The organism is Vibrio sp. 9-16B-A1 (genome assembly GCF_056726165.1).
This window is the reverse complement of record NZ_JBSDZD010000014.1, coordinates 57672-114337: the sequence shown is the minus strand read 5'-3', so window position 1 is coordinate 114337 and position 56666 is coordinate 57672. Positions and strand designations below refer to the sequence as shown.

The window sequence follows — 56666 nt, the reverse complement described above, 5'->3', positions numbered from 1 at the left end:
CTGCAGTCAGGATGCCTTCTTCGAGCCCCAGCTCTGCCACTTTGTCCAGCTGGGTAAACGGACGCCGGATCTCCAGGGTTTTGCAGACTTTGTCAAACAACGGCTCGGCTTCGAGGATGGTTTCCAGAGCCTGCTCTATTTTACCGGCCGGATTGTGTTCGGTCGGTGCAAGATACTGGTAACGGCCCAGGCGGCTTCGGGTGGCATTCGGGGTCTGCATCAGGCGGGCGACCTGGCTGTCCAGTTTGTCAGACGGAGTCAGGCGCACCCGGCCATACGGCATCAGCAGGACTTTGAGTGTCACGCCGAGCCACTTCACCGGGAAGTTGTTCAAGAAGGTATGGATGGCCTGTTCGGTCTGCAGCAGGCTGTCCTGCATTGCCCAGTCCAGCAGCGGCTTATCTTCTGCGTTTGCCCCCTCATCGGCGTAACGTTTCAGGGTAGCGCTGGAGAGATAGAGCTGGCTGAGGATGTCACCCAAACGGGCAGACAGGCGCTCTTTGCGTTTCAGGGAACCGCCCAGTACCGTCATTGAGATGTCGGATAGCAGGGCCATATTGGCACTGTAGCGGTTGAGCTGTTGGTAGTAGCGGCGGGTATGGTCGCTGACCGGGCTGTCAGAACCATAGCCGTCGGTCAGACCCAGCCACAGGCTGCGAACCAGGTTACTCAGGGTAAAGCCAACATGGCCAAACAGCGCATGGTCAAACTTATCCAGAGCATCAGACTCAGTGGAATGAGCTGCCTCCATCTCGGCCAGTACATAAGGGTGACAGCGGATCGCCCCTTGTCCGTAGATGATCATCGATCGGGTCAGGATATTTGCCCCTTCTACGGTAACGGCGATAGGCGCACCCTGATAGCCACGCGCGAGGAAGTTGGAAGGACCAAGGCAGATCCCTTTACCACCGGAAATATCCATCGCATCGATAATGCTGCGCTGGCCTCTGTGGGTACAGTGGTATTTGACGATGGCCGAGATCACCGATGGCTTCTCGCCAAGGTCAATACCAGCGACAGTGAGGCTGCTGGCGGCATCCATCACGTAGGCATTACCTGCCAGGCGAGCAAGAGGTTCTTCAATTCCCTCCATGTGGCCGATAGGCTGTTTAAACTGACGGCGGATGCGGGCATAAGCGCCGGTTGCCAGCGCTGCGGTTTTCAGGCCACCGGTCGAGTTGGATGGCAGGGTAATACCGCGCCCTACACTCAGGCATTCAACCAGCATGCGCCAGCCCTGGCCGGCCATTTCAGGTCCGCCGATAATAAAGTCGAGTGGGACGAAGATGTCTTCGCCTTTGGTCGGGCCGTTCTGGAAAGGCACATTGAGCGGGAAGTGGCGGTTGCCGATTTCAACGCCTGGAATATCGGTCGGGATCAGGGCGCAGGTGATCCCCAGCTCTTTCTCTTCACCCAGCAGGCCATCCGGGTCGCGCAGTTTAAATGCCAGGCCCAGTACGGTGGCGATGGGTGCCAGGGTGATATAGCGTTTGTTCCAGGTCAGGCGCATACCCAGCACTTTCTCGCCTTTCCATTCCCCTTTACACACGATACCAAAATCCGGGATGGCACCGGCATCAGAACCGGCTTCCGGACTGGTCAGGGCAAAGCATGGGATCTCTTCGCCACGCGCCAGGCGGGGAAGGTAGTAGTCTTTTTGTTCTTCGGTGCCGTAGTGCTGCAGCAGCTCGCCAGGGCCGAGAGAGTTCGGTACGCCGACGGTAGAAGAAAGCACACCGGAAACACCGGTCAGTTTCTGCAGTACCAGTGACTGGGCATAGGCGGAAAACTCCAGTCCGCCGTACTGCTTTTTAATGATCATGGCGAAGAACTTGTGGTCTTTCAGGTACTGCCAGACTTCCGGCGGCAGGTCTGCCAGCTGGTGGGTGACCTGATAGTCGCTGGTCATGGCGCAGACTTCGTTAACCGGGCCGTCCAGAAAAGCCTGCTCTTCCGCGCTCAGCTGCGGGGCTTTTATTGCGCTCAGTTTGCGCCAGTCCGGCTTGCCGCGAAACAGTTCGGCTTCCCACCACACGGTGCCTGCTTCCAGCGCCTCTTTTTCAGTTCTGGACATGGCAGGCAGGACTTTTTTAAACACCGTCAGCGCCTTACTGCTGATAAGGCTCTGGCGCAGTGATGGCATGGCGAGCAGAGCACCAATAACAATGAACACCAGCCAGGCGATGGGGCCGACAGTGCCAAATACAGTAGCGGTCAGCATGACCGCACCAATCAGAGCCAGAGAGGTGGCAAGCGCATATCTGTGGTACAGCGCCAGGCCAACAGCCAGCGCAATCCCCAGGGCAGAGAGCAGGATTTCCATGTGATGATTCCTTTTGTTCACGGTTAGGGTACATTTTCTTATTGTGTGGTCGTACCAGTTAGAGTGATTGTAATCGAGTTGTTGTGTAAATGTAAAACCCTGCAATTGCAAAAAAGTGATCCCAACCCTGAACCGGATTAAAAAATGACCATGAGACAAAAACTTGCTGGTGCAGTGCTCAGAAAGCACATCGGTGGTCGACACTCCGCCAGCTTTGTAGTTAAACTCAGATGAAAGCAATCAGCTGCCTTATACTTGTTGGGCAGCCTAATAACAGACAATCAGAGAGAAAGCCCTATGTACCAGGATTTGATCCGCAGCGAGCTCAACGAAGCCGCTCAGGTTTTGCAGGCGTTTTTGGCCGACGACAACAATATTGCGCAGATCGAAGCAGCAGCGAAAATGATCGCTGATTCGTTTAAGCAGGGTGGCAAAGTGCTTTCCTGTGGTAACGGTGGCTCGCACTGTGACTCGATGCACTTTGCTGAAGAGCTGACCGGCCGATACCGTGAAAACCGTCCGGGTTACCCGGGGATTGCGATTTCTGATCCAAGCCACCTGTCGTGCGTGAGTAACGACTTTGGCTATGACCACGTGTTCTCACGCTATGTGGAAGCGGTAGGTTCAAAAGGCGATGTACTGTTTGGTCTGTCGACTTCAGGCAATTCGGGCAACATTCTGAAAGCGATCGATGCGGCAAAAGAGAAAGGCATGAAAACCATCGCCCTGACCGGTAAAGACGGCGGCAAGATGGCAGGCCTGGCGGACATTGAAATCCGTGTACCTCACTTTGGCTATGCGGACCGTATTCAGGAAGTGCATATCAAGATCATCCACATCATCATTCAGTTGATTGAAAAAGAGATGGCGTAACAGGAGAGTCAGGGAAGATGTGTGAACTGCTCGGCATGAGTGCCAATGTGCCGACCGATATCTGTTTCAGCTTTACCGGACTGATGCAGCGCGGCGGAAATACCGGGCCGCATCGCGATGGCTGGGGGATTACCTTTTATGAAGGGCGGGGCTTCCGTACATTTAAGGATCCGAATCCCAGCTGTCAGTCTAAAATCGCTGAGCTGGTGCAGAACTATCCGATAAAAAGCTGCGCTGTGGTCAGCCATATTCGTCAGGCAAACCGTGGCGGGGTGAATCTGGAAAACACCCACCCGTTTACCCGCGAGCTGTGGGGACGATACTGGACTTTTGCCCATAACGGCCAGCTGACTGGCTATGACTCACTGGATACCGGTTTTTTCCGGCCTGTGGGTCAGACTGACAGTGAGCGCGCATTTTGCTGGCTTTTGTATAAGCTGGAGCAGAAGTTTCCCCAGCCACCGGAAGATATGCCAGCGGTGTTTGAGTACGTACGCGAATGCTGTGACCAGCTCAGGGGAATGGGCGTGTTTAATATGCTGCTCAGTGATGGCGATTATGTGATGAGCTATTGTACCAACCATCTCTACTGGATCACCCGCCGGGCACCGTTTGGCGAGGCCAGCCTGATCGATGAAGATGTCACGATCGACTTTCAGCAGGAAACCACGCCCAATGATGTGGTGACGGTTATTGCGACACAGCCCCTGACGGATAATGAGCAGTGGCAGCGGATGAAGCCGGGTGAGTACAGCCTGTTCCACTTTGGTGAGTTGCTGGCAGGTAACCATGACCAGCTGGCTCATGTGGCGTATCCGCCGAAGAAAGTGAAATCCCAGGCGCCGACAGAGCCTTTGTGACTCTCTGGTAGCAAGTATTAAAAAAGGTGGCATCAGCCACCTTTTTTAATACTTGCTTAATCAGTCCTGCGCGTAGCCCTGAGTGCCTAACGGCTCTCCATCCAGTACGGCCTGACCCTGGCTGTTCATCACCAGGCGACCTGACAGAAACCAGTCCACTACCATAGGGTAGATGCCGTGTTCCTGTGACTGTACCCGCTCATTGAGCAGTTCCGGCGTGTCATCATCAAACACCGGCACTTTGGCCTGCAGTATCACAGGGCCACCATCGAGCTCTTCGGTAACAAAGTGAACACTGGTTCCGTGTTCTTTATCTCCGGCTTCAATGGCGCGCTGGTGGGTATGCAGCCCCGGGTATTTGGGCAGCAGGGAAGGGTGAACATTCACCATTTTTCCCAGGTAATGACGGACGAACTCATCAGACAGGATGCGCATGTAACCGGCCAGTACCACCAGGTCGGGCTGGCAGCGGTCGATCTGAGCCATCAGCTCAGCGTCGAACGCTTCGCGGGAAGCAAATTCCTTTGGATTGACAAAGTGGGCATCAATCCCACTTTGTCTGGCGCGCTCAAGTCCGTAAGCGTCAGCCTTATTGGAAAAAACGGCGCTGACTTTTCCACGGATACGGCCGGACTCACAGGCATCAATCATAGCCTGTAAGTTGGAACCGTTACCTGAAATTAAGACAACGATATTTTCCATGGTTTAGCGGATCTCTACCTGCTCTTCGCCATCTTTGGCAGAAGCAATTTCACCGATAACCCAGGCGTTCTCGCCTTCTGCTTTCAGCAGTTCAACCGCCGCATCTGCCTGATCTTTTGGCAGGGCAACGATAAGGCCTACACCACAGTTAAAGGTGCGGTACATTTCGTGGGTCTCAACGTTACCTTTCTCCTGCAGCCAGGAGAAGATAGCCGGCCATTCCCAGCTGTTTCCATCAACGACGGCTTTAGTACCTTCTGGCAGTACGCGTGGGATGTTTTCCCAGAAGCCACCACCAGTGATGTGAGAAATTGCATGGATGTCATGCTGCTCAATCATCTTCAGTGCAGATTTAATGTAGATGCGGGTCGGCTCCAGAAGCTGCTCGCCGATAGTGCGGCCGCAGAGCTCTTCGTTCAGGTCCGCGCCGGATACTTCCAGGATCTTGCGGATCAGTGAGTAACCGTTTGAGTGCGGGCCACTTGAACCAACAGCGATCAGTGCGTCACCTTCGGCTACTTTGGTGCCGTCGATCAGGTCTTCTTTTTCAACTACGCCAACACAGAAACCTGCAACGTCGTAGTCTTCGCCTTCGTACATGCCCGGCATTTCAGCAGTTTCACCGCCGATCAGTGCACATCCAGCCTGTACACAGCCCTCACCGATACCGGCAACCACGTCAGCTGCGGTATCTACATCCAGTTTGCCTGTCGCGTAGTAGTCCAGGAAGAACAGAGGTTCTGCGCCCTGAACGATCAGGTCGTTCACACACATCGCGACCAGGTCGATACCGATGGTATCGTGTTTTTTCATATCCAGAGCCAGGCGGAGCTTGGTACCCACGCCGTCAGTACCGGAAACCAGTACAGGCTGCTTATATTTGGTCGGCAGTTCACAAAGTGCACCGAAGCCACCGATGCCACCCATTACTTCCGGGCGGCGAGTGCGTTTTACCACACCCTTAATACGGTCAACCAGAGCGTTGCCTGCGTCGATGTCTACACCAGCGTCTTTATAGCTAAGAGAAGAGTTGTTACCACTCACGGGGATGTCCTCGTCATAGGTTGGATGTGAAAAACGGCGCTATTCTAACAGGGGTTGAACGGAAAAGGAAAACGTTTGCGTCAGTTTTTTTTGTTGTCATTCAAACCTGAAATATCATTCAAAACCATGTATACTCTGGCGGTTTATTTAAAATATGTCGGAGTTGGAAATGAAAGTTGTTGAAGTGAAGCATCCTCTGGTTAAACACAAAATCGGTTTGATGCGTGAAGGGGACATCAGCACCAAGCGCTTTCGCGAACTGGCTACAGAAGTAGGCAGCCTGTTAACTTATGAAGCGACTGCGGATTTTGAAACCGAGCGCGTAACCATTGATGGCTGGAACGGCCCGGTTGAAGTTGACCAGATCAAAGGTAAAAAAGTGACCGTAGTGCCAATTCTGCGTGCTGGTCTGGGTATGATGGACGGTGTACTTGAGCACATGCCAAGCGCACGTATCAGCGTGGTAGGTATCTACCGTGACGAAGAGACCCTGGAGCCGGTTCCTTACTTCAACAAACTGGCGTCTAACATCGATGAGCGTATCGCTCTGGTTGTTGACCCTATGCTGGCGACTGGTGGTTCGATGATCGCTACTATCGACCTGCTGAAAGAGAAAGGCTGTCAGCACATTAAAGTGCTGGTTCTGGTTGCAGCTCCTGAAGGTATCGAAGCGCTGGAAAAAGCACACCCGGATGTAGAGATGTACACTGCAGCGATCGATGAGAAGCTGAACGACAAAGGCTACATCGTACCGGGTCTGGGTGACGCGGGTGATAAGATCTTTGGTACTAAGTAAGCGAACATTTTTCGCTTTATTTATGTATGAATGAAAAAGGGAAGCTGTTGCTTCCCTTTTTGTTTTTCCGGTCCTGGGAGCGCTTTGCTGCTGGGTCCTGGGTTATGGGGAATTTCACCCCAGAAACCCAGGACCGGGTGACCCAGTACCTGTCTTTTACGCTTTATCCTCTTCCATCTGCGCATTATCAACCACATGGTTTTCACCCAGGTCATCCGGCAGGATGAGGTTGAGTGCGATAGCCACGATACCGCAAAGGCTGACGCCCTGCAGGCTGAAGTCGCCGATGCCAAATGCCATGCCGCCGATACCAAATACCAGGGTTACCGCCACGATCACCAGGTTACGTGATTTGTGCAGGTCGACATTGTTCTTAATAAGCGTGTTCAGGCCAACGGTCGCGATAGAGCCAAACAGCAGGATCATAATGCCGCCCATCACCGGTACCGGAATGGTTTGCAGCAGAGCGCCCAGTTTGCCAACCAGTGCCAGTACAATCGCAGTTACCGCAGCCCAGGTCATGATCACCGGGTTAAATGCTTTGGTCAGCATTACCGCACCGGTCACTTCTGAATAAGTGGTATTTGGCGGCGCGCCCAGCATTGAAGCTGCCATGGTTGCCACCCCGTCACCGGTAATGGTGCGGTGCAGGCCTGGTTTTTTCAGGTAGTCTTTGCCGGTTACGTTGGAAATCGCCAGCATATCGCCAACGTGTTCAACGGCAGGAGCGATGGCTACCGGGATCATGAACAGTATGGCATTGATGTTAAACTCCGGGAAAGTGAAGTTTGGCAGGCCCAGCCAGGCTGCCTGCTCAACCGGGGTGAAATCAACCACGCCATACGCCAGGCTCAGGCCGTAGCCGACGCAGATACCGCCAAAAATAGGCAGCAGCTTTAAGTACCCTTTGGCAAAGACGCTGATGGCGATAGTGGTTGCCAGTGACGCGCAGGCAATGATCAGCGCTGCGTTACCGTCAACCAGCTGTACGGCACCGTCACCGGTTTTACCCAGTGCCATGTTGACCGCAACCGGCGCCAGGCCCAGACCGATCACCATAATTACAGGACCGACGACCACTGGCGGCAGCAGTTTATGGATAACCGCTACGCCTTTGGCTTTAATCACTGCACCCAGCAGCACGTATACCATACCGGCTGCCATCAGGCCGCCCATGGTGGAAGCAACGCCCCACGCCTGTACGCCATACATAATAGGAGCAATAAAAGCGAAAGAGGAAGCGAGGAAGATAGGGACGCTGCGACGGGTAATGAGCTGAAATAACAGGGTACCGACACCGGCACCGAACAGAGCTACGCTGGGGTCAAGGCCGGTCAGCAGTGGGACCAGAACCAGAGCACCAAACGCGACAAACAGCATTTGGGTACCTTGCAGTATTTGGGACATTGGGCTTTTCCATTTCTTGTAAACAAAATTCGCAGGATTCTATCACCCGGCAATCGTTTGCGCATTAGATATAGATCAAGAAAATGGGAGCCTGGCCCTCACTCTTTGTCAGAGCTGCTGCTTTTGTGGGCAGGTTCTGAACATGAATGAAGCGGATGAAAACCAGGGACGGTTTTTGTTAGTACCACCTCTTTTGGTGCAGGTCAGCCAGGTGTTAAAGCTGGTCGGGTACGCGCCGCTTTACTTGCCCCTGCCTGGATACTTGCTTATCATCAGAGGTTCAATTACAAGAGGTAAGCGTTTTATGAAGCGAGTTTTGGCCGGGTTGTTGTGTGCGCTGGCGATGCCAGGGTATGCGATGACCAAAGTGGATGTTTTCTCAACCGAAATTGTTTTGAGCGATGAGAAGAATGCCGAGACCCTGGCGCAGAGCGAAGGTCTTGAGCAGGTGCTGGTGAAAGCATCCGGCTCACAGCAGGTAAAAGAGAACCCGGTGGTGGGCAAGGCACTGCGTAACAGTGGTCAGTATCTGACTCAGATCAGCAGCAGTCAGCACGATGGTCAGCCGAGCCTGAAACTCAGCTTCAACTCCCGTCAGGTTCAGTCTCTGCTGACTCAGGCAGGACTGCCATACTGGTCACCGGTGCGTGCCAATATTCTGGTGTGGATGGTGGAAGAAGACCGCTACCAGCGTCAGATTGCCTGGGAGCAGGCCGGTTTGCGTTCAGTAGCATCGCTGCGGCAACTGGCTGAGCAACGTGGCCTGCCGTTGACTATTCCGGTCGGTGATATTGAAGACGTGACCTCGATTTCCGCGCCGGATCTGTGGGGCGGTTTTGTAGCGCCTTTGAGTCAGGCCAGCAGTCGCTACCCGGTAGATGCCGTTCTGGTTTTGCGGGTACAGCACCGCCAGAGCAGCAGTTCAGTACGCTGGACACTCTATGATCAAAAACCAGAGCGTATTGCCAGCGAGCAGGCAACGCCACTGACCGGACAGGCGTCCGGCGCGCTGGTCACTGCGTTCGAGCAGGTGGTGGATGAAGTCACCAATCACTATGCAGACAAAAGCGCGGTGAAAGTCTCTGATACCTCAACCCAGAGCGTGATGGCCCGTTTTGTGGAAGTGAACAATGCCAATGATTTCTTTGGTCTGGAGTCCCTGCTGAAAGGGCTGAACTCGGTCGCTTCCGTAGACGTGATAAAAATCCAGGGTAACAGCGTGCAGTTCCGTATCCACCTGCTGGCTCCTCAGGCAGACTTTGAGCGTGAGCTGGGTAACTTTAATCAGCTGAAAGCGATCGAAGCCCAGTGGATGCCGGAGCCGGCAGAAGAAGTCGCGCCAGAGACGACGCTTCCTCCTGAGTCAGGTGAGGCGTTGCAGGCAACAGAGGGTACAGAAGTGCTGACAGAACCACAGCCACAGCAGACAGAGCCGGTTCAGCCGGAACTGCTGTATGAGTGGCTGAGATAAATTTTATTTATTTTTGCTTTCAAAGCCTTCGCTGAATATATGCGAAGGCTTTTTTTATTGGCGCAATATAGTGTATTCGTCGACCAGTACTCAAATATCACCGTGCTCTCATTAAGAGAAAGCTAATTATTATGACTTTGTGGGCTTGGTAATGGATTTATTATTTGTGTAAATAATATATGTTGAAATCATTATACAGTAGATGTTAATTATCTGAGTTGAATATCATTTGGTTGCAAGTGCTAGTGTGTTCATATCTAATCATTCTTCGGATCTTTATAATTCCGGTTGATAAGACGTCTTGCAAATAAGCTATAAAACTTCCCTCAGCCACCGTTCATACCTGATATAGGGTGATACCAGCTAATGGTGGCTTTTGTCCCAATTTCAACGTGTTTGCTCAGCCCAATTGGGGGCAAAGCTTACAGTGTAAAATCTTAGGCAGTTACCAAATGAATATTAAAGATATAAGCATAAGGAAAAAGTTCGCGATTGTTTTTGGCGTGATAGGTATTGCTATCGTTCTGCAGATCCTGTTTTTGGTCTCTCACATTAATCAGATCAAAGCCTCTTTTGATGAGTTTGCAGCTGAAACCGTGCCGAGTGTTATGCTAGTTAAGAATACCCAGCTGAATATTATTGTGATGCGTAAAGATCAGTTCTCTTTGTTGCCAAACATGGAGCATCCGGAGCTGATGAACTGGCTGGAAGGGATCCGCAAAGTCGGGCGTGAGGTTCAGGGCCAGCTGGATGAGTACCGTGAGGGGCTTTGGGATGATCGTGACCGGGCCGCTTTTGAAAAAACAGAGCAGGCGTGGAGTGCGTTTCTGACGAAAAGCCACGGTTTTGAACAGGCCATTGAACAGCGTAATGTAGTGAAAGCCAATGAGATCGTTCTGGGCAGCTTTGATACTTACAGCGCGGTGCTTGATGCCCTGCAGGAGCTTGGTGAGCTAAATCAGACTTATATTGATGAAGATCAGCAGCGTATTGATTCACGGGTGGATCAGGCTATTTACTACAGCTTCGCCGGTATCGCAGGCCAGATCGTGTTTATGCTGGTGATGGGAGCCATCCTGAGCCGTCAGATTTGCAACCCTCTTGATTTGGTAATAGCGATGGCTCGCAGTATCGCTGGTGGTGATCTGACTCATAAGCTTCAGCGCAATCAGATTCATAATGACGAGCTGGGCTCACTGGCCGATGCCTGTGTGGCGATGCAGTCCAAACTGCAACAGATCGTTGAACAAATCTCCAGTTCTGCCACTCAGCTTGCGGCGTCTATTGAGGAAGTGAGCGCGGTCTCTGAACAGACTTCTCAGGGAATGCATGAGCAGCAAAATCAGCTGAACCTGGTGGCGACAGCGATGAATCAGATGCAGGCAACGGTCAACGAAGTGGCGAACAGTACAGAAGATGCATCGACGTCGGCGAGCAGTGCGTCCGGTGATGCAGAAAATGGTTCGGGAGTTGTGCAAAGCAGTATCTCTACGATTCAGAAAGCCCAAACGGTGATTGAAGAGACAGGCACGATGGTTGCTGAACTTGAGCAGGACTCTGGCAACATAAGCGTTGTGGTGGATGTCATTCAGAACATCGCAGAGCAGACTAACCTTCTGGCGCTGAATGCGGCGATTGAAGCTGCGCGTGCTGGTGAGCAGGGACGTGGTTTTGCAGTGGTGGCCGACGAAGTTCGTGCTCTTGCCGGTAAGACTCAGTCGTCGACGGAAGAGATCGTCACGATTATTGAGCAGCTCCAGTCCCGCGCCAAACGTGCCGTGGAGGCGACTACCAATAGTTGTGAGTTAATCAACAGCTGTGTGGAGCAGACAGAAAAAGCAGGCCACAGCATCAATCAGATCGGGTCATCAGTCCACGACATCGCAAATATGAACATTCAGATTGCCAGTGCCTGCAGTGAGCAGAATTCGGTGACCGAAGAGTTGCAGCGCAATGTTGAACAGATCAATCAGTTTTCTGCCGAAGTAGCCACCGGTTCGCAGCAGACGGCGCAGGCGTGCGTCGAGCTGAGCCAGCTGGCGGCGGGTATGCAGGATATTATTCGTCAGTTCAGAATCGCCTGATGTAACTGAGTGGAGAAACAGCGGCCCAGGCCGCTGTTTTTTTGTTTAATCGGATTTTCCGAACCGTTCTTTTTCCTGCTTTTCGGTTTCAGACAGTTTCTTCAGCTTCAGGCCCAGTTCCTGACCCCGGTATCTGGCATAAAGGGTGTTACCGGTAAAGGCCAGTGATACCAGCACCAGCTCCACCGCAGCCAGCCAGCGCTCGCCTTCATCCACGTAAAGCAGCGTCAGGGAGTGGAGGAAGTAGATCATCAACACGAAGTTGGCCCAGGCGTGGGTATAGGCCCGTCCTGCGAGAATGCCCGGCAGGGGCAGCAGTAGCGGGATACTCCAGGCGATCGCCAGGGTCCATGGGTTCAGGTGCGGGTGGGGAGAAAGCTCCGCCTGCCACAGCATCACCCAGGCCAGCAGGGCCAGATTTCCGGTCAGGGCCAGATAGCGGTATCGTGTTGAAAGCCGGTTCATAGTTACTCCTTAACTTTTAATGCGCAGCGAGCCAGTCGTTGCCCAAGGGCAAAGGCAAGCTGTCCGGATTCGCTTTGAGTGCTCAGTTTGCCGGGAGTGACATGACCAGCACCGTAAGGACTGCCACCAGCCCGGGTAGTATGCAGGGCTGGCTCGGAATAGGGGATGCCCATCACCATCATGCCATGATGGAACAGGGGCAGCATCATGCTGTGCAGGGTGGACTCCTGTCCGCCATGCAGGGTAGAAGATGAGGTGAAAACCGCAGCAGGTTTGTCGATAAGGTCACCCGCCAGCCACTGGGGGCTGGTCTGGTCCCAGAAGTGTTTCATTGGGGCGGCCATATTGCCAAACCAGACCGGGCTGCCGAGCGCCAGACCATCACACTCGCGAAGGTCGTCCGGGCCAGCGATGAGTTCATCAGGTTCGTCGCCTGGTTCAAATCCGGCTACGGTCCGCAACCGGGCCTGGCAGCCTTCCACCGATTCAATGCCACGGGCGATTTGCCGGGCCAGTGCCTGCGTCGCCCCGTGACGGCTGTAGTAGAGCACCAGCAGGGTACAACTCATAGAATATCGAGTACCTGCTCTGGCGGACGGCCAAGGCGGGCCGTACCATTACTGATAACCACCGGACGTTCGATCAGTTTTGGTGTAGCAACCATAGCATCAAACAGCTGCTCATCACTGGCATCCGCCAGACCCTGCTCTTTGTATTCCGCTTCTTTGACCCGCATCATCTGACGCACATTATCGAAACCCAGCAGTTCAAACACACTTTTAAGCTGGGCAGTGGTCAGTGGAGTCTCCAGGTAGCGGATAACTTCCGGTGTAATGCCTTTTTCTTCCAGCAGCGCCAGGGTTTGGCGGCTTTTGGAACAGCGGGGGTTGTGGTAAATCACAACAGACATGACTTTCTCCTAGTTTTTATCTTTGTTTAGTTCTGCAGGGCCATAAACCGGTCGCGCTGGATGCTGAGCTGATCCACCCGCGCGTCGTATCTGGCCTGTTTCAGGCTGCCAAGCTCAGCCATCTGACTGGCCTGACTGTAGTTTTTAATTGCATGGCCCCAGTTGGCACGCAGGGCGTAAATCTCGCCCCTTGCCGCCAGCTCTTCATCCTGAACACCGCTCTGCTGCCAGGCCTGAGCCAGAATTGACCAGCCGTTGATGTCTTCCGGGTGGTCATGGGTGTAGCGCTGCAGGGTCTGAATCGCTTTTCTGGACTGATCGCTTTCAACCAGCAGGTTGGCGTAGTTGATGGTCAGTACCGGATTGCCAGGTTTTTTGTCCAGCGCTTTTTCCAGCATGCTGATGCCTTTATCGAACTCTTTTTTGTACAGGTAAAGATCTGACATGGCATCGAGGTAGAAGTCATTACGCGGGTCAGAAGCCAGCAGTTCGGTCAGAATCGTTTCTGCTTTATCGAGCTGTTTGGTATCCAGATAAGTCAGCGCCATACCGTAGCGGTAGGTGGGCGCCAGTTCTTTGGAGGCTTTTTTCAGTTTACGCTCCATCCAGTCACGTGCAGCTTCGCTTTCCAGTCCGGCGTGACGGGCAACGACCCGGGCTTTGGCCAGGTGGAACTCAACCGACGGTCCAAGCCGCCACGGCGGGTAGCTTTGTGCCCTGGCGCGGGAGTCGGTGATCCGGTCTTCCGGCAGGGGGTGGGTCAACAGCATTGGCGGTGGCTTACTGGCGTAGCGGAACTCATCGGCCAGTCGGCCGAAAAAGCGTGGCATGGCGTGTGGGTCAAACCCAGCTTTGGCCAGAGTAACAATACCGAAGCGGTCAGCTTCTTTCTCATTGGAACGGGTGTAATTGATTTGTCCCTGAATAGCACCGGCCTGAGTCGCCGTGATGGCAGCAATACCAGCCTGCGGGTTGGCCACGGCCAGCAGAAGCGAGCCGACCAGTGCAGCCATAGTAGCCGGAGAGCGTTTGGCCTGCTCTTCCATTGCGCGGGCGAGGTGGCGCTGGGTGACGTGGGCAATTTCGTGAGCCACCACCGAAGCCAGTTCACTTTCGCTGCGGGCGTGCAGGAACAGCCCGCTGTGCAGCGCCACATAGCCACCGAAGAACGCAAAAGCGTTGATAGCCCGGTCCTGGATCATAAAGAAACGAAACGGGGTTTTTACATCGTTGGCGTGAGCGACCAGCTGGTGGCCAAGGGTGCTAATATATTCATTAAGGACCGGATCATGCACGATAGGCTGTCCGGCCCGCAGCATACGCATGTAGGCATCGCCGTAAATCAGCTCCTGATCTATAGTCAGGGTGGAAGCGGCGGCCGTTCCGATTTCAGGCAGCTCGTAACGGCTGTCCTGGGCATAAGTGGGCATGGCCATCAGTGTGGCGAGACACAAACAGAGAGTAGAGCGGGTTTGTTTTAGCATGCGTGTTTTGATTACTCGGTTCGGATTACTGTATCTTTGGACTGTTTTGTGTGAAATAGGTTTCGCACAAACCGTTCTGATGATACGGGTTATAGCTAAACTTCTGACTAGCTTACCCAAAATCAATCCCAATGCGAGTGAATTTAACCAAATATTTACCTGTTGACCCCGAAATGGTGTCAGAATGATGTCAGGTTGTGACCGGAACCAATAATGACTGAACTGAGCCTGGATTTAACGGCGCAGCGCTGCCCGATGAGTCTGCTGCTGATGAAAAGAGAAGTGACCAAACTGAGCGCGGACCAGCGCCTGACGATTATCGTTTCCGATCCGGCCTCGTTGCGTGATATGTTACGCTACCTGGGCCAACACCCGTATTCATTTCGTGTTGAACAGCAACACCCGCTATCGCTTTTAATTGTAGAGAGACTGCCTGCTCATGTTTGATATGCTCAGCAGCTGGTACCGGCGCCGATTTTCTGATCCGCACGCGGTCAGCCTGGTTGCCATTCTGGTTTTTGGTTTTGCAACGATTTACTTTTTCGGCAACCTGATTGCGCCTTTGCTGGTGGCTATCGTGCTTGCTTATCTGCTTGAATGGCCGGTCTCTCAGCTGACCCGTTTGGGGCTTCCGCGCAGCTTTGCGGTGCCTCTGGTAGTGATGCTGTTTCTCGGCCTCGCTCTGCTGGCCGTGTTTGGTCTGGTTCCGACCATCGTTAATCAGGTTGGGAATCTGATTAACGATATCCCGAATATGTATAACGGGCTGCAGAAGTTTATTGCCACCATTCCGGAGCGCTACCCGGAGCTGGCCAACATGCACCTTGTTGAGACCATCGCATCCAACGCCAAAAATAAAGTGCTGACCCTGGGTGAGAACGTGGTTAAGGGCTCGCTGACATCTCTGGTCAGCCTGGCTGCCCTGGCGGTCTACCTGATCCTGGTGCCGCTGCTGGTGTTCTTCCTGCTGAAAGACAAGCAGGAGATGCTGTCAATTGCCAGTGGTATCCTGCCGAAGAATCGCCGTCTGGCGACCAAAGTATGGCGCGAGATGAACCAGCAGATTTCCAATTATATCCGCGGTAAGGTGATGGAAATTCTGATCGTGGGCGGGGTCAGTTATGTGACTTTTGCCATTTTGGATTTGCGTTACTCTGTGCTGCTGGCGGTGGCGGTTGGTCTGTCTGTTCTGATCCCGTATATCGGCGCGGCTGCCGTAACGGTGCCTGTGGCCATCGTGGGTCTGTTCCAGTGGGGACTGGGTTCGGACTTTTACTGGCTGCTGTTTGCCTACGGTATTATCCAGGCGCTGGATGGCAACGTGCTGGTACCTATTCTGTTCTCGGAAGCGGTGAACCTGCACCCGGTGGCGATCATTGTTGCAGTGCTGGTATTTGGTGGCATGTGGGGATTCTGGGGCGTGTTCTTTGCCATTCCTCTGGCCACCCTGGTTAAAGCGGTATTTAACGCCCTGCCGGATGTTGAGCCAGTCAAAACGCCGCCACCTGAAGTGTGACAGAGACAAAAAAAAGAGACTGCCAGCTGGCAGTCTCTTTTTTTTGTCTGTGGTTAAGCGTCCTGGCTCAGGTAATCCAGTACCACCTCATGGTGTGTCTTTGTTTTAAACTTATTGAATACCTGCTCAATCACGCCGTTTTCATCGATCAGGAAGCTGATACGATGCAGGCCGTCGTAGATTTTACCCATGAACTTTTTCTCGCCCCACACACCGAACTGATCCGCGACCGCGTGGTCTTCATCTGACAGCAGGGTGAAGTTGAGCTGGTCACGTTCGATAAATTTACCCAGGCGTTTTACCGGGTCAATGCTGACGCCCAGTACCACTACGTTGTGCTTATCCAGCTCGGCTTTAATGTCGCGCAGACCCTGGGCCTGTACGGTGCAGCCTGGTGTCATGGCTTTTGGGTAGAAGTAAAACAGTACCTTCTTTCCGGCAAAGTCGGAGAGGGAGACGCTGTTTCCGTCCTGATCGGGCAGGGAGAACGCCGGAGCGGGCGTGCCTGCGGTAAGTGTGTTCATTGAACTGTCCTTTTTTTATGGCTGACTTTTTTTAATAAAATTCAGATTTCCCTGTACGTTGAGCTCGCTGCACAGGGCCTGAAAATCTTCTTCCAGCTGCATCAGGTTACAGTCGCTGTCGACCTGAGCGGCGATGGAGATATAGAACTGGTCGGTGGATTTGCCGGCTTCCTCTTTATCAATGGTCTGGGCACTGAGTGTGGAGAGGCCGATGTTGCGGCCGGCAAAAAAAGAAGTGAAATGCTCAGTCAGGCCTGGTTTGTCTTCGGATTCGACAAACGCTTCAGCGCGGTAGCTGTAGTCGTTTTCCTGATGCGTGCGGGTACGCTTCATCACCGTTAGCAGATCCTGCTGCTGGCCGAGCAGGGGCAGGGTGCTTTCAACCCGTGTCAGGGCGTTGTTGCTGCCGGAGAGCAGCATGATCAGGGTAAACTCGCTGCCGAAATTGGCGATACGGCTGTCAACGATGTTGCAACCCGACTCGGTTACCAGATGAGTGATTTGGTTACTGATCCCCGGGCGGTCCGTGCCGACAGCGGTGATCACCAGATGATTGAGCATTTCCATTGATTCTTCACAGCAGTGTTTTCTGGCATGGTAGCACACTGACCAAATCGCGGTGAACAAAGCAGCGGAAATTTCACGGCCTGAGTATGAAAAGTGATGCTTTTTATCCTTTGGCGCTCAATAGTATGGATAACTTCCAATTATTGACAAGACTTTGTCAACTAAGGGCAGTACAGGCCTTGTTTTATTAAACCCTGTTACAGTACCATGCAGGAATTGAGAAAAAAGGAGATAGACATGTTTTCAGGAAGCTTGGTTGCGCTGGTAACCCCTTTTAATGCTGAAGGCGAGGTGGATTACGATAGCCTGAAAAAACTGGTTGAGTATCATGTCGCTGCAGGAACAGATGGAATTGTTGCTGTTGGGACCACCGGAGAGTCAGCGACTCTGACGGTTGAAGAGCACGTTAAAGTTGTGCAGAAAACGGTGGAATACGCACAAGACCGCGTTCCGGTTATTGCGGGTACGGGCGCCAATGCGACCCATGAAGCGGTAACCTTCAGTCGTTTGCTGCGTGGCTCGGGTATTGCCGGTTGTCTCAGTGTCACTCCGTACTACAACAAGCCGACCCAGGAAGGTATGTATCAGCACTACAAAGCCATCGCAGAAGTGAGCGATGTGCCGGTGATCCTGTACAACGTTCCTGGCCGTACCGGTGTCGATATGCAGCCTGAGACTGTAGCCCGTCTGGCGAAGCTGGATAAGATTGTGGCGCTGAAAGATGCGACCGGCGATCTGGCACGGGTTTCAATTCACCGTGAACTTTGCGGCGAAGATTTTATCTTACTAAGTGGTGACGATGCGACCGGGCTTGAATTTGTTAAGCTTGGTGGTCAGGGCGTGATTTCGGTGACCGCGAACGTAGCGGCGGCGGACATGGCAAAAATGTTCAAACTGGCGCTGAATGGCGAGTTTGAAGCCGCGCAGCAGATTGACCAGCGTCTGATGTCACTGCACAAGGATCTGTTTATCGAATCCAGCCCGAGCCCGGTGAAATGGGTGGCGCATGAGCTGGGTCTGATCGCCCATGGCGGCCTGCGTCTGCCTCTGCTAGAGCTGTCGGAAGGTGCAAGACCTGCACTGCGTCAGGCGATGACAGACGCGCAACTGATCTGATGGAAAACCGGGGCAGTAACACTGTCCCGGTCAGAATCCGGCCTGGCCGGATAAAAGTAAACTAGGAGTACCAATGAAGTTTTCTGCTCAGCTAGTGGCCAGCTCACTGGCTGTTTTCGTTCTCAGCGCATGCAGCAGCGCGCCGGCGGAGAGACGCCAGGCCAAAGACGATTTTCAATATCTTGAGACCCCGGCGCTTAAGGCTCTGGCGCTGCCTCAGGGCGCAACGCCTCAGTTCTACCCTGATTACGATATCCCTGCCGGGGACTATAAAGGTGAGATCGGTGCCGGTGTGGATATTCGTCCGCCTCAGCAGGTGCTTGAGCTTATTCCGGGTGCGCGCACCGAGCTGCAAAACCAGGAAGTGACGCTGTGGCTGATCAAACAGGAAGACGCAGACAAGCTGTGGCAGACCGCGATGGATATTCTGGAAGACCGCCAGATCTCCCTGCGTGAGCAGAGCGACAATCGTGTGGAAACGGATTGGGTGAGCTGGACTTCTGATGACGAAGACGCTGAAATCGGCAGCCGTTATCTGCTGGAGCGTTTTGAGGCCAACCGCCGTTTTGGCTTTAAGCTGACGCTGATCGACTGGCGTGAAGGCGGTAAGACCATGCCTGTCTCTTCGGTGGATAAAGAGCGTTACAACATTCTGATGACCAACCTGGTGATGTCGGCTTACGACCAGCGTATCCGCGATGAAGCGGCGCTGCGTGCCCAGGATTTGGTGAAGCATATTCCGGTGACCCTGGGTAAAGACCGCAGCGGTCTGCCGGTGATTATTGCCCGTGCGCCGTTTAGCGTATTGTGGCAGCGCCTGCCTGAATTGTTGCCGGCAATGGGCTTTACCATTGAAGAGCGCAACCAGTCTCAGGGCGTGGTGAAGGTGACCTACAGCGAGCCGGACAGCGAGTTCTGGCAGAGTGTAGGCGTGAAGCCTTATGACCTGAGCGGCAAGAAGTACACTTTCCTGATCGGTGATCTGGATAACCGGACTTCGATTAACATCACTGATTCGTCTGATAAGCCGGTAACGGAAGCCGTTCTTGCTGAGATGGCGCCGGTGCTGGCTAAAATGGCCAGAGACCACGCTGAAAAAGAAGATAAGTAACCGTTTAAGGTGATGAGAAAGGGACGCATGATGCGTCCCTTTTTAATGCTCTTATTTTACGCTGTGTTCAGGCTTACTCTTTGCGTTTTTCTTTGTCGCGATACGCATCCAGCTGTTTGTCCAGCGCATTGAGCCGGTCGAGATCTTTTTCTCTTTTACCGGGCTCAAATTTCATTTTGGCGGTGTACTTCAGTGCCGCGATATTGCCCACCACTACCGCAACCACTATGGTGATGATCACCCAGGGATTGGTCAGCCATTCCATCATAATGCAGCTCCCGTATTGGTAATAAAGCGCGTATAGATATTAGGCAGCATTTTCTCCACCGCGTCCAGTCCTGCGATGGGATCACGGCGCAGGGCTGTGGTCAGTATCTCAGGAGTCAGGGCGGTAAGGGCCGGGCCAGAGACTGGTGCGTAGCTGATATGCCACGGCTCAGGGGCAACACCGCCCCGATCCCGGTCATAAGGGAAAAAGAAGCCCAGCTCTGGCATGGCCTGACGCAGCCACTGGTAAAATGCCTGCTGGTGGCCTTCCAGGTATTCCCAGGGTTCCAGCATCAGTTTGACGCCTTCTGGCAGGCAGTTTTTGGCGCAGAGGTCAAAATCACACCCCCAGTGGTGGCGGCTGGCACCGGGCAGGGCCGACCAGCGCAGGATTGCGGTGATCTTTTCACTGTCACTGAGGAGGCTGGTATCGAGTGGCTGGCTGTTTGAGTCGAGCACCGGACGTGCGCCGCTGAACTTGGCATTCCAGATCGCGGCCTGGCGCTGATAGTCCCGAAACCCGCTGACGATGGCAAGCTCAAACCCCGCTTTGGCGGCACGCTCTGTCAGTGTGGCGAGCGCGGCGTGGGCATCCGGGTGAGCCAGGATCTCCTGCCCGCCGAGTGTCAGCGGGCGAAGGTGTGAGCGGGTCTGACCGCACAGGGCATCAGGCGTCATTGGTCAGCAGCTTCTCCAGCACTTTCTGATACATGTCGGTCAGTTTTTCAAGATCAGCCACGTTAACGCACTCGTTCACTTTGTGAATGGTGGCATTCACCGGACCAAGCTCGATCACCTGTCCGCCCATACGGGCGATAAAGCGGCCATCTGAGGTACCGCCGGTGGTCAGCAGTTCCGGTTTCTGGTGGTTAATGTCTTCTACTGCGGCGACCACCGCATCGAGCAGTTCACCGGTTCCGGTCAGGAATGGGTTGCCGTTCAGGATCCAGTCCAGCTCGTAGTCAAAACCGTAAGAGTCCAGGGTTGAATGTACCCGGCGTTTTATCTCTTCAAAGGTCAGCTCGGTGCTGAAGCGGAAGTTAAACTGAACGTTGAACTCGCCCGGGATCACATTGCTGGCACCGGTACCGGCGTGCAGGTTCGGGATCTGGAAACTGGTTGGCGGGAAGAACTCGTTACCCTCATCCCATTTGGTGGCAGCCAGTTCGGCCAGCGCAGACAGGGAGAGGTGAACAGGGTTGACCGCCAGATGTGGATAGGCCACGTGTCCCTGCACCCCTTTGACTTTCAGCTCTCCGGTCAGCGAACCGCGGCGGCCGTTTTTAACTACGTCACCCACGTGATGGGTGCTCGATGGTTCGCCGACAATACACATATCGATTAGCTCATCACGCTCCATCAGGGTATCGACCACCCGGGTGGTGCCATTGATAAACGGGCCTTCCTCGTCTGAGGTGATCAGAAAGCCAATCGAGCCCTGATGATCCGGGTTTTCCTCAATGAAGCGCTCGACGGCAACCAGCATACACGCCAGTGAGCCTTTCATATCTGCCGCGCCGCGTCCGTGCAGGTGGCCGTCAATGATGGTGGGTTCAAACGGCGGGGTATGCCAAAGCGACTCATCACCGGCAGGCACTACATCGGTATGCCCGGCAAAAGCGAACAGCGGTGCCTGGGTACCGCGGCGGGCCCACAGGTTGGTGGTGTCTTCAAATACCATCACCTCGATTGCAAAACCGAGGGCTTTTAAGCGTTCAATCATCATTGGCTGGCATCCGGCGTCTTCCGGTGTGACTGAGCGGCGGCTGATAAGGTCTTTAGCCAGTGCTAAAACCGGGCTGTCTGTCATCCTTGAATATCCTTATTACTGAAAAATTTGGGTGTACTGTTCGGGTTTAAAACCCAGGTGCAGCTTACCGTCCACCGCCAGGATCGGGCGTTTGATCATGGCCGGGTGTTCGGTCAGCAGTGAAATGGCGTTTTGTGCGTTCAGGTTCTCTTTTTGTTCCTGAGTAAGGCCACGGTAGGTGGTTCCGCGTTTGTTGAGCACCTGCTCCCAGCCAAGCTGATCGCAGAACCGGCTTACCAGGTTTGTATCGATGCCCTGCTTGCGGTAGTCGTGAAAGTCATACTCAATACCGGCACCCTCAAGCCATTTTTTGGCTTTTTTAATCGTGTCACAGTTGGGAATGCCGTACATAGTGATGGCCATAATAAATCCTTTGAAAGCGTTTTTTGTAATTGTGACATTCATCCTATCAGTTTATCTCCGGGGAGCAAGGCGCAAAGCCGGAAGAGACAAAATGAAGTAAATTTACAAACTTTGATACAAAACTATTTGGATTTGTCGCCATTTGGACTCAATACGGGCGGGAAAGTGATCAAATTTGATCAAACGCAACACCTGTTTTGTCAGAACGGAAATAATGGGCGTAGCACAGCTTTAGGAGGTATCAATGGAGTTGAATCCTGTGTTTGCAAGGCGCCTGTATTTAGCCTTGCTGGTCGAGAGCCTTGAAAGACCAAATGTCCCTAAGTTAATTGAAAGAACAGGCTGGCCACGCCGGACCATTCAGGATGTGATCAAAGCCCTGCCGGGGCTGGGTATCGAACTGATGTTTATTCAGGACGGCCGCCGTCACAACGACGGTTACTACCAGCTGTCTGACTGGGGACCTTTCGACAGCCAATGGGTGATGGATCGGGAAAAGGAGATCGCTTCGACGCTGGGTTTCTAGGGCGTCGGCTGTCAAATTGAACATCCGGATAATAAAAGCCAGCAGTGATGCTGGCTTTTTGTTTATCTGGTGCTTGTGCTGTTTATAACTGCCTGGGCCGCTTATGGTTGTTTGTGCGTTTCACAGCGCCAGGCGCTGGCGAGCAGGGTGACTGAGGTAACAAAGTAGTGGGGCGGGTGAACCACCAGGGTATTGGCTCCGGCTTCCAGCGCTTTGTTTTTCAGTTCGTTCACCGCGCCCTGTACCATGGCATCGTTACTGTAAAACAGATAGGTGTACCAGTGGCCTTCACTGCCGGTCAGTTCGGTGATGTATTCGCACTGATTCCACTGCAGCTGCTCCGGGCTGAGAACGCTGATCTGGCGGGCATCTTCATTGGTGCGGTTTACCGGCGTCGAACAGCCCGCAAGCAACAGAGGTGCCAGCAGCATGGCTCCGGTACAAAGCGCTTTCATCACGCACCGCCGTTCAGAATAAAGGCGGCAAAGCCAGCCCAGCTCAGTGCGAGCAGAATCCAGGCCAGTTTTGACTGACGGCATTCCACGGTCGATTCGGTCATCTCTGCATCTGCTGACAGCGTATCTGCGGCCTGCTGCTTGAGCCTGCGCTCTTTCTTTTTGGCTTTGTCGGCCTGGCGCTGACGCTCTTTTTGCTGCTTCTTGTATTGGGCGATCCCTTTTTCGATACCCTGAGCGATCAGTTTGGTCTGCTCTTTGGTCTGGCCGGGTTTTTGGGTCGCTTTGGCAATTTTCATCGCTTCGGTCTGGGTTTCCGCCGAAGGCTGCACTTTTTTCTGTTTCATGGATGCAGTATGTTGTTTAAAGACCGGATCAGAGTAACACTATTTAGTAAATGAGGTAAGCGTGCGTTATCCTATAGAGCAGTATGATAAACATGGATTTTTAAAGCCCCCGGTCTGGCTGTGGCTTGGCTGGTTTTTGCTTGCCAAGGCCTGGGTTGTCTTCGTGATCGCCGGGGTCAGCCGTGAATCGGGCAGCCGCCTGCTGGAAATGATCTATCCTGTACGTGAGTCACTCTATCTCGGGCTGGTAATGGGTCTGCCGGCGATAGCCATGATGTGGCTGATAGGCCTGCGTCATCCGGATCGCATGTGGGTGAACCGGATTATGGCTACTGCCCGCGGGATTTCAATGGGCCTGGTGGTATTGCAGCTTGGCCAGACTGTCTGGCAGATTATGAAGTCCCAGCACCAGTTCAGCTGGCCGCTGGCGCTGACTGCAGCCGGGCTGATGTGGTATCTGCTGTTTTTGTATAAAAGCAAACGGGTGAAAACCTGTTTATCGATGCAAGCTTTAAAGTAAGAAAACCTGATATTAATAATAAATGTGAGAATGTTATGTCGAAGTCACAACCTGCAATAGTCGCGGATGCGGGCCCGTTTGCCCTGTATGTGCTGCTGAAAGTTAACGCCAATCACGGCCAGGTACTGGAGCGCCTGCAGGCTCTGCCGGAAATGGTGGAAATGCTTAACCACCATCAGCCTCAGGCTGACCTGAAACTGAGTGTGGCCTTTGGTCACGGTTTCTGGCAGCAGACTGACCAGCCAATGCCAGGGGAGCTGACCGCGTTTCCTGAGCTGGGCGAGGGTGACGCTCATGCTCCGTCTACTGAAGCGGATGTTCTGATCCACTGCCACTCCCACCGCCATGACCTGCATTTTTACCTGCTGCGTAAACTGATGGTTGAGATTGAAGAAGACGTGACAGTGGTGGATGAGACCTATGGCTACCGCTACCTGGACAGCCGTGATATGACTGACTTTATCGACGGCACCGAAAACCCTCAGGGTGAGCAGCGCGCTGAAGTGGCACTGATTAACGACGGCCCGCTGGCGGGTGGTTCTTATGTGATGGTGCAGCGCTTTGTCCATCAGCTGCCGGCCTGGAACCGCATGGCGGTTGAGAAGCAGGAAAAGATCATCGGCCGTACCAAGCCGGACTCGATTGAACTTGATGATGTGCCAAAGGATTCGCACGTAGGCCGGGTGGATATCAAAGAAGAGGGCAAAGGGCTGAAGATTGTTCGTCACAGCCTGCCTTATGGCAGCGTATCCGGTGAGCATGGCCTGCTGTTTATCGCTTACTGTCAGACCCGTCATAACTTTACTGCCATGCTGGAGAGTATGTACGGCGTGACCGACGGCACCACGGACGCCCTGCTGCGCTTTACCCGTGCGGTGACTGGTGCTTACTTCTTCTCGCCGTCAGCTGAAATGCTGAAAGCGATGAAAATCGCATAAGAAACAAATGTTTGAATCATAGCCCGCCTCTGCGGGCTATTTTTTTGCCAAAAATCGCTAAAGTTTGGCCGTTGTTGGCCGAAAAACAGGCGATACCTCAGACTATGCATGAGAAAGAATGGCAGTTACTGTTAACACCAATGTGTCGGCCCTGGTCGCGCAGCGCAATCTTGGCGTGGCGACTCAGGCACTGAACCAGTCTCTGGAGCGGCTTGCTTCAGGGAGCCGGATCAACAGTGCCAAAGATGACGCCGCCGGCCTGCAGATCTCCAACCGCCTGGAAACCCAGATGCGCGGTCTGGATGTCGCTGTGCGTAACGCCAATGATGGTATCTCTATTATGCAGACCGCTGAAGGGGCGATGAAAGAGAGCACCAATATTCTCCAGCGGATGCGGGATCTTTCCCTGCAGTCGGCAAACGGTTCGAACAGTTCGGCAGAGCGTCAGGCGCTGCAGGAGGAGTTTACCGCACTCAATGATGAGCTGAACCGGATCGCTGAGACCACCTCTTTTGGTGGCCGGCGTCTGCTGAACGGAACTTACGGCAACGCCTCTTTCCAGATAGGTGCCAGTGCCGGTGAGGCGGTAACGGTAGGGCTGAACAGCATGCGCTCTGATACGCTGTCGATGGGCGGTTTCAGTTACATTGCCCAGGGCATGGCGGACAAGAGCTGGCAGGTCAGTCCCACGGCGACGGAATTTACCATCAGCTACACCAACCGGCGTGGTGAGGCAGTCAGCCTGTCCATTGATGCCAAAGCCGGGGATGACATTGAAGAGCTGGCGACCTATATCAATGGTCAGACGGATAAAGTTTCTGCCTCGGTGAATGATAAAGGCCAGCTGCAGATCTTTGTTTCCGGTGATGAAGCGGCCACAGACCTGGCATTCAGCGGCGTGCTGGCAGACTCGCTGAGTATGACCGGCCCTGTGATGGAAACCGTCGACAGTATCAGGATCACCGATGTGGGTGGCGCGCAGCGTGCAGTGTCTGTGATTGACCAGGCGCTGAAATACGTCGACAGTAACCGGGCAGAGCTTGGTGCGTATCAGAACCGTTTTGATCACGCGATCAATAACCTCGATAACATCAATGAAAACCTGGCCGCCTCCAACAGCCGGATTAAAGACACGGACTTTGCCCGCGAGTCGGTGCAAATGGTTAAACAGCAGATCCTGCAACAGGTCAGCACTACTATTCTCGCTCAGGCCAAACAGGCCCCCAACCTGGCGCTGACGCTGCTCGGTTGACCTCCATCCTCCAGTTTCGTATCAATACGTTCTTTACCCTGCTTTTTGATCAGGAGTGTCATATTTAACACTTTTCTTACGTCTTATGATCGGCTCGCATAGCAGAAGAGATAAAAAGTGCGTTTTTTTTGCACACCAGAAGTGAAGGGGATGTGATAAGAGAAATGACCTGAAAGGCTTTATTTGCGGGGCCTGAATAGCAGGCAAGCATGCTGTATCGGCATCGTTTTCCCTGACTTTAGAAAAAAATCATCAATTACGTCTGTTTGAATGAAAACTGTCCACTTAAACCGCTAAAGAGAATTTTTTCTCAAAAAAAACTAAAGGATTTCGCCCTGCTGACGTTACTAAAAGCATCATAAACGAATCAACTTGGTTTTCCGCAGTGGCGGAAGCCGCAGTACGGAAAATCAGATTGGAGTAACACCATGGGCATGACAGTAAATACCAACGTTTCAGCGATGACGGCACAGCGCCACCTTAACAACGCGGCAAACGACCTGAACACATCAATGGAGCGCCTGTCATCAGGCTTCAAAATCAACAGTGCGAAAGATGACGCAGCAGGCCTGCAGATCTCCAACCGCCTGAACGTACAAAGCCGTGGCCTGGATGTTGCTGTGCGCAACGCCAACGACGGTATCTCTATCGCACAGACCGCTGAAGGTGCGATGAACGAAACCACCAACATCCTGCAGCGTATGCGTGACCTGTCGCTTCAGTCTGCTAACGGTTCGAACTCAAAATCAGAGCGTGTCGCTATCCAGGAAGAGGTAACGGCGCTGAATGACGAACTGAACCGTATCGCAGAGACGACTTCTTTTGGTGGTAACAAGCTGCTGAACGGCACTTACGGTACCAACTCGTTCCAGATCGGTGCGGATAACGGTGAAGCCGTGATGCTGACCCTGAAAGACATGCGCAGTGATAACGCGCAAATGGGTGGCACCAGCTACCAGGCGGCGAACGGTAAAGACAAGGACTGGACTGTACAGGCCGGTACCAGCGAAATCACCATGGCGTTTACCGATGTGGATGGCCAGGCGCAGAGCATCACTGTGAATGCCAAAGAGGGTGATGATATCGAAGAGCTGGCGACTTACATCAACGGTCAGACCGATATGGTGAAAGCGTCTGTCAATGAAGATGGCCAGTTGCAGGTGTTTGGCGGCAACAACAAGATCAGCGGTGATGTGACCTTCAGCGGCGCACTGGCGACTGACCTTGGTATGGCGAAAAACGGTGATGTGACCGTTGATACCATTGACGTAACCTCAGTAGGTGGTGCTCAGGAATCTGTGGCTATCATCGATGCGGCGCTGAAGTATGTGGACAGCCACCGTGCAGAGCTGGGTGCGTTCCAGAACCGTTTCAACCACGCGATCAGCAACCTGGATAACATCAATGAGAACGTGAACGCCTCGAAGAGCCGTATCAAAGATACTGACTTTGCGAAAGAAACCACCTCGATGACCAAGTCTCAGATCCTGCAGCAGGCATCGACCTCGATTCTGGCTCAGGCGAAGCAGGCACCAAACGCAGCGATGAGCCTGCTGGGTTAACGACTCCTCTGTATATAAGAAGAGACGTAAAACAGCCGCGGGGAAATCCGCGGCTTTTTGCTGCCTGATAAAAAATCTCCGGTTTTTGGTTAAAGTTTTTCCACCCGGTGCCGTTACGTTAAATACAGGGAGAGGAACATCGTATTGGTTTTCCGCTACCGCGGGAAATACAACAGTGGATTAGTAAATTGGAGCAATCATTATGGGCATGACAGTAAACACCAACGTAGCAGCGATGACAGCACAACGTCACCTGAACAACGCCGCCGGCGACCTGAATACGTCGATGGAGCGTCTGTCATCTGGTTTTAAAATCAACAGCGCGAAAGACGACGCAGCGGGTTTGCAGATTTCAAACCGTCTGAATGTCCAAAGCCGCGGCCTGGGAGTTGCAGTGCGCAACGCCAATGATGGTATCTCTATGGCACAAACCGCTGAAGGTGCGATGAACGAAACCACCAATATTCTGCAGCGTATGCGTGACCTGTCGCTGCAGTCAGCTAACGGCTCGAACTCTAAATCTGAGCGTGTTGCGATTCAGGAAGAGATCACCGCATTGAATGATGAGCTGAACCGTATTGCAGAAACCACTTCTTTCGGTGGTAACCGCCTGCTGAACGGTACCTTTGACACCTCCGCATTCCAGATTGGTGCCGATAACGGTGAAGCCGTTATGCTGACACTGAAAGACATGCGCAGTGACAACAGCATGATGGGTGGCGTGAGTTACCAGGCAGCCAACGGCAAAGATAAAGACTGGGAAGTACAGGCCGGTACCAACGAAATCACCATGGCCTTTACTGATGTGGATGGCCAGGCGCAATCCATTACGGTGAATGCGAAAGTGGGTGATGACATCGAAGAGCTGGCAACTTATATCAACGGTCAGACCGATATGGTGAAAGCGTCCGTCAGTGAAGAAGGCAAACTGCAGGTCTTTGGTGGTAACAACAAGATTACCGGCGATATTACCTTCAGTGGTGCACTGGCTACCGACCTTGGTATTGCAAGACGTGCTGATGTCACCGTCGATACCATTGATGTAACCACAGTGGGCGGGGCTCAGGAGTCCGTTGCGATAGTCGATGCCGCGCTGAAATATGTGGACAGCCACCGCGCAGAGCTGGGTGCATTCCAGAACCGTTTTGACCATGCGATCAGCAACCTGGATAACATCAACGAGAATGTGAACGCCTCGAAGAGCCGGATCAAAGATACCGACTTCGCCAGCGAAACCACCGCGATGACCAAGGCGCAGATCCTGCAGCAGGCCTCGACCTCTATCCTCGCTCAGGCGAAACAGGCACCGAATGCAGCGATGAGTCTGCTTGGTTAACTGAGCTTTTAAATAAAAAAATCAAAAAGGGCGCCTTATGCGCTCTTTTTTTGTTCTTTTTGGTTTGTTTATTGTTAATTAAATGGCTTTGGTAAATAAACTGGATTAAATACGAAAAATATCTAAAGTTTGCCCATGGCGTGCCGTTATAAAAAGCACTGAGAGAGACAACTTTGGTTTTCCGCGACGGCGGGAACCGTTTAAACCGGAAAATCAAATTGGGGACACCATTATGGGAATGACAGTTAACACCAACGTTGCTGCGATGACTGCGCAGCGCCACCTGAACAACGCTGCAGGCGACCTGAACACCTCGATGGAACGCCTTTCTTCGGGCTTCAAGATCAACAGTGCTAAAGATGATGCAGCGGGTCTGCAGATCTCTAACCGTTTGAATGTACAGAGCCGTGGTCTGGGTGTGGCTGTCCGTAACGCCAATGATGGTATCTCTATTGCGCAGACCGCAGAAGGTGCGATGAACGAAACCACCAACATCCTGCAGCGTATGCGTGACCTGTCTCTTCAATCGGCCAACGGCTCTAACTCCAAATCTGAGCGCGTGGCGATTCAGGAAGAGATGACCGCACTGAACGATGAGCTGAACCGTATCGCGGAAACAACCTCTTTTGGTGGTAACCGCCTGCTTAACGGCACGTTCGGTACCGCTTCGTTCCAGATCGGTGCAGATAACGGTGAAGCCGTGATGCTGACCCTGAAAGACATGCGCTCAGACAACAACATGATGGGCGGTGCCAGCTACCAGGCGGCCAACGGTAAAGATAAAGACTGGGAAGTACAGGCCGGTACCAATGAAATCACCATGGCCTTTACTGATGTGGATGGTCAGGCGCAGACCGTTACGGTGAACGCCAAAGTGGGCGATGACATCGAAGAGCTGGCGACTTACATCAACGGTCAGACCGATATGGTCAAAGCGTCGGTGAACGAAGAGGGCAAGCTTCAGGTCTTCAGCGGTAACAATAAGATTGATGGCGATGTGACCTTCAGTGGCGCACTGGCGACCGATCTGGGTATTGCCAAACGTGCCGATGTGACCGTCGATACCATTGATGTCACCAGTGTGGGTGGCGCTCAGGAGTCGGTGGCGATTGTTGATGCCGCGCTGAAATACGTGGACAGTCACCGTGCAGAGCTCGGTGCGTTCCAGAACCGTTTCGGCCATGCGATCAGCAACCTGGATAACATCAACGAGAACGTGAACGCGTCGAAGAGCCGGATCAAAGATACCGACTTCGCCAGCGAAACTACGGCGATGACCAAGGCGCAGATCCTGCAGCAGGCATCGACCTCGATTCTGGCCCAGGCCAAGCAGGCGCCGAATGCAGCGATGAGTCTGCTGGGCTAAGTAATTTATTCCCTGCGCCGCCGGAGAATTCCGGAGGCGCTGAGGTGATCATCCCGCTCCGTTTTTCCGGGCGGGCTGAGAGTACGTGCAATTAATCGCGGCTGTTTTTCTGCTGATTAATTACGCGGGCGATTATATCGGAAAACCTGGTATTAACTTGAGGTTTTTCTGGTTGTTTATTGTAAATAATGTGGCGTGACTGGCAATTTGCTGGTCAGGGTTGTTTGTGTCCAAAAAAAGTGCAGTTTCTGGTTAAAGAAAAGGCGGAATGAGCCGTTAAAGTAAGTAACACAGAGAGACACTAACGAATTGGTTTTCCGTCACTGCGCATACCGCGGATACACGGAAACCGCGACAAACGGAAAATCAAATTGGAGATACCACTATGGGCATGACAGTAAACACCAACGTAGCAGCAATGACAGCACAACGTCACCTGAACAACGCAGCCGGCGACCTGAACACCTCGATGGAGCGTCTGTCTTCGGGCTTTAAGATCAACAGCGCAAAAGATGACGCAGCGGGTCTGCAGATCTCTAACCGCCTGAATGTTCAGAGCCGCGGCCTGGGAGTTGCAGTGCGCAACGCCAATGATGGTATCTCTATCGCACAAACCGCAGAAGGTGCGATGAATGAAACCACCAACATCCTGCAGCGTATGCGTGACCTGTCGCTGCAGTCGGCAAACGGCTCGAACTCGAAATCAGAGCGCGTCGCGATTCAGGAAGAGATCACCGCGCTGAATGATGAGCTGAACCGTATCGCGGAAACAACCTCTTTTGGTGGTAACCGCCTGCTTAACGGCACATTCGGCACCTCTTCGTTCCAGATCGGTGCAGATAACGGTGAAGCCGTGATGCTGAGCCTGAAAGACATGCGCTCAGACAACAACATGATGGGCGGTGCCAGCTACCAGGCGGCGAATGGTAAAGACAAAGACTGGGAAGTGCAGGCCGGTACCAACGAGATCACCATGGCCTTTACCGATGTGGACGGCCAGGCGCAGAGCATTACGGTGAACGCCAAAGTGGGCGATGACATCGAAGAGCTGGCGACTTACATCAACGGTCAGACCGATATGGTGAAAGCCTCAGTAAATGAGGAAGGCAAGCTGCAGGTCTTTGGTGGTAACAACAAGATTGATGGTGATGTGACCTTCAGTGGCGCGCTTGCTACAGACCTGGGTATCGCCAAACGGGCAGATGTCACGGTCGATACCATCGATGTGACGACGGTGGGCGGGGCTCAGGAGTCGGTCGCGATTGTCGATGCAGCACTGAAGTACGTGGACAGCCACCGGGCAGAGCTGGGTGCATTCCAGAACCGCTTCGGCCATGCGATCAGTAACCTGGACAACATTAACGAGAACGTGAACGCATCGAAGAGCCGGATCAAAGATACCGACTTCGCCAGCGAAACCACGGCAATGACCAAAGCGCAGATCCTGCAGCAGGCATCGACCTCGATTCTGGCCCAGGCCAAGCAGGCACCAAATGCTGCAATGAGTCTGCTGGGTTAATCAGCAATATAAAAGGGGGATGTTTACCAGACCATGAGGCGGTGAACATCCCGGGTTGCCGGTTTTCAGTACTGCTGAAGGCCGGGAACCTTAACCAAAAGTGAGTGAGAGCTCAGTCTGTTTTGCAGGCACCATTTGTTAAGTGGTGCGCGCAAAACAGGGTACCGCCACATTTGGCGGTGAAACCGGATCACAGGAGTAAACCATGCAGAGAGCATAACACTTTTAACCTGCAGGCTGGTGGCGCGCAAGGGCGCAGCTGCAGTCACACAGGGAAAAGGTAATTACAGTCTGATACCCGTAAATCCTTCTTTCAGGACCGCTACAGCGTGCTGACTGGGCGTGACAGACGCCAGCAGCCTGAGCACTGAAAGAAGTGGTGATACGCAGGTTCACCGCCGGATAGCCAGTTGCGTGCTGATGCCGCACTAAGGAAAGCCGTACACGTGACCCTGCTACAGCCAGCACCGGAGATCCGGCTGACTCATGCCTGGTTTTTACCCGCTGTCATCACGGTTTTCTGCCGCTGATGTGTCTGGCGATCCTGTTATTACTGCCTGCCCGGCAGGGGTTCAGTGTATCTGAAGAAACTGAGCTTAAATTGGATTTATAAATTCATAACTTCATGATTTTGTGATTCTAATCTCCTTTCTTTTGTTTTTGTTTTTATTAATTGCTCTTAAGTGGCTGAAATTGACATAAAAACAAATATTCCTCAGAAAAATCTAAAGTAAATAGATACTAAGTCGATATAAAAGATGACTTTGAGAGAACTAGTTGGTTTTCCGAGACGTCGGAAACCGCCCTTAACGGAAAATCAATGGGAGAAATCACCATGGCTATGACAGTAAATACGAACGTGTCCGCGATGACCGCTCAGCGTCACTTAAGCAATGCAGCAAGTGATCTGAATACATCAATGGAACGTCTATCATCTGGTTACAAAATCAACAGTGCAAAAGACGATGCAGCCGGTTTGCAAATCTCAAACCGATTGAACGTCCAGAGTCGCGGCCTGGATGTGGCAGTGCGAAATGCTAATGACGGTATTTCCATGGCACAGACAGCCGAAGGTGCGATGAAAGAAACCACCAACATCCTGCAACGTATGCGTGACCTGTCCCTGCAATCGGCTAACGGTTCAAACAGTAAAGCAGACCGCGTAGCGATTCAGGAAGAGATCACCGCGCTGAACGATGAGCTGAACCGCGTGGCTGAAACCACCTCTTTCGGTGGTAACAAACTGCTGAACGGCACTTTCGGAACCTCTGCGTTCCAGATCGGTGCAGACAGTGGTGAAGCGGTAAACCTGAACATCAAGAGCATGCGTTCAGACATCTCTGAGATGGGTGGTAAGTCGTACGTAGCTGCTACAGCGAAAGACGCAAACTGGACCGTTGCGGCGGGTACAGAAGACATCACCATGACGTTTGACGATGCAGATGGCGTAAGCCAGACCGTAACCGTGAACGCAAAAGTCGGCGATGACATCGAAGAAGTGGCCACTTACATCAACGGTCAGACCGATGCGGTGAAAGCCTCTGTCGGTGACGACGGTAACCTGCAGATTTTTGCAGACACCAATAAAGTAACCAGCGATGTTACCTTTGGTGGCGCACTGGGCGGTGACCTGGCAATGGGTGCTGCGCAGGCAACCACGGTTGATGATATCGACGTTACCTCTGTAGCAGGTGCTCAGCAGTCTGTAGCAGTTGTGGATGCGGCACTGAAGTACGTAGACAGCCACCGCGCTGAACTGGGTGCATTCCAGAACCGTTTCGACCACGCGATCAATAACTTAGACAACATCAACGAAAACGTGAATGCGTCTAAGAGCCGGATCAAAGACACCGACTTTGCGAAAGAGACCACGGCTATGACCAAGTCTCAAATCCTGCAACAGGCATCGACTTCGATTCTTGCTCAGGCAAAGCAATCTCCAAATTCAGCATTAATGCTTCTTGGCTAAGGCTGAATTGAGATTCTAAGGGCGGATCAGGGTGGTCAGATATTGGCCTGATCACCTGACTCCACTGGGATTAGACGGCTGGCCTAACGGCATAGTCGGATGGACAAGTCGTCATCCCATCGCCCGCTCAGCTCACGCTGGGCACCGATGTGGAGCTCTCTCTCACAACCATCTTAAGTTTTTTATCAGGAGCGGAATGTGGCACTGACGGTGAACACCAACGTAACTGCGATGGCAACCAGGTCCCAGCTCGGCAGGGTCAACCAGGACGCCAACACAGCGCTGGAGCGACTGGCCTCAGGAAGCAAGATAAATAAGGCGAAAGATGATGCAGCCGGGCTGCAAATAGCCAATCGTCTCCAGGTACAAACTCGCGGAATTGATGTTGCAATTCGCAATGCTAATGACGGCATGTCAGTGGTCTCTACAGCAGAAGGGGCACTGGCAGAGTCGAGTGACATTATGTTGCGGATGCGCGACTTAGCCATTCAGTCAGCTAACGGTAACAACTCTCACGCTGATCGTGAGGCACTGCAGGAAGAAGTCAGTGCACTGAACGATGAGCTTAACCGTATCGCAGAAACCAGCAGTTTCGGCGGTGATAAGCTGTTGAACGGCACGTATGGAACCCGTTCGTTCCATATCGGCCCAAATACCGACGCCATTATGGTATCCATGGCTGATATGCGAAGTGACGGGCAAGCTATGGGAGGAGTGACTTATATAGCAGACAGTAGTAAAGACAAGGATTGGGTTGTGCCCTCAGCGGGCAACCTGCTGAATATCCAGTTTACCGATATTGGCGGAAAACCCGCGACGGTGCAGATACGCGCCAAAGCGGGAGACAATATCCAGGAACTGGCGACTTATATTAACGGACAGACAACAGAGCTCAGTGCGTCGGTCAATGAAGACGGACAACTGCAGCTGATGGCGGCTGACCGTGACGTAAAGTCAGACCTCTCATTTAGCGGCGCTCTCGCCGCTGAATTGGGACTGAAAAAAGATACGCCCATGACGGTGGATGATATTGATATCTCCAGCGTCGGAGGCGCTCAGAATGCTATCGCTTTGCTCGATTCGGCGCTCGCGTATGTCGACTCCGAACGGGGAGAGCTTGGAACACTGCACAACCGCTTTGAGCATGCAGTATCCAATCTGGGCAATATGGGGATCAATCTTAACGACTCCAAAGGTCAGCTGATGGATACGGACTTTGCCCGTACCACGACAGCATTGACCAAATCCCAGATCCTGAGTCAGTCGTCTTCGGCGATCATGGCCCAGGCGAACCAGTTACCGTCAGCGGCGACCAGTTTGCTGCACTAAAGAGAGTGATCGCCACAGAGCTGGCGATACTTCTTTTCGAACAACATGATGGATTAACCATCCGGTTAAACTATCACCTGTCTGGCGACCTCTTCGCCACTGATCGTAAAAAAAACTCAAAAAAACGCATTTTTTTGTTAAAGAACTCCTGACATCGGCCGTTAAAGAGTGTGCGAGAAATGAAGATGGTGGAGCGAGGTGAGAGACGCGAAGCCATCATCCTTAATGTCAAAGGAGATCAACTATGGCAATTAATGTAAACACGAACGTGTCTGCCATGACTGCTCAGCGTAATTTAAACAACGCTTCAGCAGACATGAACAGATCGATGGAGCGTTTATCATCGGGTTACCGTATAAACAGCGCACGGGATGATGCTGCTGGTCTGCAGGTATCCAATCGTCTGTTTTCACAAAGTCGCGGTCTGGACGTGGCGGTGCGAAACGCAAACGACGGGATATCGATAGCCCAGACAGCTGAAGGGGCAATGAAGGAAACAACCAATATCCTTCAGCGCATGAGAGACCTTTCACTCCAGTCTGCTAACGGTTCCAACAGCCGCTCTGAGCGGGTTGCTATTCAGGAAGAGGTATCGGCTCTAAACGATGAATTAAATCGTATTGCAGAAACCACTTCATTTGGTGGTAACAAACTGTTGAACGGAACTTATGGGGAACAGTCGTTCCAGATAGGTGCCGCATCCGGTGAAGCCGTAGTGTTACAAATGGGTAATGTCCGGTCTGACCATGCTTCCATGGGAGGAAAAAGCTATACCGCTAACGTCGGGAAAGACGCAAGTTGGGAAGTAGAAGCCGGAAATAATGACCTTGTGTTTGATTTTACAGACAAAGAAGGTACTGCTCAGACACTTACTATCAATGCCGTGGCGGGTGATGATGTTGAGGAGCTGGCGACCTTCATCAATGGTCAGCAAGATTACCTGAAAGCTTATGTCGGCGAAGAAGGCAAGTTGGGCATTTTTGCTCACAGCCAGAAAGTAGAAGGCAGCGTTGCCTTCAGTGGTGCCCTGGCAACTGAACTGGACATTGCTAACGAGCAGGACGTGACCGTGAATAACGTGGACGTGACTACCGTAGCAGGTTCTCAGCAGGCAGTGGCTATCATTGATGGCGCACTGAAAAATGTCGACAGTAAGCGCGCGGAACTGGGCGCATTCCAGAGCCGGTTTGACCATGCTATCAATAACCTTGACAGCATCAACGAAAACGTGAACGCATCGATGAGTCGCATCCGCGACACTGATTTTGCCAAAGAGACGACTCAAATGACGAAGTCTCAGATCCTGGAACAGGCGAGTACGTCTATTCTGGCTCAGGCAAAACAGACACCATCCGCGGCACTGAGTTTGTTGGGTTAATCTGGTATACTTCGCACTAAAGAAGCATGTGGAAGGGCGACCGGAAACACACTAAACAAGGTGGAGGTGTGATCGTATGGACATTTCATCCTACACATCGCTAACCCAGCCTTATGGTAGTGGCATGAACTTTGCTTCTAAAGCTGAAGATGCATCCAGTGTTGACGCGCAAAAGAAAGCAGTCGAAGAGATCGACCCACGGGAAATCGTGCAAAACGAATCTGCACAGGTTTTTGCTGAGCAAAGAACTAAACTGAATGCAGACGAGTTGGAAAAGCGGGTAGCGGAGATAAACGAGTTTATATCTTCTATCAACAAAGGTTTATCTTTTCGTTTCGACGAGGCATCTGGACGGGACGTGGTAACCATATTTGACGCAAATACTGGCGACATAATCAAACAGATACCGAGCGAAGAAATGCTTGAAATTTTAAGGCGCCTGGCGGCCAATTCCTCAGGTTTAATTGTGGAAAAGGTCTGATGGCATGAAGGTGGTTAAATGAGTTTAAACCCGATGGGCATGTCTGGTGGCATGGACATCAACGGAATGGTCAGCAAAATTGTTGATGCGGAGCGCGTACCCAAGCAGCAACGTATCGATAATGAGCGCGCCAAAGTTGAGTCCAGCATCAGTGCTTACGGACGGCTCAGGGAATCACTGGATGCCATGAAGGCACTGATGACTCAGTTTCGTCAGGATAAGGCTTTTGCAGTTCGTTCTGTAAAATCCTCTGATGAAGAAGTCGTTTCGGCTACGGCCACAACGGACGCAATCGCAGGTAGGTATTCTGTCGATGTGTTGCAGCTTGCTCAGAATCACAAGTTGGGATCCAACGTGATTGCTGAGGAGACCAAATTTGGTTCTGGTAAGCTGCAGATCCGTTTAGGTGACGGGAAGTTTACTGTCGAAGTAAAACAAAACGCCACGCTGATGGATGTGGTAAAAAGCATCAACTCAGCGAAGGGCAATCCCGGTGTTCGCGCTGCTGTCATTAACGATGTTGATGGGCAGCGCCTTATTTTAGCTTCGGAGAAATCCGGCGTTGAAAACCAGATTTATGTGTCAGCGGAGTCCGCTGATCCTGGCAATCCACTCCTTGAACTGGAGTATAAAACCCTCGAAGAGCGGGTGCGCGACCTTGAAAAGGCGCAGGCTGAGCTCGCCAAACTGCAAACCTCCCCAATTCTGACCGAAGATGGGCAAAATATTGCCGATCTTGAGAGCAAATATACCCCGGAAGAGATCGAGCAGGCGCTGGAGCGTTTTCCTAAAGCCCCGGATGGTGTCACACCGGTTTACGTGGTTAACCTGCCAGGCCAGGAAGATGACCTTGGGATGGCGGATGCCGGTCCGCAGCCGGAAGATGAGATCCCGGGCTTCTCTGAAGCGGCCGGTGGTACCCTGATTGATTCCTACGAGAAGCCTGGTTCGAAAGAGGCGCTGACCGAAGATCAGGAGCAGAAAGCCTCAGAGATTCCAGGTTACACCCCGACCGCTGGCGGTACCCTGGATGATTCCTATGTGACCCCGCGTGAGCGTGATGCGATCCTGATCGCCAACGCCAGGGCGGAGCGGGAAAAAGAGCTGCAGGACGCGTTGGACCGGGTGGCTTCGGCCGAACGTTCGTTCAACGGCTACAGCGGCATGAATGAGCTGCAAAAAGGCCAGGATGCTCAGGTGATGCTTGATGGCATTGCTCAGCTTTCCAGCGACAACAACATCATCAAAGACGCTATTCAGGGCGTGGATCTGACCCTGAAAGGGGTATCGGATCCGAAAAAGAAAGCTGAAATCGGCATCGACTATGACCGTGAGCGGGTGCGCAGCGATATTGAGAACTTCGTTGCCAGCTATAACCAGTTCTATCAGGTCAGCAAAGATCTGGCGGGTTCAGATCCGGCAGCGGGTACCGCGGGGCCGTTGGCTGGTGACAGTATTGTCCGCAGCGCAGAGTCCCGGCTTAAGACGGTGTTTACCTCCAAAATAGAGGGCGCACCGGACACCATGAAAACCCTGACCGAGTTTGGTATCACCACTACCCGTCAGGGTACCCTCGAAATCAACTATGACATGCTCGACAAGCAGCTGCAGAATAACTTCACCAAATTAGGTGACTTTTTCGGTGGCAATAACGGCTTTGCCAAAAAGGTTGAAGACGCGATTCATTCCATGACCGGAGTGACCGGCTCTATCCGTACCCGGGAGAAGAGTCTGTTCGAGCAAAACTACCGCCTCAATGATCAGCAGGTACAGCTGGACCGCCGGATGGAGAGTCTTCAGCAGCGTACGCATGATAAGTTTGCCGCCATGCAGGATGCGACCAGTAAGATGCAGGCCCAACTTTCTGGCATGATGAATGCATTAGGTTAATACAGGCGAATTTATGAGCGATAATTTGACGCAGCTAAGTGATCTCGATCAGTTATTGCTGACAAATCTGGAAAAAGATGAAATAAATACTGAAGAAATTGTTCATCTCGTCGATAAAAGGGAACAGTTGCTGGCGACTGTCCTGCGCGATATAGAACAATCGCCGCAGCAGGTGGATAAACAGGCGTGGCAGGCGGCAATAAAACGCACTGTCAGCATCGTCCGCCTTATGCAGGAAAAGACGGGTAAGATCGGCAGCGATTTAAAAAAATACCGGCACGGAAACAAGTCGGTACAGTTGTACAAGAAATTTTCATAAACAGAGAGGATTACCATGCGAGGTTCTTTACAGGCTTACAAAAAGGTTTCAGTAGACAGTCAGTTGTCTGCCGCCTCTCCGCATAAGATCATCCAGATGCTGATGGCCGGTGCGATTGAGCGCCTGATCCAGGGTAAGGCCGCGATGCAGCAGGGTAATATTGCAGTGAAAGGTGAGCGGCTGGGTAAAGGTCTGGATATCATTATCAGCCTGCGCTCGTGCCTGTCGATGGATGATGGTGGCGATATCGCCCGCAACCTGGACCAGCTGTATGAATTCATGATCACTCAGATCACTCAGGCGAACCATAAAAACGATCCTCAGCCGATTGACGATGTGATCGATATTATTCGCGAAATCAAATCAGCCTGGGATCAAATACCACCAGAGTTTCATAACCTGACTGCAGCAGAAATTGGCCAGTAAAGACAAACGGCCGGTTTTCGAATAGACCTCACAGAGCGTAAGGGGTCGGTTGCCTTATATTTTTTTTCTCTTAGAATAGAGTCAATGTAGCGCAAGCCTATGTTGGCTCTATTTTTTGTGCTCATAAAATAACCAGGTTGAGGTGTTTTTGCTGCCCCGGGTGGCAAATATTCACGGTGACTTTGGTGAGTGCAGTTAAATTGTACAATAATGACTAAATTATAAAGGCAATATTTTTCATCTATGCAGGGCTTGGCAAAGCTGTTGGTCATCGAAGATGATCAGCAGATCAAACACGATTTAGGGATTATTCTCGAATTTATCGGTGAACACGCAACGATAGTGGGCTCGGATCAGCTTAATCAGATTAAGTGGGCCGACGCCTGGGTTGGGTGTATTTTGGGTACCCTGAGAGCTGACTGCGATAGTCAGGATGTCAGTGCGCACCTTAAGCGTGCGGTTCATATTCCCCTGCTGACACTTGGTAACCAGCATGTGAGCGTGGATGAGTTCCCTCATTTTGTTGGCGATCTCCAGCAACCTCTCAATTATGCTCAGTTAAGCGATGCCCTGCGTCACTGCCAGGAGTTTCTGGGCAGGCACGGGCGTCAGGTGGGTGCCGGGCGCAAAAACACTCTGTTCCGCAGTCTGGTTGGTCAGAGTGGCGGGATCCAGGAAGTCCGTCACCTGATAGAGCAGGTGGCCGGAACGGAAGCCAATGTGCTTATCCTTGGTGAATCGGGTACGGGTAAGGAAGTGGTGGCGCGTAACATTCACTACCATTCAGAGCGCCGTAACGGACCGTTTGTGCCAATCAACTGTGGTGCGATTCCGCCAGATCTGCTGGAGAGCGAGTTGTTCGGTCATGAAAAAGGTGCGTTTACCGGTGCGATAACTTCACGTAAAGGCCGCTTTGAACTGGCCGAAGGCGGCACCCTGTTTCTCGATGAGATCGGTGACATGCCGATGCCGATGCAGGTAAAACTGCTGCGGGTTCTGCAGGAGCGCTGTTTTGAGCGGGTTGGCGGCAACAGCACGGTCAAAGCTAATGTGCGTGTGGTGGCGGCGACTCACCGCAATCTTGAGAACATGATCGATGACGGTGGCTTCCGTGAAGACCTGTACTATCGTCTGAACGTGTTCCCGATTGATATGCCGGCACTGAAAGCACGTAAGGAAGACATTCCGCTGCTCCTCAAAGAACTGATGGCGCGTCTGGAAGCCGAAGGCGGGCAGACAATTTGCTTCACTCCAAGAGCGATCAACTCCCTGATGGAGCATGACTGGCCGGGTAATGTGCGTGAGCTGGCGAACCTGGTAGAGCGTATGGTGATCCTGTTCCCGAACAGCCTGGTGGATGTAAACCATCTTCCGACCAAGTACCGCTACAGTGATATTCCTGAGTTCCAGCCGGAGAATCTGGCGCCGAACAAGAGTATCGAGGAACAGGAGCAGGATGCGCTTGCAGACATTTTCTCTGAAGATTTCAGCCTGGAAGCGGGGTTTGATTCACAGGAAAGCGCCGATCATCCGCAGGAGCTGCCGCCGGAGGGGGTGAACCTCAAAGAACTGCTGGCTGATGTGGAAATCAATATGATCAACCAGGCGCTGGAAGCCCAGGATGGGGTGGTTGCCCGCGCTGCAGACATGCTGGGAATGCGGCGTACGACTCTGGTTGAGAAAATGCGTAAGTATAACCTTAACCGCTGATTCGTTACTGATTCAGACAGATGTCAATCAATTGACAAGTCAATCTGATATAACTTGTTGAATTTATTTGGTAAATGGCCTGGCATGCAAAATGCATATCAGGCTATTGTTATATTGATTGTCGGAAACCTGTCATGTCAGTGAGTGAACTACAAGACCAAAATCCATTGCTGGGCAGCCTGGAAGACCAGGTAAGCCGTTATAAGCAGGTGCTGGATGTGATGCCGGCAGGTGTGATCCTGCTTAATACCCAGGGGGAAGTTGTGGAAGCGAACCCGGAGGCGGAGCGCCTTCTGGAAGTGTCCCTGCTGGGTCAGCGCTGGTTCGAAGTGATCCAGGCGGCTTTTGCACCTCAGGAGGATGATGGTCATGAAATCTCGCTGCGCAACGGACGTAAGGTGCGTCTGGCTATTTCAGCTTCATCCACCGGCCAGCTTATTCTGATCACCGACCTGACCGAAACCCGCCTGCTTCAGGCCAGGGTCAGTGACCTGCAGCGATTGTCATCGCTCGGTCGTATGGTGGCGTCACTGGCGCATCAGGTTCGTACGCCATTGTCGAGTGCAATGCTGTATGCGTCCAACCTGTCCTCCCCAAGCCTTAATCAGCCAACCCGTGAACGCTTTCAGACCAAACTGATGGACCGGCTGCACGACCTGGAGAAGCAGGTGAATGACATGCTGCTGTTCGCCAAAGGCGGTGACAATAAAGTGGTTAAGCCGTTCACCTGTCAGGGATTGATGGATGAGTTTCAGCCGATGGTGGAAGCGGCGCTTAAGAACAATCAAATCGATTACTGCCTGGAAGTTGAAGACCAGGATGCTGCCCTGATGGGTAACGCCAACGCGGTGGCTTCTGCACTGAGTAACCTGGTGATCAATGCGATTCAGATCGCCGGGAAGCAGAGCCAGATCGACGTGTTCGCCCGCGTAGTCGGGCAGGAACTCAAAATTTCGGTACAGGATAGTGGCCCGGGTGTACCACCCGAGCTGCAGCAAAAGATTTTAGAACCCTTTTTCACTACCCGTTCTCAGGGCACCGGCCTTGGTCTTGCGGTAGTGCAAATGGTCGCCCGCGCCCATAAGGGGCGCCTGGAACTGCTCTCTGAGCCGGGCGATGGTGCGTGTTTCACCGTCTGCCTGCCGCTGGCAACCCAAAACTCTGGAGAAGAATGATGGCCCAAAGCAAAGTGTTAATCGTAGAGGATGACGAAGGCCTGCGTGAAGCATTGGTAGATACTTTAGCCTTAGCTGGATATGACTGGGTTGAAGCTGACTGCGCCGAGCAGGCGCTGTTGATCCTTAAAGCGCAGGAAGTCGATATCGTGATTTCTGACGTGCAGATGGCCGGTATGGGTGGCCTTGCGCTGCTGCGTAATATCCGTCAGCACTGGCCAAACCTGCCGGTTCTGCTGATGACGGCGTACGCCAATATTGAAGACGCTGTGTCTGCGATGAAAGAGGGCGCCATCGACTACATGGCCAAACCTTTTGCGCCGGAAGTCCTGCTCAACATGGTCAGCCGCTACGCGCCGGTGAAGTCGGAAGACAGCGGTGATGCGATCGTCGCAGACCCGAAAAGTATTCAGTTGCTGGCACTGGCGGACAAAGTCGCCAAAACCGACGCCAGCGTCATGGTGCTCGGCCCGAGCGGCAGTGGTAAAGAGGTGATGTCCCGTTACATCCATAATGCTTCGCTGCGCAAGGACGGCCCGTTTGTGGCGATCAACTGTGCCGCCATTCCGGATAACATGCTGGAAGCGACCCTGTTTGGTTACGAAAAAGGCGCTTTCACCGGTGCGGTACAGGCCTGCCCGGGTAAGTTTGAACAGGCTCAGGGCGGTACCATTTTGCTCGATGAGATCAGTGAGATGGATCTGAATCTGCAGGCCAAGCTGCTGCGTGTGCTTCAGGAGCGTGAAGTGGAACGTCTTGGCAGCCGCAAGAGTATTAAACTCGATGTGCGCGTGCTGGCGACCAGTAACCGTGACCTCAAGCAGTACGTGGCAGAAGGCAGCTTCCGTGAAGACCTTTACTACCGTTTGAATGTATTTCCAATCGCCTGGCCGCCATTGTGTGAACGCCCGGGTGATATAGAGCCGCTGGCGAGGCACCTGGTGGGCCGTCACTGTAAAAAACTCGGCCTGCCGGTACCCGAGCTGAGCAGCAGTGCCCTGACCAAGCTGTCACATTATCCGTGGCCGGGTAACGTGCGTGAGCTGGATAATGTCGTGCAGCGCGCGCTGATCCTCAGTGAGCAACAGAATATTGACGCTGAGCATATTCTGCTGGAAGGCGTGGACTGGCAGGACGTCAGCAGTCTGCAGTCAGCGGTGGCTCCGGCGGTGGCGGTCCCTGACATCGCGCCTGTAGCAGAAATGGCTGATGACACTGGTAAACTGGTGTTTGGTGGGGAAGGTCTGGGCTCGGAGCTGCGGGAGCAGGAGTATGCGATCATTCTCGATACCATGACCGAGTGTAATGGCCGCCGGAAGGAGATGGCAGAGAAACTGGGCATCAGTCCGCGTACCCTTCGCTACAAGTTGGCAAAAATGCGTGATGCAGGGATAGAAATCCCTAACTAAGCCCCGGAATTACTGGTATTCTTGGCATGGCATACTAATTGCTTTATATAAATCAGGGTTAATTTAGCAGGTCAATATTTTGACTTTGGGGTAGTGATGAAAGTTGGTGGATTACAGCAGGAAATGCAGGCGATGATGCTGGAAGCGACAAATGGCCGCCAGCAGGCGACCGGCGCTCAGGTCAATGCCGACTTTGGCAATCTGCTCAATCAGGCGATTAACAACGTTAATGCACTGCAGAAACAATCCAGCACCCTGGCAACCCGTTTTGACCAGGGCGATCCAAACGTCTCACTGTCGGATGTGATGATCGCCCGTAATAAATCCAGTGTGGCCTTTGAAGCCACCATTCAAGTCCGCAATAAGCTGGTAGAAGCTTACAAAGAGCTGATGAACATGCCGGTATAACTCAGGTAGCAGATCGTGGCAGAAGAAACTCAATCAACAGATCTGGCCGTGGCCAACGGTGGCATGAACGGCGAGACCGGTCTGAGCACAGACTTAGATACAGATAACCAGAACCTGGATCTGGACGAGAAAAGCTCATCGAAGTTTGACGTCGCCATGGGTGACCTGGACCTGCTTCGTCAGGTGGTTCTGGTGGTCGCCATCTCTATCTGTGTGGCGCTTATCGTGATGGTGTTCTTCTGGGTAAAAGAGCCGGAGTTGCGCCCGCTTGGCACCTATGAAACCGCAGAGCTGATCACCGTCCTTGATCATTTGGACCAGCAAAAAATCGAATACAAACTGGAAGGAAACACTATCCGTGTTCCGGTCAGTGACTACAACACCATCAAACTCAACATGACCCGCGCGGGCCTGAATCAGAATGATCCGGCTGGTGACGATATTCTGCTTAATGACATGGGCTTTGGCGTTTCCCAGCGCCTGGAGCAGGAGCGTCTGAAACTGAGCCGGGAACGTCAGCTGGCGCAGGCCATCGAGCAAATCCGCCTGGTGCGGAAGGCTCAGGTACTGCTGGCTCTGCCAAAGCAGAGTGTGTTTGTCCGTCATAACCAGGAAGCCTCAGCCACTGTTTTTCTGACTGTTGCAACCGGTAAAACGCTTAACCAGGAAGAGGTCGACTCCATCGTCGATATGGTTGCGAGCGCCGTACCGGGTATGAAACCGACCCGTGTGACGGTGACCGATCAGTTTGGCCGCCTGCTGAGCTCTGGTTCACAGGATCCGATGGCGACCGCCCGCCGCAAAGAGCATGAGCTGGAGCGCCGTCAGGAGCAGGCGCTGCGTGAAAAAATTGACTCGGTACTGATCCCGATTCTGGGTATTGGTAACTACACCGCACAGGTTGATATCGAGCTGGATTTCAGCGCCATCGAGCAGACCCGTAAAAAGTTTGACCCGAATACTCCTGCCACCCGCAGTGAATACACCCTGGAAGACTATAATAACGGTAATGTAGTCGCCGGCGTTCCGGGTGCGCTGAGTAATCAGCCACCGGCAGATGCGTCTATTCCGGAAGATGTTAAACAGATGAAAGATGGTTCGGTGCTGGGTCAGGGTTCGGTGCACAAAGAAGCGACCCGTAACTTTGAGCTGGATACCACCATCAGCCATGAGCGCAGGCAGACCGGCGTGGTGAATCGCCAGACTGTTTCGGTCGCTATCAAAGATAAACCGGTAGTGAACCCGGAGACAGGTGAAGTGACCTATCAGCCACTGGCCCAGGCCGAAGTGGATGCGATTCGATCGGTACTGGTGGGTGCGGTCGGCTTTAACGATGCCCGTGGTGACCTGCTTAACGTGATCAGCATGAAGTTTGCTGAACCGGTGCAGGAGACGGTTGCAGATGTGCCAATCTGGGAGCATCCGAACTTCAACGACTGGATCCGCTGGCTGGCAAGTGCGCTGGTGATCATCGCTATCATTATGATCCTGGTTCGTCCGGCGATGAAGAAACTGCTTAATCCACACACTGAAGATGAAGAAGGCGAATATGGCTCTGATGGCCTGCCGCTGGCCGCTGACGGCGATACCAGCCTGATCGGCAGTGATATTGATGTGGGTGAAACCTTCGAGTTTGGTTCAGGCATTGACCTGCCAAACCTGCATAAAGACGAAGATGTGCTGAAAGCGGTTCGTGCCCTGGTGGCTAACGAACCTGAACTGGCGGCACAAGTTGTGAAGAATTGGGTGACCGATGGCTAACGAACTGACAACCACCGAAAACGGTAACGGCGAAAACGGAACCGACCTTGATATTTCGGAAATCCCGGGTGAAGAGCGTGCTGCGATCCTGCTGCTGAGCCTGAACGAATCTGATGCTGCGGGCATTATCCGCCACCTTGAACCCAAGCAGGTTCAGCGGGTGGGCAGTGCCATGGCCCGTGCGGCGGATTTGAGTTCAGATAAAGTCGCCGTGGTACACCGCGCATTTCTGGAAGATATCCAGAAATACACCAACATCGGTATGGGCAGCGAAGACTTTATGCGTAATGCCCTGGTGGCTGCGCTGGGTGAAGATAAAGCGAATAACCTGGTGGATCAGATCCTGCTGGGTACCGGCTCCAAAGGCCTGGATTCCCTTAAGTGGATGGATCCCCGTCAGGTGGCCAGCATTATCATTAACGAACACCCGCAGATCCAGACCATCGTGTTGTCTTACCTGGAAGCGGATCAGTCAGCCGAAATTCTGTCTCAGTTCCCTGAGCGAGTGCGTCTTGACCTGATGATGCGTATTGCGAATCTGGAAGAGGTTCAGCCATCTGCACTGGCTGAGCTGAATGAGATCATGGAGAAACAGTTCGCTGGTCAGGCTGGTGCTCAGGCTGCCAAGATTGGTGGTACTAAGGCTGCGGCTGAGATCATGAACTTCTTGGACAACAGTATCGAAGGCGTGCTGATGGATCAGATTCGCGAGCAGGACGAAGATATGGCGACCCAGATCCAGGATCTGATGTTCGTATTCGAGAACCTGATCGAGGTAGACGACCAAGGTATCCAGAAACTGCTGCGCGACGTTCCGCAGGATGTGCTGCAAAAAGCCCTCAAGGGTGCCGACGATTCTCTGCAGGAGAAGATCTACAAGAATATGTCCAAGCGTGCTGCCGATATGATGCGCGACGATATCGAGGCGATGCCTCCGGTACGGGTTGCCGACGTGGAAGCAGCCCAGAAAGAAATTCTGGCTGTGGCCCGAAGACTGGCCGACAACGGCGAGATCATGCTCTCCGGTGGTGCGGACGAGTTCCTGTAATCATGGTTCAGGGGTAGTACGATGTCCTTAGAAAGAAAACGCGGATTTTTACGGCCGGAAGAGGACGAAACCGTAGCAGAAGCTCATACCTGGGGTCTGCCGGACTACACCTCTGAAAGCCAGCCGGCAGCGCGGGAAACCGCGCTTAAGTATGACCCGTCCTGGGTACCCAGCTTTGATGAGCCGGAAGAGGAAGAGCCTCAGCCGCTGACTGCTGAAGAGATCGAAGAGATCCGTCAGGCGGCATATCAGGAAGGCATGATTTCTGGCCAGGAAGCGGGCTACAAACAGGGCTATGACAAAGGCAAAGAGGAAGGGCTCGCTGCCGGTCATGCTGAAGGCCTGGAAGCCGGTAAAGCTGAAGGCGTCGCTGCCGGTCAGGAGTTTATCCAGCAGCAGGTCGAACACTTTATGGCGCTGGCCAATCAGTTTGCCCAGCCACTGGAGCTGATGAATGCTCAGGTAGAGCGTCAGCTGGTGGACATGGTACTGCACCTCACCAAAGAAGTGGTGCATATTGAAGTACAGACTAATCCTCAGGTGGTTTTGGATACCGTGCGGGAGTGTGTAGAAGCTCTGCCGGTAGCTGGCCATGCGATCACCATCAAACTCAACCCGGAAGATGAGCAGATCGTTCGTTCTGCCTATGGCGAGAAGGATCTGGATTGCCGTAACTGGACCCTGATGTCTGAACCGTCACTCAACCGGGGGGATGTGCACCTCGAAGCCGGGGAGTCCTCGGTCAGTTATAAAATGGAAGAGCGGATCCGCAGTGTGCTGGAGACTTTCTGTGCGGCTAACCGCCACCAGAGAGGTGACTGATGCTGGCTCTTGAAACCCGTCTTGCGAATTACAAAACCCAGGGGATCACCACCAAAGCGATCGCCTCGGGTAAACTGGTGCGCGTGGTCGGTCTGACCCTTGAAGCCACCGGATGCCGCGCCCCTATCGGCAGTCTCTGCCGGGTGGAAACCCTCAGTGGTGAGATGGAAGCCGAAGTGGTCGGTTTCTCCGGCGATAACCTTTATCTTATGCCGAGCGAGCAGATCGCCGGTATTTTGCCTGGTGCTAAAGTCACTCCTATCACCGCAGAAAGCGGCCTGCCGGTTGGCATGGAACTGCTGGGGCGGGTGATAGACGGCACCGGTAATCCTATCGATGGCCTTGGTGAAATCTATACCGCTCAGCGGGCCAAATTCAGTGCTGATCCTATCAATCCGCTGGCGCGTAAACCCATTTCTGAACCGCTTGATGTTGGTCTGAAGGCGGTTAATGGCCTGCTTACCGTGGGTAAAGGCCAGCGTATCGGCCTGTTTGCCGGTTCAGGTGTGGGTAAATCGGTCACACTTGGCATGATGACCCGCGGCACTACAGCTCAGGTAGTCGTGGTTGGACTGATTGGTGAACGGGGACGCGAAGTTAAGGAATTTATTGAAGAGATCCTGGGGACTGAAGGTCGCCAGCGTTCTGTCGTGGTCGCAGCTCCGGCCGACGCTTCACCCCTGATGCGTCTCAAAGGTTGTCAGACCGCGCTGACTATCGCGGAGTATTTCCGTGATCAGGGGCTTGATGTCCTGTTGTTGATGGATTCACTGACCCGTTTTGCTCAGGCTCAGCGTGAAATCGCCCTGTCGGTCGGCGAACCACCGGCGACCAAAGGTTACCCGCCGTCAGTGTTTGCCAAGCTTCCTGCGCTGGTGGAGCGCGCCGGTAACGGCGGGCCGGATCAGGGCTCAATTACCGCATTCTTTACCGTTCTTACTGAAGGGGATGACCTTCAGGACCCGATTGCCGATGCCTCGCGGGCAATTCTCGATGGCCATATTGTGCTGTCGCGTGAACTGGCGGATGCCGGTCATTACCCTGCGATTGATGTTGAGAAATCGGTCAGCCGGGTAATGCCACAGATCGTAACCGACGAGCACATGCTGATGGCCAAAGGTGTCCGTCAGGTGCTGTCACTGTGTCGTAAAAACCAGGACCTGGTTTCCATTGGCGCGTATAAGCCTGGCAGTGATCCTGCCATTGATGCTGCTTTCACCCTTAAGCCTAAGCTGGATATGTTCTCCCAGCAGATGATGGGTGACTCGGTACCGTATGACATGTGTGTCAACATGCTGAAAAGCATCATGCAGCCGGCTCAATAAGTGGGATAAGGCATGGAGAACGCACTGGAATTTCTGCTGGAACAGGCAAAAGAACACGAATCTCAGGCTGTGCTCGCGCTTAACAAGGCCAGGGCAGAGCTGGACAACTACTACCAGCAGCTGAAGCAGATCGAGCAGTATCGTCTCGATTATTGTAATCAGCTGGTCGAGCGCGGAATGGCGGGTCTGACTGCCAGTCAGTACGGTCACCTTAACCGCTTCCTTACCCAGCTCGATGAAACCCTTTCCAAACAAAAGCAGGCTGAGAGCCATTTCAAAGAGCAGGTTGATAACTGCCAGGAGTTCTGGCTTAACCAGCGTAAACAGCGCCGCTCTTACGAGTGGATGCTGGAGAAAAAAGCCGAAGAAAAGCGCCTCCGGGAAGAGAAGCAGGAACAGAAGCTCAATGATGAGTTTGCTACCCTGCAATACGCCCGCCGTATGCGCTGAGCCATACTGTAAAACCAAATTTGGTCTGATTATTGCATGGACTATTGCTGTGATAATTGCACAATTTGTGGCAAACGATAGTCAGCCAGCGCCTTCAGGTACAACACCCGGGTCTGGTATCCAGGCTTCCGTGTCGGACACGGCAACAGTGAGAACAGGTTATGGGTCAACAATCATTAGCGGTTTCTGAAGTCTCAAAATCCTCCCCCCTGATGGGAAAATCCAGCTCGTCTGCAAAGCAAGGCTCTGAATCAGAAGGGTTTATTGATGCGCTTAAGTCCGCTTTCTCCGGTAAAGAAGCCAGCCCGGCGGAGTCTGCAGAGGGCGCTGAAAAGGCTGCTCCGGCAGAAGGTGCTGATAAGGCAGTTGACGTGGACGCAGAGGTGGCGGCCGAAGAAGGCAGTGAGGAGTCGACCAAAGCGTTGCTGGAGCAGGGGGGCGGTGAGGTTGCCGAAGACGGCAAGGCTCTGCCATCTGACGAAACGGCGCAGACACCGGCAGATGGAAGAGTTCAGGCCGATCAGGCTATGGATGAGAGCAGTGAACTGCTCGGCAGGCTGGATCAGGCCAATCAGACTCTCAAGCCCGGGTCTCCGGAAAGTGCGCTGACAGATGGTGAGCAGGCCGTTGTTGCCGGCGCTGGCGCTTCATTGGCAGCAAAACAGTTGCAAAAATCCGGTGAAAAGCCGGATGGAGAAAAGTTGCAGACCAGTGGTGACACTTCATCAGAGATACAGACTGTGCAGGGCGTGAAAGACAGTCCTGGTGGTAAAGAGAATATTGACTGGGCAGCAGCGGGCTCTGGCGCCGTTGCCGGTGCGGCAATGGCGGGCAAACCGGGCCCGGAGGATACCCTGAAAACGGCTGAACTGCAGGCGGAAGTTTCGGTTAACGCTCAGGCCGGAATGCCTGCTTCTGGAGCTGGCGCCGCGGATGAAGTGGCACTGGTGGCCGCTGGTTCGGGTGCTGCGCTTGCCGCAGCCGGATCTGAATCACAGCAGGGGATTGAAAACACAGAGTCTCAGGTGATTGAATGGAAGTCACAGGCAGCTCCGGCCGGAGATGCCCAGACTGAGCTTGCAACCCGGTTTCAGGATGTTAACGCGCAACAGACAGATATTGATGGCAACGTTGTTGCCGCCGGAGCAGGTGCCGGAGTGGCCGTAGCGGCCAGCGGGCAGCTCGAGCAGAGTCAGCCGGATCCGGATGCCCTGAGTGAACACGATTATGTCGAACCTATGTGGAGCAGTGTTGGCGCGCAAAATCAGCCTGTGACTGAGCAGCTTGCCGCCGGAGCCAAAGATCCGGTTGTGGCAAAAACCGCAGCAGCTCTTGCCGGGGCGGGTATGGCCGCTCAGCTTAACAATCCGGTGTCGGCTTCTATGCCGGCAGATAAGGCAGCGCTGAGTGGTGCAGAGCAGGCTGTTGCCGGTGGTGCTAGTTCTGCATTTGCTGCGGGTCAGGCTGCGAACTCTCTGGCCGCCGCCGGAGCACCTGCCGCCATGCTGCATCCTGAAGCCAGCGCCGCATCGGCTAAAGCGGTGCATGGCGCGGCAGCCGGCGCAGCGGCAGTAGCAGCTCTTGCGGGTGGCAGGGACAAGTCATCCCATGAGCCGGGCGGAGAGAAAGCCGAATTTGCTCATCAAATCGCCGCCGCTGCCGGTCAGCAGGGAACGGCTCAGCTTCGTGCTGAAGGACCTCAGGCTCAGGCGGCGAGTCAGCCTCCGTTAACCCTGAATCGCGAAATGGCCGGTGAGCAGCTGGCAGAGCGGGTTCAGATGATGATGTCCAAAAACCTTAAAAATGTAGATATTCGCCTCGACCCGCCAGAGCTGGGCAGACTGCACATCCGGATGACTATGCACAATGATACCGCTTCGGTGCAGTTTACCGTGGCCAGCCAGCAAACCCGGGATATGGTTGAACAGGCAATGCCCAGATTAAGGGAAATGTTGGCTCAGCAGGGTTTACAGCTTGCAGATACGTCCGTTCAGCAGCAAAATGCAGGACAACAGCAACAAAGTCAGTATCTTGCGGGGCAAGAGGGTTCCGGTAAGGGGCAGGGCGGCATTTTTGATGCTGAAGACGGGCTGAATGCAGACGACGTCACGGAAGTGAATGTGGATGTGGCATCCAAACGTGATGGAATCAGTTTTTACGCTTAAGATTAACCCATTGAAGAATAAAACAGACAGAGAAGGTTATGGCTGACGAGCAAACCCCGGAAACCGAAGCGGCAGGTGGAAAAAAGAAACTCATTATTATCGTCGTGGCACTGGTCGTGCTGATGGCGGTAGGCGGCGGAGCGGCATTCTTCCTGCTTGGCTCCGGCGATGAAGAGCCGGTAGTGGAAGACGTGGCAGCGATACCGGTGGTCGCACCGGCATCTTATGTGAACATTGCCCAGCCATTTCTGTTTAACGCCAGCGACGATAAGCGCGACCGCATGGTACAGATAAAAGTACAGCTGATGGTCCGCGGTTCGGAAAATGAACAACTGGCCCGACATCACTCTCCGCTGATCGAAAGTACCCTGCTGGCGACATTTGGCGTGGCGACTGTGGATCAGCTGCGAAGCCCGATGGGCCGGACCAAACTGCGCGATCAGGCGACGGAAGATATTAAGGCTGCACTGACCGAACTGGTCGGCCAGCCCGTAATTGAGAAAGTATTGTTTACCGACTTTGTAATGCAATAGGGATAACGTGACGGATCTATTAAGCCAGGACGAAATTGATGCGTTGTTGCACGGTGTCGATGACGTCGAAGAAGATGAGATAGACGAGGTCGAGGCCTCCTCCGGGGACGCCGTCAGTTTCGATTTCTCTTCTCAGGACCGGATTGTCCGGGGCCGGATGCCGACCCTGGAGCTTATCAACGAGCGTTTCGCCCGTCACATGCGTATCAGCCTGTTTAACATGCTGCGCAAGACGGCGGAAGTCTCTATCAACGGCGTACAGATGATGAAGTTCGGTGAGTATCAGAACACCCTGTACGTGCCGACCAGTCTGAACATGGTACGTTTTCGCCCGTTGAAAGGCACCGCACTGGTAACCATGGAAGCCAGGCTGGTGTTTATTCTGGTGGAGAACTTCTTCGGTGGTGACGGTCGTTTCCACGCCAAAATCGAAGGCCGGGAGTTCACTCCAACTGAACGTCGGATCATTCAGTTGCTGCTGAAAATCGTCTTTGAGGACTACAAAGAAGCCTGGTCTCCGGTTATGGGTGTTGAGTTTGATTACCTGGATTCAGAAGTGAACCCGAGTATGGCTAACATCGTCAGCCCGACCGAAGTGATCGTGGTCAGCAGTTTCCATATTGAAGTGGACGGCGGCGGTGGTGATTTCCACGTGGTGATGCCGTACTCCATGGTCGAACCTATTCGTGAACTGCTCGATGCCGGTGTGCAGTCGGACAAGATGGAAACCGACGTTCGCTGGAGCACGGCACTTAAAGAAGAGATCATGGATGTGCCGGTTAACTTCCGGGTTAACCTTCTTGAGCGTGATATTTCCCTGCGGGATCTGATGGAGCTCCGGCCCGGCGATATTATCCCAATCGAAATGCCTGAGCATGCCACTATGTTTGTGGAAGAGCTGCCAACATACCGGGTGAAGATGGGCCGTTCAGGTGAGAAGATAGCGGTCCAGGTATCCGAGAAAATCAGACGTCCGGATGTGGTGAAGACCGATCTGGCCTTTTTAAGTAATGACATGGTTTCTGAACTCGATGGTGAGGAAGAGGACCAGACAGAATACAGACGTGAATAGGTGACAAAATGGATCCAAGTGATGACCAAAAACTGGCGGACGAATGGGCGGCAGCCCTGGGTGAAGACCCGTTAGCCAGCCAGGCTGAAGAGGTGGAAGCCGCACCGCTTGAAGAGCTGAGAGATGAATCGACACCTATCAGTGATGATGAGCGCCGTAAGCTCGATACCATTATGGATATTCCGGTCACCATTTCGATGGAGGTCGGCCGTTCGCAGATCAGCATCCGTAACCTGCTGCAGCTTAACCAGGGCTCAGTGGTAGAGCTGGAGCGCGTTGCCGGTGAATCGCTGGATGTACTGGTCAACGGTACCCTGATCGCCCACGGCGAAGTGGTGGTGGTTAACGATAAGTTTGGTATCCGTCTTACCGATGTGATCAGCCAGACAGAGCGTATTAAGAAACTAAGGTAAGTGATGAAAAGGATTTTGGTGTGCTGGCTGCTGCCCCTGCCTGCGCTGGCAGCCACCAGTGCCAGTCAAATCGACCTTGCAACCACCTTTGGGTCGTTGCTGTTTGTCATCGCTTTTATCCTGTTTCTTGCCTGGCTGCTTAAGCGCATGCGTCTGCCTGCGATGAGCGGTCAGAGCGGACTTAAAGTGGTTCGTCAGCTTCCGGTCGGCACGAAAGAGCGGCTGATGGTAGTTCAGGCGGGCGAAGAGCAGTTTCTTATCGGTGTCACCGGTCAGTCGATCAATATGCTCGCTAAGCTGGAAACACCGCTCGAAGAAGGAGACGTCAGTGCGTCACCTTTCGCTTCTCAACTCGGTCAATTATTGAAGAAAGATGAGAAAAAATAACTACTTCGCTGCCTTTTTGGCAGCGTTTTTACTGCTGTTTACCCCCCTGTCTGTGCTGGCTCAGGAAGCACTGGCGGGCGCTGTGCCGCCGGGAACGGCGGGCAGTGAAAGCGTGACAGTTCAGGAAATGAAAAGCGATACCGGTGCCAGCAATCTGGTGGTGTCCGGTCCGCCGGGCAGCGGTATTCCGGCACTGACGGTGACCACAAATCCTGATGGCAGTGAAGATTACTCAATTAACCTGCAGATCCTGGCACTGATGACCCTGCTTGGCTTCCTGCCGGCGATGGTGATCCTGATGACCTCATTCACCCGTATTGTGGTAGTGATGTCGATTTTGCGTCAGGCCATGGGTCTTCAGCAAACACCATCTAACCAGGTCATCATCGGCATCGCCATCTTTCTGACCTTTTTTATTATGTCGCCGGTAATCGATAAGGTGAATCAGGATGCGATACAGCCTTATGTGAACGAACAGGTGACGGCCAAACAGGCTTTCAGCCTGGCGCAGGCACCGATGAAAGAGTTTATGCTCAAGCAGACCCGGGTTAAGGACCTGGAGACGTTCGTTAACATCGCCGGAAGCGATGTGACTGCGCCGGAGGACGTGCCGATGAGCGTGCTTATCCCGGCGTTTATCACCTCTGAGCTTAAGACCGCGTTTCAGATAGGCTTTATGCTGTTTTTGCCGTTTCTGATCATCGACCTTGTGGTGGCATCGGTACTGATGGCCATGGGTATGATGATGCTTTCACCGATGATCGTATCCCTGCCGTTTAAACTTATGTTGTTTGTACTGGTCGACGGCTGGAACCTTATCCTGTCCACACTGGCAGGCAGCTTTGCCATATAGGGGACGCCATGACACCTGAAATGTTTGTTGACCTGTTTCGTGAAGCGCTGTGGATGGTGCTGATCATGGTGTGTGCCATTATCATCCCCAGCCTGATGATCGGTCTGATAGTCGCTATTTTTCAGGCCGCGACCTCAATCAACGAACAAACCCTGAGCTTTCTGCCACGTCTTATCGTCACCCTGCTGGCGCTGATGCTGTTTGGTCACTGGATGACGACCCTGCTGATGGACTTCTTCTTTGGCATGATTGAACGCATGCCCCAGGTACTGTATTAGGGGCGGTTATGGAGTTTCCTGCCAGCCTGGCCATGGATTGGATCGCCAATTACTTCTGGCCCTATACCCGCATTGCCGCCATGCTGATGGTGATGACCGTAACCGGTGCACGATTTGTTTCCACACGGATCCGTTTATATATGGGGCTGGCAATCACTTTTGCTGTGATGCCGGCGCTTCCTGCAGTACCTCAGAATCTTGAACTGCTCTCCTTTGCCGGTTTTCTTACCACGTTTGAGCAGGTGGTGATTGGTGTGGCGATGGGTATGGTGACCCAGTTTATGCTCCAGACGTTTGTTGTTCTTGGTCAGATCCTGGGTATGCAGTCGAGCCTGGGTTTTGCATCTATGGTGGATCCGGCTAACGGACAGAATACCCCTTTGCTTGGTCAGCTGTTTATGTTTCTTGCGACCATGTTTTTTCTCGCCACCGACGGGCACCTGCAGATGATCCAGCTGGTGGTACTGAGCTTTCGTACCCTGCCAATTGGAGAGGGGGCACTCAACACGGTGGATTACCGTGAGCTGGCACAATGGTTTGGTATAATGTTTAAGACAGCGCTGAGTATGTCGCTGTCGGGGATCATCGCGCTGCTGACTATCAACATGTCGTTCGGTGTGATGACCAGGGCAGCACCACAGCTGAACATTTTCTCGCTTGGCTTTGCATTTGCACTGTTGGTGGGTCTTTTGCTCTGCTGGTACATCATCGCGGGTATTTTTGCTCACTATGACCTGTACTGGCAGGTTGGACAGGAACAAATATGTCGTCTGATCCGGCTTAATTGCTAGGAAGCAGGCGCTAAACATCGGAGGCAGGATTGGCTGAGTCTGACGGTCAGGAACGCACAGAAGACGCCACGCCCAGGCGGTTAAAACAGGCGCGTGAAAAAGGCCAGGTCGCCCGTTCAAAAGAGCTGGCTTCGGTTTCAGTGCTTGTGGTGGGATCGGTATCGCTGATGATGTTTGGCGAGGGTCTCGCACGCGGTCTGTTTGTGATCATGTCCCGTTTCTTCTCCCTGACCCGTGAAGAAATTTTCGACCCGGCCAAGCTTGTCGATATTATTTCCGGAGCGCTGCTCCACCTGCTGCTCCCAATGCTGATGATACTGGTGACGCTGTTTGTCGCTGCGCTGATTGGTGCTGCCGGTGTTGGCGGGATCAGCTTCTCTGTCGAAGCAGCGATGCCCAAGCTGTCGAAAATGAACCCGCTCTCCGGCCTGAAACGTATGGTTGGTTTGCAGAGTTGGGTCGAGCTGCTCAAGTCCATCTTAAAAGTCATCCTGGTGGCCGGGGTGGCGTTTTATCTTATTCAGTCCGCCAGGGAAGACCTGTTTCAGCTCAGCCTGGACCTTTTCCCGGCCAATATCTTTCACGCACTGGATATTTTGCTCAATTTCATCCTGCTGATCAGTTGCTCACTGCTGGTAGTGGTCGCCATCGATATTCCGTTCCAGATCTGGCAGCACGCCAACCAGCTGAAAATGACCAAGCAGGAAGTGAAGGACGAATACAAAGAGACCGAAGGTAAGCCGGAAGTCAAAGGCCGTAT

At 53.1% G+C, this 56666-nt stretch carries 58 protein-coding genes (2 of these 58 cut by a window edge); 42 read left to right on the top strand and 16 right to left on the bottom strand.

The features are described from left to right. Positions 1-2323: the 5' portion of an acyl-CoA dehydrogenase FadE gene (fadE, locus tag ACVB80_RS19900; protein WP_481083028.1), read on the bottom strand. Its footprint begins 125 nt before the window's first position; the window shows 2323 of its 2448 coding nt (coding positions 1-2323); the start codon lies at positions 2321-2323; its stop codon lies beyond the left edge, outside the window. A 297-nt stretch (positions 2324-2620) separates the two neighbouring features. On the opposite strand from fadE, the gene lpcA reads away from it, so the two are divergent. Beyond that, positions 2621-3196, top strand: a complete 576-nt coding sequence (gene lpcA / locus ACVB80_RS19895; RefSeq protein ID WP_481083027.1) for a D-sedoheptulose 7-phosphate isomerase — start codon at positions 2621-2623, stop codon at positions 3194-3196. Between the two features lie 17 nt (positions 3197-3213). Next, positions 3214-4056 (top strand): class II glutamine amidotransferase, encoded by an 843-nt coding sequence (locus tag ACVB80_RS19890; protein WP_481083026.1) that lies wholly within the window; start codon positions 3214-3216, stop codon positions 4054-4056. Between the two features lie 60 nt (positions 4057-4116). On the opposite strand, the gene purN is transcribed toward ACVB80_RS19890, so the two are convergent. Together purN and purM are read right to left on the bottom strand one after the other, a co-directional pair. Continuing rightward, positions 4117-4758: a phosphoribosylglycinamide formyltransferase gene (gene purN / locus ACVB80_RS19885; protein ID WP_481083025.1), complete on the bottom strand. Its 642-nt coding sequence runs from the start codon at positions 4756-4758 to the stop codon at positions 4117-4119. A 3-nt stretch (positions 4759-4761) separates the two neighbouring features. Continuing rightward, complete coding sequence (purM, locus tag ACVB80_RS19880; protein ID WP_481083024.1) at positions 4762-5802, bottom strand: phosphoribosylformylglycinamidine cyclo-ligase; 1041 nt, start codon at positions 5800-5802, stop codon at positions 4762-4764. Positions 5803-5971: 169 nt separating this feature from the next. On the opposite strand from purM, the gene upp reads away from it, so the two are divergent. Next, a complete protein-coding gene (gene upp, locus ACVB80_RS19875) occupies positions 5972-6598 on the top strand; it encodes a uracil phosphoribosyltransferase (RefSeq protein ID WP_481083023.1) in 627 nt (208 codons plus the stop codon). A gap of 156 nt (positions 6599-6754) precedes the next feature. Here the strand turns inward: upp and ACVB80_RS19870 are convergent, their stop codons facing one another. Then, entirely contained in the window at positions 6755-8005 is a 1251-nt protein-coding gene (locus tag ACVB80_RS19870) for a uracil-xanthine permease family protein (RefSeq protein WP_481083022.1), read from the bottom strand. A 304-nt stretch (positions 8006-8309) separates the two neighbouring features. Here ACVB80_RS19870 and ACVB80_RS19865 point away from each other — a divergent pair, with 304 nt between their 5' ends. Then, positions 8310-9476, top strand: coding sequence for a DUF2066 domain-containing protein (locus ACVB80_RS19865; protein WP_481083021.1), 1167 nt, complete (start codon positions 8310-8312; stop codon positions 9474-9476). Positions 9477-9928: 452 nt separating this feature from the next. Further along, positions 9929-11560, top strand: coding sequence for a methyl-accepting chemotaxis protein (locus ACVB80_RS19860; protein WP_481083020.1), 1632 nt, complete (start codon positions 9929-9931; stop codon positions 11558-11560). Between the two features lie 45 nt (positions 11561-11605). Here ACVB80_RS19860 and ACVB80_RS19855 read toward each other — a convergent pair whose 3' ends face one another. Genes ACVB80_RS19855 through bepA form a run of 4 tightly spaced genes read right to left on the bottom strand, consistent with a single transcriptional unit; the run spans position 11606 to position 14419 of the window. Further along, positions 11606-12025, bottom strand: coding sequence for a DUF2069 domain-containing protein (locus ACVB80_RS19855; RefSeq protein ID WP_481083019.1), 420 nt, complete (start codon positions 12023-12025; stop codon positions 11606-11608). A 2-nt stretch (positions 12026-12027) separates the two neighbouring features. Continuing rightward, positions 12028-12594 carry a flavodoxin family protein gene (locus ACVB80_RS19850; protein WP_481083018.1) on the bottom strand — a complete coding sequence of 189 codons (567 nt, stop codon included), beginning with the start codon at positions 12592-12594 and terminating at the stop codon, positions 12028-12030. Beyond that, entirely contained in the window at positions 12591-12935 is a 345-nt protein-coding gene (gene arsC / locus ACVB80_RS19845; protein WP_481083017.1) for an arsenate reductase (glutaredoxin), read from the bottom strand. The genes ACVB80_RS19850 and arsC overlap by 4 nt, the downstream gene beginning before the upstream one ends. Before the next feature lie 26 nt (positions 12936-12961). After that, positions 12962-14419 carry a beta-barrel assembly-enhancing protease gene (gene bepA / locus ACVB80_RS19840; protein ID WP_481083016.1) on the bottom strand — a complete coding sequence of 486 codons (1458 nt, stop codon included), beginning with the start codon at positions 14417-14419 and terminating at the stop codon, positions 12962-12964. A 213-nt stretch (positions 14420-14632) separates the two neighbouring features. Here bepA and ACVB80_RS19835 point away from each other — a divergent pair, with 213 nt between their 5' ends. Both ACVB80_RS19835 and ACVB80_RS19830 read left to right on the top strand, forming a co-directional pair. Then, positions 14633-14866, top strand: coding sequence for a sulfurtransferase TusA family protein (locus tag ACVB80_RS19835; RefSeq protein WP_481083015.1), 234 nt, complete (start codon positions 14633-14635; stop codon positions 14864-14866). Then, positions 14859-15935, top strand: coding sequence for an AI-2E family transporter (locus tag ACVB80_RS19830; protein WP_481083014.1), 1077 nt, complete (start codon positions 14859-14861; stop codon positions 15933-15935). Before ACVB80_RS19835 ends, ACVB80_RS19830 begins: the two co-directional genes overlap by 8 nt. A 53-nt stretch (positions 15936-15988) precedes the next feature. Here ACVB80_RS19830 and bcp read toward each other — a convergent pair whose 3' ends face one another. Both bcp and ACVB80_RS19820 read right to left on the bottom strand, forming a co-directional pair. Further along, on the bottom strand, positions 15989-16459 hold the full coding sequence (bcp, locus tag ACVB80_RS19825) for a thioredoxin-dependent thiol peroxidase (RefSeq protein WP_481083013.1): 471 nt from the start codon (positions 16457-16459) through the stop codon (positions 15989-15991). A gap of 15 nt (positions 16460-16474) precedes the next feature. Next, the gene (locus ACVB80_RS19820) at positions 16475-17020 is read right to left on the bottom strand and encodes a glycine cleavage system transcriptional repressor (protein ID WP_481083055.1); all 546 of its coding nucleotides are present in this window, start codon (positions 17018-17020) and stop codon (positions 16475-16477) included. A 243-nt stretch (positions 17021-17263) separates the two neighbouring features. Here ACVB80_RS19820 and dapA point away from each other — a divergent pair, with 243 nt between their 5' ends. Together dapA and bamC are read left to right on the top strand one after the other, a co-directional pair. Then, complete coding sequence (dapA, locus tag ACVB80_RS19815) at positions 17264-18142, top strand: 4-hydroxy-tetrahydrodipicolinate synthase (protein ID WP_481083012.1); 879 nt, start codon at positions 17264-17266, stop codon at positions 18140-18142. Positions 18143-18215: 73 nt separating this feature from the next. Then, positions 18216-19253: an outer membrane protein assembly factor BamC gene (bamC, locus tag ACVB80_RS19810; RefSeq protein ID WP_481083011.1), complete on the top strand. Its 1038-nt coding sequence runs from the start codon at positions 18216-18218 to the stop codon at positions 19251-19253. Positions 19254-19326: 73 nt separating this feature from the next. Here bamC and ACVB80_RS19805 read toward each other — a convergent pair whose 3' ends face one another. Genes ACVB80_RS19805 through ACVB80_RS19790 form a run of 4 tightly spaced genes read right to left on the bottom strand, consistent with a single transcriptional unit; the run spans position 19327 to position 21693 of the window. Beyond that, on the bottom strand, positions 19327-19521 hold the full coding sequence (locus ACVB80_RS19805) for a DUF2897 family protein (protein ID WP_481083010.1): 195 nt from the start codon (positions 19519-19521) through the stop codon (positions 19327-19329). Then, positions 19518-20198, bottom strand: a complete 681-nt coding sequence (locus tag ACVB80_RS19800) for a M15 family metallopeptidase (RefSeq protein ID WP_481083009.1) — start codon at positions 20196-20198, stop codon at positions 19518-19520. Before ACVB80_RS19800 ends, ACVB80_RS19805 begins: the two co-directional genes overlap by 4 nt. Further along, positions 20188-21330 carry a succinyl-diaminopimelate desuccinylase gene (dapE, locus tag ACVB80_RS19795; protein WP_481083008.1) on the bottom strand — a complete coding sequence of 381 codons (1143 nt, stop codon included), beginning with the start codon at positions 21328-21330 and terminating at the stop codon, positions 20188-20190. The genes ACVB80_RS19800 and dapE overlap by 11 nt, the downstream gene beginning before the upstream one ends. Before the next feature lie 15 nt (positions 21331-21345). Further along, a complete protein-coding gene (locus tag ACVB80_RS19790) occupies positions 21346-21693 on the bottom strand; it encodes an ArsC family reductase (RefSeq protein WP_481083007.1) in 348 nt (115 codons plus the stop codon). Positions 21694-21937: 244 nt separating this feature from the next. Between ACVB80_RS19790 and ACVB80_RS19785 the strand changes: the two genes are divergently transcribed. Next, the gene (locus ACVB80_RS19785; RefSeq protein WP_481083006.1) at positions 21938-22219 is read left to right on the top strand and encodes a winged helix-turn-helix domain-containing protein; all 282 of its coding nucleotides are present in this window, start codon (positions 21938-21940) and stop codon (positions 22217-22219) included. 101 nt (positions 22220-22320) lie between these two features. Here ACVB80_RS19785 and ACVB80_RS19780 read toward each other — a convergent pair whose 3' ends face one another. Then, positions 22321-22674, bottom strand: coding sequence for a DUF4156 domain-containing protein (locus ACVB80_RS19780; RefSeq protein WP_481083005.1), 354 nt, complete (start codon positions 22672-22674; stop codon positions 22321-22323). Continuing rightward, positions 22674-23021 carry a DUF2956 domain-containing protein gene (locus tag ACVB80_RS19775; protein ID WP_481083004.1) on the bottom strand — a complete coding sequence of 116 codons (348 nt, stop codon included), beginning with the start codon at positions 23019-23021 and terminating at the stop codon, positions 22674-22676. Before ACVB80_RS19775 ends, ACVB80_RS19780 begins: the two co-directional genes overlap by 1 nt. 61 nt (positions 23022-23082) lie before the next feature. On the opposite strand from ACVB80_RS19775, the gene ACVB80_RS19770 reads away from it, so the two are divergent. From ACVB80_RS19770 to flhB, 32 genes are all read left to right on the top strand, one after another. Then, positions 23083-23541 (top strand): DUF2919 domain-containing protein, encoded by a 459-nt coding sequence (locus ACVB80_RS19770; protein WP_481083003.1) that lies wholly within the window; start codon positions 23083-23085, stop codon positions 23539-23541. A 35-nt stretch (positions 23542-23576) separates the two neighbouring features. Further along, positions 23577-24479, top strand: a complete 903-nt coding sequence (locus ACVB80_RS19765; protein WP_481083002.1) for a Dyp-type peroxidase — start codon at positions 23577-23579, stop codon at positions 24477-24479. Between the two features lie 118 nt (positions 24480-24597). Then, the gene (locus ACVB80_RS19760) at positions 24598-25731 is read left to right on the top strand and encodes a flagellin (protein WP_481083001.1); all 1134 of its coding nucleotides are present in this window, start codon (positions 24598-24600) and stop codon (positions 25729-25731) included. A gap of 428 nt (positions 25732-26159) precedes the next feature. Beyond that, positions 26160-27293 carry a flagellin gene (locus ACVB80_RS19755; RefSeq protein WP_481083000.1) on the top strand — a complete coding sequence of 378 codons (1134 nt, stop codon included), beginning with the start codon at positions 26160-26162 and terminating at the stop codon, positions 27291-27293. Positions 27294-27495: 202 nt separating this feature from the next. Then, positions 27496-28629 (top strand): flagellin, encoded by a 1134-nt coding sequence (locus tag ACVB80_RS19750; RefSeq protein WP_481082999.1) that lies wholly within the window; start codon positions 27496-27498, stop codon positions 28627-28629. Positions 28630-28861: 232 nt separating this feature from the next. Continuing rightward, positions 28862-29995 (top strand): flagellin, encoded by a 1134-nt coding sequence (locus ACVB80_RS19745; RefSeq protein WP_481082998.1) that lies wholly within the window; start codon positions 28862-28864, stop codon positions 29993-29995. Between the two features lie 385 nt (positions 29996-30380). Then, positions 30381-31514 carry a flagellin gene (locus ACVB80_RS19740; RefSeq protein ID WP_481082997.1) on the top strand — a complete coding sequence of 378 codons (1134 nt, stop codon included), beginning with the start codon at positions 30381-30383 and terminating at the stop codon, positions 31512-31514. An 835-nt stretch (positions 31515-32349) separates the two neighbouring features. Continuing rightward, positions 32350-33483 carry a flagellin gene (locus tag ACVB80_RS19735; RefSeq protein WP_481083054.1) on the top strand — a complete coding sequence of 378 codons (1134 nt, stop codon included), beginning with the start codon at positions 32350-32352 and terminating at the stop codon, positions 33481-33483. A 198-nt stretch (positions 33484-33681) separates the two neighbouring features. Then, on the top strand, positions 33682-34812 hold the full coding sequence (locus ACVB80_RS19730; RefSeq protein ID WP_481082996.1) for a flagellin: 1131 nt from the start codon (positions 33682-33684) through the stop codon (positions 34810-34812). A gap of 244 nt (positions 34813-35056) precedes the next feature. Beyond that, positions 35057-36190, top strand: a complete 1134-nt coding sequence (locus ACVB80_RS19725) for a flagellin (RefSeq protein ID WP_481082995.1) — start codon at positions 35057-35059, stop codon at positions 36188-36190. Between the two features lie 76 nt (positions 36191-36266). Further along, entirely contained in the window at positions 36267-36671 is a 405-nt protein-coding gene (locus ACVB80_RS19720) for a flagellar protein FlaG (protein WP_481082994.1), read from the top strand. Between the two features lie 18 nt (positions 36672-36689). Beyond that, complete coding sequence (gene fliD / locus ACVB80_RS19715) at positions 36690-38561, top strand: flagellar filament capping protein FliD (protein ID WP_481082993.1); 1872 nt, start codon at positions 36690-36692, stop codon at positions 38559-38561. Between the two features lie 13 nt (positions 38562-38574). Continuing rightward, positions 38575-38880 carry a flagellar protein FliT gene (locus ACVB80_RS19710; protein WP_481082992.1) on the top strand — a complete coding sequence of 102 codons (306 nt, stop codon included), beginning with the start codon at positions 38575-38577 and terminating at the stop codon, positions 38878-38880. A 15-nt stretch (positions 38881-38895) separates the two neighbouring features. After that, on the top strand, positions 38896-39306 hold the full coding sequence (fliS, locus tag ACVB80_RS19705; RefSeq protein ID WP_481082991.1) for a flagellar export chaperone FliS: 411 nt from the start codon (positions 38896-38898) through the stop codon (positions 39304-39306). Between the two features lie 243 nt (positions 39307-39549). Continuing rightward, on the top strand, positions 39550-41016 hold the full coding sequence (locus ACVB80_RS19700; RefSeq protein WP_481082990.1) for a sigma-54 dependent transcriptional regulator: 1467 nt from the start codon (positions 39550-39552) through the stop codon (positions 41014-41016). A gap of 134 nt (positions 41017-41150) precedes the next feature. Continuing rightward, complete coding sequence (locus tag ACVB80_RS19695) at positions 41151-42191, top strand: sensor histidine kinase (protein WP_481082989.1); 1041 nt, start codon at positions 41151-41153, stop codon at positions 42189-42191. Then, positions 42191-43600, top strand: a complete 1410-nt coding sequence (locus ACVB80_RS19690) for a sigma-54-dependent transcriptional regulator (RefSeq protein WP_481082988.1) — start codon at positions 42191-42193, stop codon at positions 43598-43600. The genes ACVB80_RS19695 and ACVB80_RS19690 overlap by 1 nt, the downstream gene beginning before the upstream one ends. A 96-nt stretch (positions 43601-43696) precedes the next feature. Further along, positions 43697-44008 (top strand): flagellar hook-basal body complex protein FliE, encoded by a 312-nt coding sequence (gene fliE, locus ACVB80_RS19685; protein WP_481082987.1) that lies wholly within the window; start codon positions 43697-43699, stop codon positions 44006-44008. Between the two features lie 15 nt (positions 44009-44023). Then, the gene (fliF, locus tag ACVB80_RS19680; RefSeq protein ID WP_481082986.1) at positions 44024-45769 is read left to right on the top strand and encodes a flagellar basal-body MS-ring/collar protein FliF; all 1746 of its coding nucleotides are present in this window, start codon (positions 44024-44026) and stop codon (positions 45767-45769) included. Further along, positions 45762-46817, top strand: a complete 1056-nt coding sequence (fliG, locus tag ACVB80_RS19675) for a flagellar motor switch protein FliG (RefSeq protein WP_481082985.1) — start codon at positions 45762-45764, stop codon at positions 46815-46817. The genes fliF and fliG overlap by 8 nt, the downstream gene beginning before the upstream one ends. A 21-nt stretch (positions 46818-46838) precedes the next feature. Next, complete coding sequence (gene fliH, locus ACVB80_RS19670) at positions 46839-47639, top strand: flagellar assembly protein FliH (RefSeq protein ID WP_481082984.1); 801 nt, start codon at positions 46839-46841, stop codon at positions 47637-47639. Next, on the top strand, positions 47639-48964 hold the full coding sequence (gene fliI / locus ACVB80_RS19665; RefSeq protein ID WP_481082983.1) for a flagellar protein export ATPase FliI: 1326 nt from the start codon (positions 47639-47641) through the stop codon (positions 48962-48964). Before fliH ends, fliI begins: the two co-directional genes overlap by 1 nt. Before the next feature lie 12 nt (positions 48965-48976). Continuing rightward, positions 48977-49414 carry a flagellar export protein FliJ gene (fliJ, locus tag ACVB80_RS19660; protein ID WP_481082982.1) on the top strand — a complete coding sequence of 146 codons (438 nt, stop codon included), beginning with the start codon at positions 48977-48979 and terminating at the stop codon, positions 49412-49414. A 161-nt stretch (positions 49415-49575) separates the two neighbouring features. Further along, the gene (locus tag ACVB80_RS19655) at positions 49576-51579 is read left to right on the top strand and encodes a flagellar hook-length control protein FliK (RefSeq protein ID WP_481082981.1); all 2004 of its coding nucleotides are present in this window, start codon (positions 49576-49578) and stop codon (positions 51577-51579) included. A 38-nt stretch (positions 51580-51617) separates the two neighbouring features. Beyond that, entirely contained in the window at positions 51618-52112 is a 495-nt protein-coding gene (fliL, locus tag ACVB80_RS19650; protein ID WP_481082980.1) for a flagellar basal body-associated protein FliL, read from the top strand. Positions 52113-52119: 7 nt separating this feature from the next. After that, positions 52120-53184, top strand: coding sequence for a flagellar motor switch protein FliM (gene fliM / locus ACVB80_RS19645; RefSeq protein WP_481082979.1), 1065 nt, complete (start codon positions 52120-52122; stop codon positions 53182-53184). An 8-nt stretch (positions 53185-53192) separates the two neighbouring features. Continuing rightward, on the top strand, positions 53193-53597 hold the full coding sequence (gene fliN, locus ACVB80_RS19640) for a flagellar motor switch protein FliN (RefSeq protein WP_481082978.1): 405 nt from the start codon (positions 53193-53195) through the stop codon (positions 53595-53597). A 3-nt stretch (positions 53598-53600) separates the two neighbouring features. Beyond that, positions 53601-53984: a flagellar biosynthetic protein FliO gene (gene fliO / locus ACVB80_RS19635; protein WP_481082977.1), complete on the top strand. Its 384-nt coding sequence runs from the start codon at positions 53601-53603 to the stop codon at positions 53982-53984. Further along, entirely contained in the window at positions 53971-54837 is an 867-nt protein-coding gene (fliP, locus tag ACVB80_RS19630) for a flagellar type III secretion system pore protein FliP (RefSeq protein WP_481082976.1), read from the top strand. Before fliO ends, fliP begins: the two co-directional genes overlap by 14 nt. An 8-nt stretch (positions 54838-54845) precedes the next feature. Then, positions 54846-55115, top strand: a complete 270-nt coding sequence (fliQ, locus tag ACVB80_RS19625; RefSeq protein WP_481082975.1) for a flagellar biosynthesis protein FliQ — start codon at positions 54846-54848, stop codon at positions 55113-55115. Positions 55116-55123: 8 nt separating this feature from the next. Then, a complete protein-coding gene (gene fliR, locus ACVB80_RS19620; protein WP_481082974.1) occupies positions 55124-55906 on the top strand; it encodes a flagellar biosynthetic protein FliR in 783 nt (260 codons plus the stop codon). A gap of 29 nt (positions 55907-55935) precedes the next feature. Further along, on the top strand, positions 55936-56666 hold the 5' portion of the coding sequence (gene flhB, locus ACVB80_RS19615; RefSeq protein WP_481082973.1) for a flagellar biosynthesis protein FlhB. The gene runs 400 nt beyond the window's last position; only the first 731 of its 1131 coding nucleotides appear in the window; it begins with the start codon at positions 55936-55938; its stop codon lies off the right edge, out of view.

Bases quoted from the DNA above. Each gene is read 5' to 3' on its own strand.
- lpcA (WP_481083027.1), top strand. From the start codon at position 2,621: ATGTACCAGGATTTGATCCGCAGCGAGCTCAACGAAGCCGCTCAGGTT.
- ACVB80_RS19890 (WP_481083026.1), top strand. From the start codon at position 3,214: ATGTGTGAACTGCTCGGCATGAGTGCCAATGTGCCGACCGATATCTGT.
- purN (WP_481083025.1), bottom strand. From the start codon at position 4,758: ATGGAAAATATCGTTGTCTTAATTTCAGGTAACGGTTCCAACTTACAG.
- upp (WP_481083023.1), top strand. From the start codon at position 5,972: ATGAAAGTTGTTGAAGTGAAGCATCCTCTGGTTAAACACAAAATCGGT.
- ACVB80_RS19870 (WP_481083022.1), bottom strand. From the start codon at position 8,005: ATGTCCCAAATACTGCAAGGTACCCAAATGCTGTTTGTCGCGTTTGGT.
- ACVB80_RS19865 (WP_481083021.1), top strand. From the start codon at position 8,310: ATGAAGCGAGTTTTGGCCGGGTTGTTGTGTGCGCTGGCGATGCCAGGG.
- ACVB80_RS19860 (WP_481083020.1), top strand. From the start codon at position 9,929: ATGAATATTAAAGATATAAGCATAAGGAAAAAGTTCGCGATTGTTTTT.
- ACVB80_RS19855 (WP_481083019.1), bottom strand. From the start codon at position 12,025: ATGAACCGGCTTTCAACACGATACCGCTATCTGGCCCTGACCGGAAAT.
- ACVB80_RS19850 (WP_481083018.1), bottom strand. From the start codon at position 12,594: ATGAGTTGTACCCTGCTGGTGCTCTACTACAGCCGTCACGGGGCGACG.
- arsC (WP_481083017.1), bottom strand. From the start codon at position 12,935: ATGTCTGTTGTGATTTACCACAACCCCCGCTGTTCCAAAAGCCGCCAA.
- bepA (WP_481083016.1), bottom strand. From the start codon at position 14,419: ATGCTAAAACAAACCCGCTCTACTCTCTGTTTGTGTCTCGCCACACTG.
- ACVB80_RS19835 (WP_481083015.1), top strand. From the start codon at position 14,633: ATGACTGAACTGAGCCTGGATTTAACGGCGCAGCGCTGCCCGATGAGT.
- ACVB80_RS19830 (WP_481083014.1), top strand. From the start codon at position 14,859: ATGTTTGATATGCTCAGCAGCTGGTACCGGCGCCGATTTTCTGATCCG.
- bcp (WP_481083013.1), bottom strand. From the start codon at position 16,459: ATGAACACACTTACCGCAGGCACGCCCGCTCCGGCGTTCTCCCTGCCC.
- ACVB80_RS19820 (WP_481083055.1), bottom strand. From the start codon at position 17,020: ATGCTCAATCATCTGGTGATCACCGCTGTCGGCACGGACCGCCCGGGG.
- dapA (WP_481083012.1), top strand. From the start codon at position 17,264: ATGTTTTCAGGAAGCTTGGTTGCGCTGGTAACCCCTTTTAATGCTGAA.
- bamC (WP_481083011.1), top strand. From the start codon at position 18,216: ATGAAGTTTTCTGCTCAGCTAGTGGCCAGCTCACTGGCTGTTTTCGTT.
- ACVB80_RS19805 (WP_481083010.1), bottom strand. From the start codon at position 19,521: ATGATGGAATGGCTGACCAATCCCTGGGTGATCATCACCATAGTGGTT.
- ACVB80_RS19800 (WP_481083009.1), bottom strand. From the start codon at position 20,198: ATGACGCCTGATGCCCTGTGCGGTCAGACCCGCTCACACCTTCGCCCG.
- dapE (WP_481083008.1), bottom strand. From the start codon at position 21,330: ATGACAGACAGCCCGGTTTTAGCACTGGCTAAAGACCTTATCAGCCGC.
- ACVB80_RS19790 (WP_481083007.1), bottom strand. From the start codon at position 21,693: ATGGCCATCACTATGTACGGCATTCCCAACTGTGACACGATTAAAAAA.
- ACVB80_RS19785 (WP_481083006.1), top strand. From the start codon at position 21,938: ATGGAGTTGAATCCTGTGTTTGCAAGGCGCCTGTATTTAGCCTTGCTG.
- ACVB80_RS19780 (WP_481083005.1), bottom strand. From the start codon at position 22,674: ATGAAAGCGCTTTGTACCGGAGCCATGCTGCTGGCACCTCTGTTGCTT.
- ACVB80_RS19775 (WP_481083004.1), bottom strand. From the start codon at position 23,021: ATGAAACAGAAAAAAGTGCAGCCTTCGGCGGAAACCCAGACCGAAGCG.
- ACVB80_RS19765 (WP_481083002.1), top strand. From the start codon at position 23,577: ATGTCGAAGTCACAACCTGCAATAGTCGCGGATGCGGGCCCGTTTGCC.
- ACVB80_RS19760 (WP_481083001.1), top strand. From the start codon at position 24,598: ATGGCAGTTACTGTTAACACCAATGTGTCGGCCCTGGTCGCGCAGCGC.
- ACVB80_RS19755 (WP_481083000.1), top strand. From the start codon at position 26,160: ATGGGCATGACAGTAAATACCAACGTTTCAGCGATGACGGCACAGCGC.
- ACVB80_RS19750 (WP_481082999.1), top strand. From the start codon at position 27,496: ATGGGCATGACAGTAAACACCAACGTAGCAGCGATGACAGCACAACGT.
- ACVB80_RS19745 (WP_481082998.1), top strand. From the start codon at position 28,862: ATGGGAATGACAGTTAACACCAACGTTGCTGCGATGACTGCGCAGCGC.
- ACVB80_RS19740 (WP_481082997.1), top strand. From the start codon at position 30,381: ATGGGCATGACAGTAAACACCAACGTAGCAGCAATGACAGCACAACGT.
- ACVB80_RS19735 (WP_481083054.1), top strand. From the start codon at position 32,350: ATGGCTATGACAGTAAATACGAACGTGTCCGCGATGACCGCTCAGCGT.
- ACVB80_RS19725 (WP_481082995.1), top strand. From the start codon at position 35,057: ATGGCAATTAATGTAAACACGAACGTGTCTGCCATGACTGCTCAGCGT.
- ACVB80_RS19720 (WP_481082994.1), top strand. From the start codon at position 36,267: ATGGACATTTCATCCTACACATCGCTAACCCAGCCTTATGGTAGTGGC.
- fliD (WP_481082993.1), top strand. From the start codon at position 36,690: ATGAGTTTAAACCCGATGGGCATGTCTGGTGGCATGGACATCAACGGA.
- ACVB80_RS19710 (WP_481082992.1), top strand. From the start codon at position 38,575: ATGAGCGATAATTTGACGCAGCTAAGTGATCTCGATCAGTTATTGCTG.
- fliS (WP_481082991.1), top strand. From the start codon at position 38,896: ATGCGAGGTTCTTTACAGGCTTACAAAAAGGTTTCAGTAGACAGTCAG.
- ACVB80_RS19700 (WP_481082990.1), top strand. From the start codon at position 39,550: ATGCAGGGCTTGGCAAAGCTGTTGGTCATCGAAGATGATCAGCAGATC.
- ACVB80_RS19695 (WP_481082989.1), top strand. From the start codon at position 41,151: ATGTCAGTGAGTGAACTACAAGACCAAAATCCATTGCTGGGCAGCCTG.
- ACVB80_RS19690 (WP_481082988.1), top strand. From the start codon at position 42,191: ATGGCCCAAAGCAAAGTGTTAATCGTAGAGGATGACGAAGGCCTGCGT.
- fliE (WP_481082987.1), top strand. From the start codon at position 43,697: ATGAAAGTTGGTGGATTACAGCAGGAAATGCAGGCGATGATGCTGGAA.
- fliG (WP_481082985.1), top strand. From the start codon at position 45,762: ATGGCTAACGAACTGACAACCACCGAAAACGGTAACGGCGAAAACGGA.
- fliH (WP_481082984.1), top strand. From the start codon at position 46,839: ATGTCCTTAGAAAGAAAACGCGGATTTTTACGGCCGGAAGAGGACGAA.
- fliI (WP_481082983.1), top strand. From the start codon at position 47,639: ATGCTGGCTCTTGAAACCCGTCTTGCGAATTACAAAACCCAGGGGATC.
- fliJ (WP_481082982.1), top strand. From the start codon at position 48,977: ATGGAGAACGCACTGGAATTTCTGCTGGAACAGGCAAAAGAACACGAA.
- ACVB80_RS19655 (WP_481082981.1), top strand. From the start codon at position 49,576: ATGGGTCAACAATCATTAGCGGTTTCTGAAGTCTCAAAATCCTCCCCC.
- fliL (WP_481082980.1), top strand. From the start codon at position 51,618: ATGGCTGACGAGCAAACCCCGGAAACCGAAGCGGCAGGTGGAAAAAAG.
- fliN (WP_481082978.1), top strand. From the start codon at position 53,193: ATGGATCCAAGTGATGACCAAAAACTGGCGGACGAATGGGCGGCAGCC.
- fliO (WP_481082977.1), top strand. From the start codon at position 53,601: ATGAAAAGGATTTTGGTGTGCTGGCTGCTGCCCCTGCCTGCGCTGGCA.
- fliP (WP_481082976.1), top strand. From the start codon at position 53,971: ATGAGAAAAAATAACTACTTCGCTGCCTTTTTGGCAGCGTTTTTACTG.
- fliQ (WP_481082975.1), top strand. From the start codon at position 54,846: ATGACACCTGAAATGTTTGTTGACCTGTTTCGTGAAGCGCTGTGGATG.
- fliR (WP_481082974.1), top strand. From the start codon at position 55,124: ATGGAGTTTCCTGCCAGCCTGGCCATGGATTGGATCGCCAATTACTTC.